Annotated in this window: 46 protein-coding genes and 1 pseudogene (2 of these 47 running past the window's edge); 26 read left to right on the forward strand and 21 right to left on the reverse strand. The window is 36.0% G+C overall.

The features are described from left to right. The 5 genes in view from G529_RS0107190 to G529_RS0107210 are tightly spaced (at most 12 nt apart) and all read left to right on the forward strand, a layout consistent with a single transcriptional unit that may run on beyond the window. Positions 1-576, forward strand: the 3' portion of a protein-coding gene (locus G529_RS0107190; protein WP_026914894.1) for a hypothetical protein. 210 nt of this gene lie to the left of the window's left edge; 576 of the gene's 786 nt are visible here — the last part of the coding sequence; its start codon lies beyond the left edge, outside the window; its stop codon occupies positions 574-576. Position 577: 1 nt separating this feature from the next. Next, positions 578-2,179 (forward strand): sbcc family protein, encoded by a 1,602-nt coding sequence (locus G529_RS0107195; RefSeq protein ID WP_026914895.1) that lies wholly within the window; start codon positions 578-580, stop codon positions 2,177-2,179. A gap of 2 nt (positions 2,180-2,181) precedes the next feature. Continuing rightward, a complete protein-coding gene (locus G529_RS0107200; RefSeq protein ID WP_026914896.1) occupies positions 2,182-2,841 on the forward strand; it encodes an OmpA family protein in 660 nt (219 codons plus the stop codon). Positions 2,842-2,853: 12 nt separating this feature from the next. Then, entirely contained in the window at positions 2,854-3,153 is a 300-nt protein-coding gene (locus G529_RS0107205; protein WP_026914897.1) for a hypothetical protein, read from the forward strand. Continuing rightward, the gene (locus G529_RS0107210) at positions 3,150-3,605 is read left to right on the forward strand and encodes a S1C family serine protease (protein WP_026914898.1); all 456 of its coding nucleotides are present in this window, start codon (positions 3,150-3,152) and stop codon (positions 3,603-3,605) included. Before G529_RS0107205 ends, G529_RS0107210 begins: the two co-directional genes overlap by 4 nt. A gap of 177 nt (positions 3,606-3,782) precedes the next feature. On the opposite strand, the gene G529_RS0107215 is transcribed toward G529_RS0107210, so the two are convergent. After that, positions 3,783-4,280 (reverse strand): hypothetical protein, encoded by a 498-nt coding sequence (locus G529_RS0107215; RefSeq protein ID WP_026914899.1) that lies wholly within the window; start codon positions 4,278-4,280, stop codon positions 3,783-3,785. Positions 4,281-4,417: 137 nt separating this feature from the next. Here G529_RS0107215 and G529_RS15590 point away from each other — a divergent pair, with 137 nt between their 5' ends. The 4 genes from G529_RS15590 to G529_RS0107235 all read left to right on the forward strand — a co-directional run bounded on the left by G529_RS15590 (position 4,418) and on the right by G529_RS0107235 (position 8,940). After that, complete coding sequence (locus G529_RS15590) at positions 4,418-4,639, forward strand: YDG/SRA domain-containing protein (RefSeq protein WP_051201376.1); 222 nt, start codon at positions 4,418-4,420, stop codon at positions 4,637-4,639. A 186-nt stretch (positions 4,640-4,825) separates the two neighbouring features. Further along, on the forward strand, positions 4,826-5,908 hold the full coding sequence (locus G529_RS0107225; RefSeq protein ID WP_026914901.1) for an endonuclease NucS domain-containing protein: 1,083 nt from the start codon (positions 4,826-4,828) through the stop codon (positions 5,906-5,908). Further along, on the forward strand, positions 5,909-6,592 hold the full coding sequence (locus G529_RS16145; protein WP_051201377.1) for a YDG/SRA domain-containing protein: 684 nt from the start codon (positions 5,909-5,911) through the stop codon (positions 6,590-6,592). Positions 6,593-7,971: 1,379 nt separating this feature from the next. Next, a complete protein-coding gene (locus tag G529_RS0107235) occupies positions 7,972-8,940 on the forward strand; it encodes a type I phosphomannose isomerase catalytic subunit (protein WP_026914902.1) in 969 nt (322 codons plus the stop codon). A gap of 263 nt (positions 8,941-9,203) precedes the next feature. Here G529_RS0107235 and G529_RS0107240 read toward each other — a convergent pair whose 3' ends face one another. Genes G529_RS0107240 through G529_RS0107250 form a run of 3 tightly spaced genes read right to left on the reverse strand, consistent with a single transcriptional unit; the run spans position 9,204 to position 14,567 of the window. Continuing rightward, on the reverse strand, positions 9,204-11,165 hold the full coding sequence (locus G529_RS0107240) for a hypothetical protein (RefSeq protein WP_026914903.1): 1,962 nt from the start codon (positions 11,163-11,165) through the stop codon (positions 9,204-9,206). Continuing rightward, the gene (locus G529_RS15600) at positions 11,149-12,126 is read right to left on the reverse strand and encodes a glycosyl hydrolase (RefSeq protein WP_035695761.1); all 978 of its coding nucleotides are present in this window, start codon (positions 12,124-12,126) and stop codon (positions 11,149-11,151) included. The genes G529_RS0107240 and G529_RS15600 overlap by 17 nt, the downstream gene beginning before the upstream one ends. Continuing rightward, on the reverse strand, positions 12,123-14,567 hold the full coding sequence (locus tag G529_RS0107250) for a glycoside hydrolase family 9 protein (RefSeq protein WP_211220656.1): 2,445 nt from the start codon (positions 14,565-14,567) through the stop codon (positions 12,123-12,125). The genes G529_RS15600 and G529_RS0107250 overlap by 4 nt, the downstream gene beginning before the upstream one ends. A gap of 184 nt (positions 14,568-14,751) precedes the next feature. Between G529_RS0107250 and G529_RS0107255 the strand changes: the two genes are divergently transcribed. Next, the gene (locus tag G529_RS0107255) at positions 14,752-16,089 is read left to right on the forward strand and encodes an AGE family epimerase/isomerase (RefSeq protein WP_026914905.1); all 1,338 of its coding nucleotides are present in this window, start codon (positions 14,752-14,754) and stop codon (positions 16,087-16,089) included. 205 nt (positions 16,090-16,294) lie between these two features. Here G529_RS0107255 and G529_RS0107260 read toward each other — a convergent pair whose 3' ends face one another. The 7 genes from G529_RS0107260 to G529_RS0107290 all read right to left on the reverse strand — a co-directional run bounded on the left by G529_RS0107260 (position 16,295) and on the right by G529_RS0107290 (position 28,244). Next, entirely contained in the window at positions 16,295-17,506 is a 1,212-nt protein-coding gene (locus G529_RS0107260; protein ID WP_035695763.1) for a glycoside hydrolase family 27 protein, read from the reverse strand. A 98-nt stretch (positions 17,507-17,604) separates the two neighbouring features. Beyond that, positions 17,605-20,094 carry a glycan-binding surface protein gene (locus G529_RS0107265; protein ID WP_084509757.1) on the reverse strand — a complete coding sequence of 830 codons (2,490 nt, stop codon included), beginning with the start codon at positions 20,092-20,094 and terminating at the stop codon, positions 17,605-17,607. Positions 20,095-20,204: 110 nt separating this feature from the next. Continuing rightward, positions 20,205-21,287: a hypothetical protein gene (locus G529_RS0107270; RefSeq protein ID WP_026914908.1), complete on the reverse strand. Its 1,083-nt coding sequence runs from the start codon at positions 21,285-21,287 to the stop codon at positions 20,205-20,207. 17 nt (positions 21,288-21,304) lie between these two features. Then, the gene (locus G529_RS0107275; protein WP_026914909.1) at positions 21,305-22,885 is read right to left on the reverse strand and encodes a RagB/SusD family nutrient uptake outer membrane protein; all 1,581 of its coding nucleotides are present in this window, start codon (positions 22,883-22,885) and stop codon (positions 21,305-21,307) included. Between the two features lie 10 nt (positions 22,886-22,895). Beyond that, entirely contained in the window at positions 22,896-26,069 is a 3,174-nt protein-coding gene (locus tag G529_RS0107280) for a SusC/RagA family TonB-linked outer membrane protein (protein ID WP_084509758.1), read from the reverse strand. A gap of 259 nt (positions 26,070-26,328) precedes the next feature. Further along, a complete protein-coding gene (locus tag G529_RS0107285) occupies positions 26,329-27,357 on the reverse strand; it encodes a glycoside hydrolase family 5 protein (RefSeq protein WP_035695766.1) in 1,029 nt (342 codons plus the stop codon). Positions 27,358-27,371: 14 nt separating this feature from the next. Continuing rightward, on the reverse strand, positions 27,372-28,244 hold the full coding sequence (locus tag G529_RS0107290) for an AraC family transcriptional regulator (RefSeq protein ID WP_026914912.1): 873 nt from the start codon (positions 28,242-28,244) through the stop codon (positions 27,372-27,374). A gap of 209 nt (positions 28,245-28,453) precedes the next feature. Here G529_RS0107290 and G529_RS0107295 point away from each other — a divergent pair, with 209 nt between their 5' ends. The 8 genes from G529_RS0107295 to bglX are packed head-to-tail and all read left to right on the forward strand — an operon-like array spanning position 28,454 to position 40,118. Further along, positions 28,454-29,587 carry a glycoside hydrolase family 26 protein gene (locus tag G529_RS0107295; RefSeq protein ID WP_051201379.1) on the forward strand — a complete coding sequence of 378 codons (1,134 nt, stop codon included), beginning with the start codon at positions 28,454-28,456 and terminating at the stop codon, positions 29,585-29,587. Positions 29,588-29,593: 6 nt separating this feature from the next. Next, entirely contained in the window at positions 29,594-31,435 is a 1,842-nt protein-coding gene (locus tag G529_RS0107300; RefSeq protein WP_035695769.1) for a sodium:solute symporter family protein, read from the forward strand. 4 nt (positions 31,436-31,439) lie between these two features. Continuing rightward, positions 31,440-32,636, forward strand: coding sequence for a glycoside hydrolase family 130 protein (locus G529_RS0107305; protein ID WP_422678725.1), 1,197 nt, complete (start codon positions 31,440-31,442; stop codon positions 32,634-32,636). Further along, positions 32,629-33,816 carry an AGE family epimerase/isomerase gene (locus G529_RS0107310; RefSeq protein ID WP_026914916.1) on the forward strand — a complete coding sequence of 396 codons (1,188 nt, stop codon included), beginning with the start codon at positions 32,629-32,631 and terminating at the stop codon, positions 33,814-33,816. The genes G529_RS0107305 and G529_RS0107310 overlap by 8 nt, the downstream gene beginning before the upstream one ends. 4 nt (positions 33,817-33,820) lie before the next feature. Then, positions 33,821-35,101 (forward strand): glycoside hydrolase family 26 protein, encoded by a 1,281-nt coding sequence (locus tag G529_RS0107315; protein ID WP_026914917.1) that lies wholly within the window; start codon positions 33,821-33,823, stop codon positions 35,099-35,101. Position 35,102: 1 nt separating this feature from the next. Beyond that, positions 35,103-36,398, forward strand: coding sequence for a glycoside hydrolase 5 family protein (locus G529_RS0107320; protein ID WP_026914918.1), 1,296 nt, complete (start codon positions 35,103-35,105; stop codon positions 36,396-36,398). 31 nt (positions 36,399-36,429) lie between these two features. After that, the gene (locus G529_RS15605) at positions 36,430-37,812 is read left to right on the forward strand and encodes a glycoside hydrolase family 140 protein (protein ID WP_084509762.1); all 1,383 of its coding nucleotides are present in this window, start codon (positions 36,430-36,432) and stop codon (positions 37,810-37,812) included. After that, positions 37,812-40,118: a beta-glucosidase BglX gene (gene bglX / locus G529_RS0107330; RefSeq protein WP_026914919.1), complete on the forward strand. Its 2,307-nt coding sequence runs from the start codon at positions 37,812-37,814 to the stop codon at positions 40,116-40,118. Before G529_RS15605 ends, bglX begins: the two co-directional genes overlap by 1 nt. Here bglX and G529_RS0107335 read toward each other — a convergent pair whose 3' ends face one another. The 7 genes and pseudogenes from G529_RS0107335 to G529_RS0107370 all read right to left on the reverse strand — a co-directional run bounded on the left by G529_RS0107335 (position 40,119) and on the right by G529_RS0107370 (position 46,720). After that, positions 40,119-41,501 (reverse strand): sialate O-acetylesterase, encoded by a 1,383-nt coding sequence (locus G529_RS0107335; protein ID WP_026914920.1) that lies wholly within the window; start codon positions 41,499-41,501, stop codon positions 40,119-40,121. Positions 41,502-41,514: 13 nt separating this feature from the next. Continuing rightward, positions 41,515-42,591, reverse strand: a complete 1,077-nt coding sequence (locus tag G529_RS15610; protein ID WP_051201380.1) for an SGNH/GDSL hydrolase family protein — start codon at positions 42,589-42,591, stop codon at positions 41,515-41,517. Between the two features lie 316 nt (positions 42,592-42,907). Next, positions 42,908-43,087: pseudogene (locus G529_RS0107345) on the reverse strand (DUF5712 family protein); the annotation flags it as partial. Positions 43,088-43,103: 16 nt separating this feature from the next. Beyond that, on the reverse strand, positions 43,104-43,451 hold the full coding sequence (locus G529_RS0107350; protein ID WP_026914922.1) for a BfmA/BtgA family mobilization protein: 348 nt from the start codon (positions 43,449-43,451) through the stop codon (positions 43,104-43,106). Between the two features lie 414 nt (positions 43,452-43,865). Beyond that, positions 43,866-44,315 carry a JAB domain-containing protein gene (locus tag G529_RS0107360; protein WP_026914923.1) on the reverse strand — a complete coding sequence of 150 codons (450 nt, stop codon included), beginning with the start codon at positions 44,313-44,315 and terminating at the stop codon, positions 43,866-43,868. A gap of 72 nt (positions 44,316-44,387) precedes the next feature. Continuing rightward, on the reverse strand, positions 44,388-44,741 hold the full coding sequence (locus G529_RS0107365) for a single-stranded DNA-binding protein (RefSeq protein WP_026914924.1): 354 nt from the start codon (positions 44,739-44,741) through the stop codon (positions 44,388-44,390). 767 nt (positions 44,742-45,508) lie between these two features. Continuing rightward, positions 45,509-46,720 carry a site-specific integrase gene (locus G529_RS0107370; protein WP_026914925.1) on the reverse strand — a complete coding sequence of 404 codons (1,212 nt, stop codon included), beginning with the start codon at positions 46,718-46,720 and terminating at the stop codon, positions 45,509-45,511. Between the two features lie 401 nt (positions 46,721-47,121). On the opposite strand from G529_RS0107370, the gene G529_RS0107375 reads away from it, so the two are divergent. The 8 genes from G529_RS0107375 (at position 47,122) to G529_RS0107410 (ending at position 54,008) form a co-directional block, all read left to right on the forward strand. Next, complete coding sequence (locus G529_RS0107375; RefSeq protein ID WP_472272797.1) at positions 47,122-48,408, forward strand: site-specific integrase; 1,287 nt, start codon at positions 47,122-47,124, stop codon at positions 48,406-48,408. Next, positions 48,405-49,421 carry a hypothetical protein gene (locus tag G529_RS0107380; protein ID WP_026914927.1) on the forward strand — a complete coding sequence of 339 codons (1,017 nt, stop codon included), beginning with the start codon at positions 48,405-48,407 and terminating at the stop codon, positions 49,419-49,421. The genes G529_RS0107375 and G529_RS0107380 overlap by 4 nt, the downstream gene beginning before the upstream one ends. Before the next feature lie 246 nt (positions 49,422-49,667). Then, positions 49,668-49,964 carry a DUF3853 family protein gene (locus tag G529_RS0107385; RefSeq protein ID WP_026914928.1) on the forward strand — a complete coding sequence of 99 codons (297 nt, stop codon included), beginning with the start codon at positions 49,668-49,670 and terminating at the stop codon, positions 49,962-49,964. 105 nt (positions 49,965-50,069) lie between these two features. Beyond that, the gene (locus G529_RS0107390) at positions 50,070-51,059 is read left to right on the forward strand and encodes an AAA family ATPase (protein ID WP_051201381.1); all 990 of its coding nucleotides are present in this window, start codon (positions 50,070-50,072) and stop codon (positions 51,057-51,059) included. A 253-nt stretch (positions 51,060-51,312) separates the two neighbouring features. Further along, a complete protein-coding gene (locus G529_RS0107395; protein ID WP_026914930.1) occupies positions 51,313-52,188 on the forward strand; it encodes a toprim domain-containing protein in 876 nt (291 codons plus the stop codon). Between the two features lie 103 nt (positions 52,189-52,291). Then, positions 52,292-52,639, forward strand: coding sequence for a plasmid mobilization relaxosome protein MobC (gene mobC / locus G529_RS0107400; protein WP_026914931.1), 348 nt, complete (start codon positions 52,292-52,294; stop codon positions 52,637-52,639). After that, on the forward strand, positions 52,636-53,283 hold the full coding sequence (locus G529_RS0107405) for a hypothetical protein (protein ID WP_026914932.1): 648 nt from the start codon (positions 52,636-52,638) through the stop codon (positions 53,281-53,283). The genes mobC and G529_RS0107405 overlap by 4 nt, the downstream gene beginning before the upstream one ends. After that, a complete protein-coding gene (locus G529_RS0107410; RefSeq protein ID WP_026914933.1) occupies positions 53,283-54,008 on the forward strand; it encodes a relaxase/mobilization nuclease domain-containing protein in 726 nt (241 codons plus the stop codon). Before G529_RS0107405 ends, G529_RS0107410 begins: the two co-directional genes overlap by 1 nt. Positions 54,009-54,133: 125 nt before the next feature. Here G529_RS0107410 and amaB read toward each other — a convergent pair whose 3' ends face one another. From amaB to G529_RS0107425, 3 genes are all read right to left on the reverse strand, one after another. Further along, positions 54,134-55,675: an L-piperidine-6-carboxylate dehydrogenase gene (gene amaB / locus G529_RS0107415; RefSeq protein ID WP_026914934.1), complete on the reverse strand. Its 1,542-nt coding sequence runs from the start codon at positions 55,673-55,675 to the stop codon at positions 54,134-54,136. Further along, positions 55,675-56,580, reverse strand: coding sequence for a DUF1338 domain-containing protein (locus tag G529_RS0107420; RefSeq protein WP_026914935.1), 906 nt, complete (start codon positions 56,578-56,580; stop codon positions 55,675-55,677). Before G529_RS0107420 ends, amaB begins: the two co-directional genes overlap by 1 nt. Before the next feature lie 75 nt (positions 56,581-56,655). After that, positions 56,656-57,671 carry the 3' portion of a RagB/SusD family nutrient uptake outer membrane protein gene (locus tag G529_RS0107425; protein WP_026914936.1) on the reverse strand. 532 nt of this gene lie beyond the right edge of the window, so 1,016 of the gene's 1,548 nt are visible here — the last part of the coding sequence; its start codon lies beyond the right edge, outside the window — the gene reads right to left on this strand; the stop codon is at positions 56,656-56,658.

The following is a 57,671-nucleotide window of genomic DNA, read 5'->3' on the forward strand; positions in this document are numbered from 1 at the left end:
GATACCTCTGGTGAATCTTTAGATTCTAGAATTTTGAAATTAGAGAGGTCTATTGAATATCTGAAAAAGACAAAAGCTGAAAATTTTAAAAAAGTAGAATCTATATATGACCATAACCTTGATTCAAATGAAAAATCTGATCCTCTCGAGGAAGCTCCGATTCAAAAACAAACAAACACTGAAACTTTTTCTTCACAAAATCAAATAAAGGAAGAAAATGATGAAGTATCTCAACCAATAAATCTTTACGATAAAGAGGATAGTCATTCTGAATTATATTTAAAAGCACCAGATAGAGAAAAAGCATTTTATGCTCCAGAAGCAACTAAATCCCCCGACAGCGATAGTGTTTATATTTGGAAAAATGACAAGTATCTAATATTATATCCTGACATGAAAATTTCAACTATAAATAGCATAATGGCTTCCACAGATATTTATATAAAACGTGCTTGTCAAATAATTAATGCTAAAGAATCTCATCATACCAGGTTCGAAATGGTAGAGCCTGGAGAGGTCATTCAAGAAGAGGACGATTTAATAGTAACTAAAAAATTAAAAATAAAGTATATCTAATATGGAAGATGTATTGATTGGTGAAAAGGTACTTTTAGGCGTAATTTTTATACTTCAGGTTATTGCTGTTATCGATATCCTCATTAGTACAAGTAAACTACAAAGTATTTTTAGTAAAAAAATATCACTGGATGAAGAATCGCACCTTTTTTTATATAAAGGTACCAACAACGTAAAAAAAACAATTATTGATACTATCAATAATTATATCTCAAAAAATAAAGGTGGAGTTATTGATTTTCATATTATCCACGATATTGTCGAAAGGAACGTTGAGACAGTAGATGAAGAGGTTTCTAATAAATTACCAACTCCATTGTATCTTGGACTTGCCGGTACTATGATTGGGATTATAATAGGTTTATTCTATGTAGACTTAACTCCAGTTTTAACAAGTAGTCCCCAAGAAAATTCAGATTTATCAGGATTATCTCCGTTAATAGATGGAGTGCGCTATGCAATGATAGTTAGTGTAATTGGTTTAGCCTTCACAACTTTTCTATCTGTAATAGTTTATAAGTTGGCTAAATCAAAAATGAATAAGGGGAAAAATGACTTCTTATCTCAAGTTCAAACAGAATTATTACCTACACTTATTAAATCAGATGACGTAGCAATTCAAGAATTATCTAGAGAATTAAGAGTTTTTTCAAGTAAAACTCCAGGGGTTGTATCTAATTTAGATCAAAACATCCAATTAGTCAAAGAAACAATTGATAAAGAAATAGCTTTACTTAAGCAAGTAAGAAATCTTGATGTTTCTAAATTATCTGCTAGCAACGCAGAAATATTTAAGTCACTATCTGGAATGATGGATACCTTTTCAGCGTTTCCTGGCTATTATAAGGAACTCAATAATTCATTGGGTAATACTACAGAATTAAGCAATAATTTACAAAGTCTAGTTAGTTCAACTCAAAATGTAAATTATATTCTTGGGGAAATGAAGGATATGATAACGTCTAGTAATGAGGCAACAAAGTTCTTTAACGAACATATTCAAAGTTTTGAATATTACTCCGAGGCTGTGAATGTAGCAATTGGCGAGACTAATAAAAGCTTTGATAGAGCATTAGATAAATTAAATCAGGCAGTATCGGCACAAATTGAGGCTTTTGGATCTGCAATAAGTAAATATGATTCTAGCCTTTCTGAGGCCTTTAACGCCTCAATTGAAAAATTCAATAAAACGGCGGAAAACGCTATTCACAAATACAATAAAGGATTTGAAACCGCCATTGGTCAATACAGTGAAAGTTTTGAAACTGCAATAAAAAAATATAACGAAACTTTCGATCAGAGTATTGAAAGTTATAATAATACTTTAAAAGAAATAAGTCCGAATTTTCAAAAATTAGATCATCTAGAAGCCTTGCAGGGTATTTCAAGGACAAATAAAACCTTGGATGTTATAGAAAAGGCAATTCTGAACCAGTCAGAAATCCTCAAAAATTTAAATATTCAATTACCCAAAAATGCAAATATAGTCCTTCAAAAAGAAAAAGGAGTGAGTTATTATATGAAACAAACAGCGTTCTATTCCGCATGCTTGACCGTTACCTCGGTATCAATATATATTTTCATTGACCTAATCTGGCTTTAATTTTGAAAAAAAAGAATTTTTTTTGGATAGGATATTCTGATCTACTCACAAGTTTATTCTTCGTAATGTTGGTCCTTTTTGTTATTACTTTTTTAATATTTCAAAAAAAGAATGCAGAATTAAAGGCCCAAAATCAAAAATTGGAGTTAATTAAAGAAGTTGAAACTGCTTTAGAATCATTGGACACCAGCTATTTTGCTTACGATAATTATAATAAGCGATATAAATTAAATGTCGATGTAATTTTCAATCCTGGTAGTTCAAAAATTAGTGATTTGGATGAAAAAGAACACGAATATTTAAAAAAGGCTGGTGAAAATTTGTTTGAAACAATTTCAAAATTAATCGAACAGAAACCTACCGTTGAATATTTGCTTATCGTAGAAGGAAATACTCAACGCACCCTTTATAATGGTGATTGGAACTATAAGGTAATTCCAGATGTTGGTTATAACCTTAGTTATCGCAGAGCGCTCGCCTTAGTCAACTTTTGGAAAAACAAGTGTAATATTCCCTTCGATAGTATTAAAAAAAACTGTGAGCTCCTTATAGCGGGTAGTGGTTATTTCGGTCAATCCCGAGAAAAGGATGAGAATTTAAATCGTAGATTCACAATACAGGTCACCTCCAAAGTTGGTAAACTGTTAGATTTAAAATCCTAAAAATTTTTTAGTTTGAACTTAAAACATCTCAGCGTTCTCTCCTTATTTATAATTTTTAGTGCATGTATTAGTAAGCATGATCGAGAAAAAAATGTAAATAGAAGTTACCCGGTTCTGGAAGAAACTAATTCAGATTTCGCTACGGAAGAATCAAATGGTCCTATTAGAAAGGAAGACAGCCGGGAGGCCAATGAAGAAAAAGAAGAAAAAACCAAGAGCTTAGAACAACTATATCCTGAACTTGAAAAAAGTATTTTTGTTGTTTATTCAATTAAAATGAAAAGGAATTTGGACAAGGCAGTGGGTTTATGATTTCTCCACATATAGGCATTACAAATTATCACGTTTTAAATGCCGATCGTGTCAATGTTATTTACAAAAATGGAGAATATTTTAAAATTATCGAGATTTTGGATTATAGTGAAGAAAATGAACTCGACTATATAATATTTAAAACTGAGTATCAATCCTCTACCTATTTAACCATTTCCGAAGAAAGACCAAGAATAGGAGAGGATATATTTGCAATTGGTAGTCCACAAGGCTTGGAAAATTCACTTACTAAGGGCGCTGTATCTGCGTTTCGGGGTAAAGAAAGAATTCAAATAGATGCTACAATCGACCACGGTAGTTCTGGAGGCCCGTTATTTAATTTAAAAGGAGAGGTGATTGGAATAACATCCTCTGGTTTAGGAACTGGCTCAGAATTAAATTTTGCAATAGACATTCAGTCCTTACCTTATAAAAAATACATCCAAAACTAAATCAACCTAATTAGTTAAGCCACTATTAAATAAAGAAATAGCGAATTCTGAATTTTTGGGAATAATTTACCAATCAATTTCTCTTCTTAATAACTTACGACCCAAATCGTAGTTATTAAGCCTCCAAACATCTTCATTTTCAATTTCTCCTAAAGCCTCAGCCTTATCCTTTCGAAATTATAAATATTGATTAGCTCGTCCGGTTTTACACCATATTTCGATTATCTGAGTTCCATTGTCAAATACATGATCAATTTCCTCTACATAGAAAAGTCCCCAAGCTAAACGAGCTTTTATAAAGGGAATATCTAAATTATCACCTACTCTTGGAACTACAGGTAAGTGTTTTAAGTTAATTTCAAAATGATCACCATGATCTGAAAAGCAGATTCTATAACGCGTTTTATTGAAGGATAGATTTTCACCATCTTTTGAAAAAATTAAATCATGAATTTCCTTTAGTTGCTTTTTCACTTTAGTAAACTTAATTCCGGTATCTCTACTTATACTCGTCATTGTAGGAATAGGAATATCTATATCATCATCAAAATAATCATGAGCACATAGAATATCAGCAATCTGCTCGTATTCAGGATATTTCTTGGTGAAAACTGCGAGTTGATCCTGAAGATAAATTAAATCTAACACCGCAGCTTTATATGAAAATTCTTCCATAGTAGGCCATATTTATTGTTTAGATAAAATACTTATTTTTAAATAGATACTAACCTAATTAATATGAGCAATATTACTTTCGGCAATCCTTATAATATTCAGGAAAAAACAAAATTTAGTAACGGGTGCGAATAAATTTGAGCAGTTTACATAGATCTACCGTAAGAGGTATAGATAGTAATGCTGCAGCTGGGGCAGCTGCTATAGGCATGTTTGAAGGATATGAAGATGATCATGATTTGGGGGAAGAAATTCTATATTCCGGTGAAGGAGTATACGACTCTTCAAGTGGCGAACAAATGGCCCATCAACATTGGCATCGGCCAGGAAATGCTTTTCTCAAACATACTTCTTATTAATGCTATAGTAATCCTCATCAGAAATTACTTTAACAATAATTAATTAATAATTGTTCTACTTATATTTAAGCTAAGACTAGTGAGGTAATGTATTATCCTATAAACCAATATTTTAGTATATTACCTTTGAATTTTTCCCTACAAAAATTCCGTTGTAAATAAATCTAACCAATCCTTAAGTTTATAATGGAACAAAAATTAAGTGAACGTCAAATTGAGGACGTTTTTGAAAATTATCATTCTGAATTAATCGAACCAGATCTCGAGTTAATCTCTAGACAACATATTTTCTCAAATGGTCGACGGGCAGATTTAATATTCAGAGATAGATCTAACCGGAAGCTAATAGTTGAATTAAAAAGGAATGTTGTAACCAGATCTGATATTGGGCAATTATTAGAATACTTCGGGATCATGAATCAAGAAAAACCGAGGATTGCTTTGATCGCCCCAATTATTCCAAAGTCAATTAAAAAAGCTTTTGAACATTTTGGTATAGAATATCTTGAATTTGATCTAACGAAAATACAAGACTTATACAGTAAAATTCAATCAAACGGATTGAGTCGAGAATTCCAAAAAATCAATTATTCTGAGATTATATCAAAGCCTTTATCAGATAAAAAATTGGTAGATGGAAATATTGCCTTCAAAGTAACCTATGTAGACAATGATTGGTCAGACGTTTGTTCCCCAAATAACGCAGATTACAATTTCAAAAACCGCACTTGGTGTAAAGTTCAAAAGTCTTTTAAAAACAATTGTCAGTCTGATTATTGGAAAAATAACCCTCCATCACTCGAAAATGGCTGTCCATGCTATGATTCTATTGCCAAAAAAGAGTTGCTGTTTTACCCCGGACACAACCATGGGCCTAAAACAAATAATGAGCCTAGAAGAATGCTTAGCGCAAAACAAGGCAAGTTGATGGTTTTAACTTCAAAGCGCCCGGGACAAAATGAATCAGAAAGATTTATATTTTCCATAGCAGAGATTGCAGGTTTTGATATTCATGGAGAGGAATCTCAGTATGAAGTTGCTATAGGGGATTTTGAAAAATCTATCGATTTCAAAGAAGAAGAAGCTCCATTATTCTGGGATTATTTTAAAAACCCCAATGCTCCAAAAAGAAAAGCCTGGAACACTGGTCTTTTCAGATATATGGATGATACCATGATCTACAATTTACTCCAAGATGTAAAGAAAAAATTCAATTTAAATAAGGATCATAGTGATATTATAGAACACATGATAAAAAGAGTTGAATAGATGAGTACTCCAATTTTTGGCAACCCAAATAACATATCCGAAGGCACGGTTTTTAATAATCGTTACGAATTAATAGAAGCAGGTTTGCATAGGTCAACCGTAAGGGGTATAGATGGTAATGCTTCAGATGGAGCAGCTGCAATAGTCATGTCCGGAGGATATGAAGATGATTATGATTTAGGAGAAGAAATTCTTTATACCGGTGAAGGAGGAAACGACACTTCAAGTGGCAAACAGGTTGCCCATCAACAATGGGACTCTCCTGGAAATGCTGGACTATTAAAAAGCATGAAATCTAATTATCCTGTGAGAGTAATTAGAGGCTGGAAACATAACTCAAAATTTTCACCGAAAGAAGGTTATAAGTACGATGGTTTATTTTACGTAACTCATGCAGAAATGGTAATTGGTAAAAGCGGTTATAAAATTTGTCGGTTTACTCTAAATAAAATTGGTTCAGATTTACGAGGTCCTGAAGAGATTGATATAGGAAACCTTGTTTTATTAAAATCGCCAGGAAAACCAGAAAAGTGGTTTGGAATTGGTGTAGAAGCTGAAACCGCTCAATCGATAAATTCGGAAAGTAAAATGGCTCAATTATTAATCGGAAGAAAATTAAATGAGACTATTGATTTTGGACCTGGGTTTGAGATTTTGGAGATAAGGAAATATTTAGCGAGGTAAACTATAAGGAATTTTGAATTTCTTCGGTACAAATCACGGCCAAATAAGACATAAAAAAACCGCAAGTGCTTTAAAATAAGCTCCTTGCGGTTTTCTATTGCGGAGAAAGAGGAACTATCTACTAATTCTTAGTACTATTAAATACTTGGCATTACCTATATAAATAAAAAATAAAGCACCGAAATTAGCACCAATTTTTATGTGACAAATTATTTATTGAATACATATATCTCACCTTTTTCATAAGATAGCTCTTCTTCATAACCCGGAGATCCCGAGTTCAAATCTCGGTCTCGCTACAATTAAAGGCTTTCGAGAAATCGAAAGCCTTTAATTTTTTCTCCAGGTACAACAATTTTCATTATGAGCGATTTTATTGCATATGAATAACATTTAGTATTAATTAATAACATATCTGATACTACAAATAAGTATTATGATAAAACGCGTTGAATCTATTCAAAAAGCTAACTCCATTAAAAATTTTTAAATTGGTAGTCAAATCTGCGCTTATCCAAAAACAAATCAATATATAGCCTTCTATATGGTGGGATAAAAAATAGATTCCAATCTATTAACCCTTATTTCTATTAGTAGATCTACAATTAATATTACCTATGGAACCGGCATAGTTTGTAAGATGAACATTTTCAATTTTAGGAAAATTTTGAATTCTCAACCATTGAGCTAAATCTTTATCCTTTAGATTTCCTTTGAGTCTACCCAAAATAATTTGATAAAAAAAACTCGGTCCGAGAAAAATAGATCAATAGATTTCAAAGGTTCCAAGTTTTCCAAATTCATACACAAAAAAACATTTCATAAGCAGAAAATAATTTTGAGATCACAAAAATATAAGTAGTATAACTAATAAAGATGAAGAATACATATTTCTCAACCTCCAACTAAAGAATCAAAAATGTCGAAGTATAATAAAAATTATTAAATTTATTAATTATCAACACCTAAGACATTTCCTAAGTTAATTAAATCAATGATAATTGAGCTTGAACTATTTTCACTTCTTTCCCTTCGGGGTATTAATATCTCACTACTTTTCCTCATTATTATATCTATGGTCTTTGGTATTGCTTTTTACAATTGGCGACAAAAAAATCATAAAGAAAAATGAGGCATCTATAAATACCTTGGGTCTGCTATTGGGTTTATTAACTTTTTTGATCCTGTTTCCCGAAATGACCGGCTATAATAAGATTCCACCTATTTAATTTTCTGGAATAAGGATATTCCTTTTAAATCAGAATATGAAACTTTAGCTACAAGCATCTTTTGAGTAAGTTATTAAGGTGCTAGATTGAAAATATCAAAAGTCGATCTATCAAACTAAAAAAATATTATTAAATAATAGAACTGTTGAAATGATAAACTATCCTATAAAATTTGAGCCAATCCTGCACAGAAAAATCTGGGGCGGAAACAAATTAGCCTCTGTTTTAAAAAAGAAAACTATATCAGGAAATATCGGTGAGAGTTGGGAAATTTCAGCTGTACCGGGAAATATTTCCGTAGTTAGTAACGGAAGCGCTAAAGGCAAGAATTTAATGGAATTAATTTCTATATATAAAAATGAAATATTGGGTTCTGCAAATTATAAGCAATTTGGCAACAAATTTCCTTTATTAATTAAATTCATTGATGCCAAGAACGATCTGTCAGTACAATTGCATCCGGGTGATGATCTGGCAAAGAAAAGGCATAATTCTTTCGGAAAAACGGAAATGTGGTATGTCCTTCAATCAGACAAAGGGGCTAAACTGAATATTGGTTTTAAAAACAGCATTAATAGAGAGCAATATATAAATGCTTTGAATTCAGGAAAAATTGTTTCCTTACTTAATTTTGAAGAAGTTAAGGCTGGCGATGCTATTTTCATTAATCCAGGTAAAGTTCATGCCATTGGAGCCGGGGTTTTGCTGGCAGAAATTCAACAAACATCAGATGTAACATACCGAATTTATGATTGGAATCGAAAAGATAGTGAGGGGAAATCTCGGGAGCTTCATACAGAGCTCGCATTGGATGCCATTGACTTTCAAAGAAAGAACGATTTCAGACTTTCGTATAATAAATTAACTAACGAAGCGTCTAAAGTAATTGAATGTAAATATTTTAAAACAAATCATTTATTAGTAGGAGGAAATATTTCAAGAAACCATTCTGATATTGATTCATTCATCATATACATCTGCACAGAAGGAAGTGGAGTTATTTCCACGACCGAAAAAAGTTTACAAATTGAAAAAGGAGAAACTGTACTTATCCCAGCAATAAACAAAAAGGTTTCAATCCACTCCAATTCATGTGAATTATTAGAGGTATATATTTAAATACTGCAAGAAGTTTCGAATAATTAAAAAAAGGTTTTAAAGTGCAGATTAAAATAATTGAAACAAATTAAAACTATATCGATTAGAGTTTTAAAAACTGATTTTGCTAAAGGTAACAGAGATAAAATCTTATTAAAATTGATACGAACTCAATCTTGAATAATAAACTCAGATGTGGGAAGTCCATCCGAAAAATAAGCCCGCGAAATACCACGGGCTAATATTGCGAAAATTTAAATTCCAACTAAACATTCATTCGTGAACTAATTCTTATTAGAAAAAAGAGAAATAAAACTTGCTCCTTCTGCATTAAATTTCACTTTCCCATTTTCCGGTTTCAAAGTTTCTATTTTTCTATAAGAATTCTCACTATTGGTAATATATAGGCTTAATGAACTTACAATTTCCGGAATTCCGGTAATAATAACTTCTCTCGCTCCTCCTTTATTCACCAAGTGAAGAGTGTATTTACCACTTTTTTTATCTCCAAGGGCAGTAGCAGTAATCATTTTCTCTTCAGAAATAAGAGGAATTACCTTTAATCCCTCAGGTGTATCTCCCAGTTGTTTCAGATTAAAAAAGCGTTGTGTGGGATGTAGTTCTTCCTTGTCGTTACCAAATACTCCACCTCCGGAAAGAACCGAATAATCAGATGTTAATTGCCATTGAAGAATACTCAAAGGCTGTGCGATTTTAAGTATTTTCAAATAAATGCGAATCTCTTCAAGCGCATAAGTAGACTCTTCAAAGATTTGCGGATAACGCCATGCTCCAGCATCAATACTACCTTCGCCAACAAAAAGAGGTTCCTCCACACGATTCGCAATATCATGCCATTTTATAAGGTTTTCATCAGTCCAGCCTCTCCAGGAGTGAAAAGAAACACCACCAATAAAGGGCAGGCTTTCCGGATTTACCGACGCCTGAGTGGTAAAATCCCAGCCATTGGCATCTGCCGTATCTCCCAGTAGAAATTTGGTTTTTAGGCCTGCATTTCTAAAATATTTTCCAAGTTCTTCTATCAATTGATCGTGTTCCTCAGGCGTTTGCCGCACATCAATTCCAAGGTCAGATTCATTAAAGGAGAACATCACGGTCTTCACGCCGTATTCTTCTTTTAAATATAAAATATAGGCAGTAATTGATTTATAAATTTCTTCCTTTTTGGACTGATCTAATTGATTCCCGCGGCTTCCGTCGAGATTCACTCCCTCTGCTCTTTCACCTATTATAGCCCAGTCCGGGGCAAACCAGGCAGCCAGGATCACTGGAATACCTTTTTCATCGAGTCGTTGCGCCATTTCCATGGAAGCCTTTACTTTAGGATCTAAGTTTCCATTTTTCGCCTCAGCTATTGGATCCTTCTCAGGGTCTGGATGCCACTGTTTCCAGGGAAGTTCCACTCTACTCCAGGCCACCCGTAAATTTTCCAGTGCATAATCTATCACCTGTGGATCTGCTTTCGGATTTTGTAAACGAAAGTTGCCACCAATTCCATCAAAAGCATTTCCTTCCTGCTCTGGATAGAGCTTCAAAGTCACCGGAGAATTATCCATTTTCCCGGAAACTTCAATTTCAAAGGTGTTTTTATAAGTTTTATTTGCTGAAATATTTCCAGTTGCGATAGCAAAATTTAACTGGTATTCCGGATTTAAAGAATCCTCATCTGAAGTAATAATTAATTCGGTGGCCTCTTTTACGATAATTGTGATTTCCCGGTTTTCTGAATTGACGGTTACAGATTTTACAGGAGCTTTATATTCAGCATTTTTAAATTCTGAATGAAAATTTGAAACAGTAATCGTTTCGGGATTGCTAATTTTGAAACTGGCGTTTTTGCCAAATGCTTCCGGTAGTTTTATTCTGAAATACGCTCCCTGAAGAACCGTGTCTTGCGGAGAAGTGAAATCTACCTGTATATTTGCTTTTCCTTCTCCGGCTGATTGAAGCTTTTGATTCCAGCTGATGTCACGCATTCCGTAATTGAAGGTTTTAGCTCCATCTTCTCTTTTAAAATCTGTTTTCTGACCTTCCTTCCGGGTTTCCCACTCGTTACCATTTTTATTTATAATGACAAGACTGGAGTTAAAATCGAAAAAACCGTTTTCTGTTCGAATTCCCGTAAGGTTGCCCCAGGTCTCGAATTCAGCCTGGGCTGAAACTTCCTGAGCCACACCGGTGATAAATAGTAGCAGGATTAATGTATGCTTAATTCTTAATTTCATCTTTAGTTAATGTATTTGAAAAATTATAAACCTCTTTTACCCGCTCCGGGCTATTTGCAGTTTGTAGCCAGTTAGACCAGACCATAAACCAGGACCATTTTGGCTGTTTTTCCAGAATCTTTGGTTTTGGTAATTCGCCCACCTCTCCCAAAGCAATAGGTTTACCTTCTGCGAGTTCCAAAAGTTCTTCATAATCTTTCTGTTCGTAATCATAGTGATAAACATCGGTGGCCAGTATATCCACAAATTCATCTCCCGGATAAAAATTTTTATACGGAAATGCTTCATCGTAAGGAATATCCCGGGGAGAATTCGCATTCCAGACCCAAATCAAATTATTAAGCTTATGATAATTGGTTAAACGGTCGTAAAGCATTTTCCAAAGCTTTTTATAAGCCTCTGAATTATTCCCCCACCAGAACCAAACTCCGTTCATTTCATGATAGGGTCTCCAGAGAACGGGTACCCCGGCTTTCTGTAATTCTTTAAGATGCTGAGCAAGATTATCTACCTGCTTCAACCAATTTGTATGTGTAGGAGAATCGGGGGTAAGTAATTCCTGCCATTGCTTATCACTAAATTCATTCTGAACACTTTCACTCCAGCCATACGGAGGATTTTCGGATGGTCTCCCCACATGCCACATAAGCGTTATAATAGAACCTTCGTCATGTTTTTTGATGGTCGCCTTTACAATTCTTTCTCCCGGATCTTTTTCCCCATTCCAGTAAAAATCGCTTCCCCATACCGCCGGATATTTACCGGTAATTTCCTGTGCGATATTATAAAATTTATCAGGCTCTTCGTTATAACTATGCTGACCGGTTAAAATTTTACCATTTAAGGAATAGATATATTCTAATAACTGAATTGCTTCAGGACTGGCGTTCGGATTTACGAGCTGTTGGGCCGAACCCGAAATTGAGGTAAGCAATCCGAGAAAGAGGATCAGGTTTTTCATTTTTTCTGATTTAAAAGTTGGTCTGCAGCAAGTACTAAAAAGATATAATCTGTTGTACCGCCTCCCAGCACATATTCGGTTTGTTGCCAGAGAAATGGCCATTCCAGTAATTCAGGAAAATCCGGCCTTATTAAAGCCGTTCCGGAACCAATTCCACCCGGAATGAACGAGAATTCCCCGCGATTCACTCCATAGGCCTGGGTCAATGACCTAGAGCCAACTCCAGATGCGAAAGAGGAAGTATTGACACCAGGGTGCGAACCAAGAACAAAGTTCAGGGCATTTAGCATATATTTCTTCGGAAAGATTTCCGGATAGCTGGTGTGGAAATAATATTGTTTCATTCCAAAATTCTGAATTCCCCACCCTGCGCCCCAGATATCCGGTTCATAAGGCATTCCGTAAGGCGTTTTTTCACCTAATAGTACCACTTCTTCGTAATATTTCTGAACAGCCGCATTCACCTGTTTTTTAAAATTATCGTCATGTATTAAAGGAAATGCAGGACCTACAATCCATCCGGTATTACTAATATCTGAAGTGATTGCATCAGAATTATTTATAAGAAATTCTGAATATTCTTGTTTTTTCGTAGTTCGAAGCAATTCAACAGCAAGTTCTGTCTTTGGAACAAATGGAGTTTTATCATGAGTTTTCCAGATTGCTTCTGCAATGGATAAACATTCTTCAGCAAGCTTCGGGTTATAATCTTTCAAAACCCTTGCACTGGCAGCCAAAGCAGCGGCGGTTGAAAGTTCTCGCGCCGGATTATCTTCAGTAAAAACCCAGCGATCATCTGGTGCGCCCTCCAGGCCTACCGGAATATCCTCATCAGCTTCAGCATTCGAAAATATCTTATTATCGCTATGGTTTACAGGATCTCCCAGGAGAATATACTGTCGGTTAGTAGGAACAATGATTCCTCGATAAAAACGCTTCATAGACTTATAACCTCCAACAATTGAAAGAACACCGTGCTCGATTTGTTGTAACATATCGGGTTTACCATCGGGTTGAAGGATTTCTACGATCCGCTTATTTTCATCGATACTCGTATTATCATAATCCACCCCGAATAATTCATAAATATGAGACAGTCCCTGAACGGTTGAAGCCTGGGATTCCACCCGCAGGTCATAATCTCCCGCATCGTGCCAGCCACCACTATTTATTCCGGGTACATGTTCGCCAGATTGATATTGGGTCAATGTTTCAGCCCCCTGTAGATAACCGTCAAAATGGTTATAATCTGTTGGAGCCATTCTCGCGTCATCCATATGGCAGAGGCCATGCCACACCTTGTAGCGGTCATTTACGCGCATATGGCACATCTGGACAGGTAAAAAATACTCAAGTGTAGGTTGCCAGACATCCCTTTGATAAATAACTTCACTAATCTGAAAAGCTTCCGTTTGATAATCGCCATATTGAACAACGTACATTCCCGGTTTTTTCACCTCGGTAAAATCCAGTTGGTAATATTTATATCGAAGAAAATCGCCCCATTCTTCAGGTTGTTTAGAGATCACTTCCGTATAACCGCCCTCATTATTAATTCGAAGGAGTTTTGCTTCCAGTTTTCTGTTATCATTGGGATCTGTTTCGATCACCGCTATTTTATCCTGTGCGGGATGGTAACCTACCTGGGAAACCTGTACGACCGGCGAATAAAGAAAATCCTTGAGCGTATTTGGGGTGACCAGCCATTCTATGGCATTCTTAGTTTTTCCGGCCGGCACCAGTGATCTTACTATAAACCAGCCGTTACTATGAATAGCTCTGCCATCTAATAATTCTAACCTGTTTTCACCTAAATTTTCAATGCTTATGGTTTGTTTTGGAGTTCCGGGTGCTATAACAAGCTTACTTCCCCTGGCCATAGGTTTTAACCGGAATTCATCTTCATCAGTATAATACCCGGGTCCGTTCGCTTGCCTGTTAAAAATGCCAAAATCATCATCCATATAGAAGGGTTTTCCGAAGAGGATTCCGGGGAAAAATTCAATATTCATTCCTACTTTTCCCACCCATTCTTCCGGTAGTGGTTTGTCGAGATCAACTATGATTTTAAAGGATTTTCCCTGAGGAATTACCTTAAGTTCGTAGCTCATTTCTAGCTCAGGGTAGATAATGGGATTAAATCCTTTGCGATCTTTGGAAGGATCTGGATAGCTCATCTGTACACTTATTTCCTGGTTTTCACGATCAATCTGTTGCTCTCCAACCTTTGGAACTGGCTGCCATTGCCCGGGGGCAGGTTCAAGTCTAAGGTCTCCATTGGTCGCCACACGAATCCCATTCTGGATAATTCCAACCCCGCCCTGATGACTTTCCGGATAAAAATCGTGGGCAAGCATAACGTTTGCCCCCCGTCTTTCCAGGTATTCCAAATCATTAATCCTGAAAATATCTATAGAATCGGAAGTTTTTTGTGCATACAAATTTGCTATGCCTAAAATCGAAAAGAGTAAAATAAAATTTCGCATCATGAAAAATTAGAAACTAAAAATAGGCCTATGTATTGGACAGGACTTAATACTTTTTTATCTATTTCCCATAGGATATTTTCAGACGACTTTCTTATTGAAATCATTGCTATATATTTAATCTGAAAAATATTCTTTTATGAAAATACGATACTTTTTAGGACTCATGTTTCTTTCGGTTAGCACTGTTTTTTGTCAGGATAATACCTCGAATGAAGAACTCATCGCTGAAATGAAAACAGACGCTAAAGAAAATTTACTTGATAAATGGTATCCTCTGGCCATTGATAATGAGGACGGAGGTTATTACAGTGAAATTACCTATGATTTCAAACTGGGAGAAAAACATGATAAAATGATCGTGACCCAGGCCAGGCATATCTGGACCAATTCAGTAGCTGCTGAAGTATTCCCAGAAAATGCTAATTACCTCAAATATGCCGAACATGGATTTAAGTTCTTAAGGGATGTGATGTGGGATAAGGAATATGGAGGTTTTCATAACCTGGTTTCTAAAACCGGGGAGCCAATTGCTAAAAAAGTTGAAGAGAAAACCGCCTATGGTAACGCTTTTGGCTTATACGGTTTAGCGGCTTATGCCAGAGCATCGCAGAATGAAGAAGCACTGCAACTGGCGAAAAAAACTTTTTACTGGTTGGAAGAACATAGTCATGACCCAGTAAATAAAGGATATTCCCAGTCATTGAACATGAATGGTTCTCCAATTACCAGAGACGACAGTTTTGATTCCACTTCAGACGTGGGCTATAAGGATCAGAACAGTTCTATTCATTTGCTGGAAGCCTTTACGGAACTTTATAAAGTTTGGCCAGATGATCTTGTTGCAGAAAGACTGGAAGAATTACTTTTACTAATTCGTGATACTATTGTAAGCGACCGGAATTATATGAATCTCTTTTTTGAAGCCGATTGGACACCGGTTACTTTTAATGATCAGTCGAAAGAAGAGATAGAAAAACATTATTACCTGGATCATGTTTCTTTCGGTCATGATGTTGAAACCGCTTATTTAATGCTGGAAGCGTCTGAAGCTTTGGGGCGTGAGGATACAGAAGAAACCCTGGCAAAAGGTAAAAAGATGGTAGATCATTCCCTGGAAAATGGATGGGATTCGGAATTGGGTGGATTTTATGACGGGGGCTATTATTTTGGTGATGATAAAAATCTTACGCTGGTAAATAAAGATAAAAACTGGTGGTCCCAGGCCGAAGGTTTGAATACACTGCTAATTATGCATCATCACTTTCCTGAAGACGATCATAATTATCGCTCATATTTTGATAAATTATGGGAATATACCAACACCTATTTTATGGATGAGCGTTTTGGTGGCTGGTATGAATGGGGACTGGATATCAGACCGGAAACTAAGGATGACCTGAAAGGACATATTTGGAAAGCTACTTATCACAATTTCAGAGCACTCATAAATTGCATGGAAACTCTAAAGAAATAAGGTGATTACTGAAAAATGTATATTCATTGTTAGTCATAATAGTTATCTCGTCAGCATGAATTTATCTGAGGATCTTAAGATTATGAAACAAGTTCAGAATGACGTATTTGGTCAAATTCGGGATACTTTATAGACAATCAAACTAAAAAATAAGTAGGGCGAAAAATTCAAATTTTCGCCCTACTTATTTTAAATCAATGCTTTGTTATTTTCGGCTTAGTTTGAGAGTAATAACGTCATGAGGCGGCACTATAGATTTAAAAGATTTCTCCGTAGTTTTTAAATTCTTATGTTTCCAAAGGTCTCTTATGTTATATGTTACAGCTTTAAAATTAGCAGCATAATCAAAATCCGGATCTTTAATCTCATGATCTTTCCAGTTAAAATTTATTTCATGATCGGTATCCGCGCGATTTAAGAAGGTCACTGCCCAGTTTCCACCTGCTAAAGGCTTAAACCAGGTTTCAAGGCCGTCTTCACTGCTATATTTAAATCCCTGCACTCCAAGAGTATCCTGGTCTATAGCGATCACCTCTTTATTAGTAAGGATATTCACTGTTTCTTCCCTCATATTACCCAGATCATTGCCGGCAATTAATGGAGCTGCCAGCATCGCCCACATCGTAAAATGAGCCCGGTCTTCACTCACAGTCATTCCATTTCCAACTTCCATCATATCGGGATCATTCCAATGGCCGGGACCGGCATATTTTCTTAAACCATCCTGCATATCAAGTATTCTGAGTACTCCCCACGAAGACCAGTTACCATGATCTTCTTCGCAATCCCAGCAAGGATAAATATCTCCGGTTGTTCTCCACATATGACCTATATCCTGCGCCCACTCCCAGGGTTGATTATCGCCCCATTCGCAAATAGCGAATAAAACGGGGCGACCTGCGTCGTATAAAGCATCCCTCATGGTAATGTAGGAGGCTTCGGCATTTTGTTTCCCGGTATTACACCAGTCATATTTTAGGTAATCCACTCCCCAACGCGCATATGTTATTGCATCCTGATATTCGTGACCACGACTCCCAGGTTCACCTCCGCAAGTTTCAGTACCTGCATCTGAATAGATTCCAAATTTTAGTCCTTTGGAATGTACATAATCTACCAATGCCTTCATCCCAGAAGGAAACTTTTCCTTATCTGCATGAATAAACCCGTTTTCATCTCTCTCGCCATGCCAGCAATCATCAATCACAATATATTCGTATCCGGCATCTTTCATTCCGCTCGAAACCATATTATCTGCAGCCGCTTTAATAAGATCTTCATTAATGTCACAGGCAAATTTATTCCAGCTGTTCCATCCCATAGGAGGGGTTTGAGCCAGATCATCAAATTTTTGAGCATTAGTTTGATGCGATCCTATGATAGTTATTAGAATAAGGAAGATTTTCTTTAAAGTCATTTCTATGGTTTTAATATTAAATTTTAAAAAAGAAATTCCCTACAGTTGCCCGTAGGGAATCAAATTATTTAGCATAAATTAAGCTAACACCAAACAATTTATTTTTTCTCAAATCTGACGTTATCAATAGCAAAATTGAGCAGAACATCAGCGCCTTCGAAAGCCATTCCAAATTCAGCATCAATTAGACTAAAATCTGGCACTCCAAGTTCTGAAAGGGGAATGGTTACCGTAGTCCATTCACCTTCGGTATCAAAGGCATCACCAGTATCATTCCAGGGCTGCCAATTGTAGAATGCATCTACGCCATCAGCATCATTGAACCTAATACGGAACATACCTTCAGAGATTGGTTCTAGTGTAAGAATATCAAATTTCAGTACATAATCATCCACATTCGCACCCACTACTGAAGCACCATTAAAAGTTGATGCGTCATTTCTCCAGAAGAGATCCTGCCATCCAGTTCCACCTGTCTGGAAATTTGCTCTTCCATAGTTACTACCATCAAGGGAAATAGCTGCATCATTTTCCACACCTACATTACCCCACCATGGATCATTGCCATCCCAGTCAAAGAAAACCCAGTCTGCACTTCCTACAGGATCAGGTCCACCGCAGCCCGGAGCATCAAATCTTACATTGTCAATTGCGAAATTCAGAAGTATGTCAGCGCCTTCGAAGGCCATTCCAAATTCGGCATCAATAAGGCTGAAATCAGTTACCCCTATTTCGGCTAAAGGAATTTCAATGGTTTCCCATCCGTCAGTGGTAAATGGTTCTCCTGTATCATTCCAGGGTTGCCAATTATAGAAAATGTCATCACCATCGGCATCATTGAATCTAATCCTAAACATTCCACCGGTAATTGGCTCGATTACATTGATATCAAATTTCAGTGAATATTGGTCAATATTCGCACCGACGGTACTGGCTCCATTAAAAGTAGATGCATCATTTCTCCAAAACAGGTCTACCCAGCCAGTTCCACCAGTCTGGAAATTTGCTCTACCATAACTCTCCCCATCTAACGAAAGTGAAGGATCATTTTCGGCAGTTACATTCCCCCACCATGGGTCTTTTCCATTCCAATCAAAGAAAACAAGACTCGCATCTTTAACAGGGCACTGTCCACCTTCCGCAGATTCTATACCAAGTATTGAAACAAGATCTGATGGAATAAGAACACGATTTATTTCATGTAATATACCATTGATTGCCCCAATATTTGCATTTACAATTTGAGCGGGAATAGCCTCCTCAAAACTTGGTCTCAAACGGGCATTATCCCCGCTAAGATCTGCTGTAATATTATCTCCGTAAACCGTTGTAATACTGCCACCATCGGTTAACTGACTTGACATTAATTGTCCGGCGTATAAATGATAAGTTAGCAATTGTTTTAAAGCTTCAATTTCCTCAGGTGTATCAAAATCATCCAGGCTATCGAAATTTGTAATTAGTGAGAATAGGGCATTAAAGGCATCATTATTAGGAACAAAAACAGTAAATTCTTCAGACTCCAGTTGTTCTGTCAATCCAGCTTTTTCAATGGCTGCCAGGAACGAAGTAAATCCTCTATCTTCACTTCTTTCTTTTAGATCTAAAGTTGCACCTAAAATGTCTTGAAAAACACTCTCCGGTATAAGAACTTTATCTACTCCATGTACTACACCATTAACACCCTGGATATCTGTTATAGTAAAATTAGCCGTATCATAACTTCCGTCCTGTATTACAGCATTATCATCAATCAAAAAGCTGGTACCCTGCATTGTAACCTGCTCTGTACCTGAAATCATGGGAGCAAGTGTATTGCTTCCGGTGACAACATGATACATTAAAACTTCCTGAAGTATTTCGGTGGGAACTTCACTTAGAGAAGTCCATCCAAATGCTCCATTTAGTTGCATCATAAAACTTTCAAAAGCAGCATTCGTTGGAGCAAAAACCGTTAAAGGATAGGCTTCATTTTCTTCATCATTAAATGAAAGAGCATCCTCTAAATCAGCCAGTACCAAAGCTTCCGCTAACATAGAAAAGTTAGGATTTGCCTTAACGTGATCCACCACTGTAGGAGGCGCTAAAACATTATCGATTACATGCAGCACTCCATTAGTAGATCCAATATCAAAAGAACCACTTACTAACCCGGCAGTTCCATTCAATCTTAAGTCTCCTTCAGTATCTACGTACAAACTTAAATTATTCCCGTTAGGCCCAGTAGCCATCGTTGGAGTATATCCAGTAGTAAAAGTCGAAGAAAAATCAGCAGTAGTTGTACTGAGAGTATGATTTAAAAGGATATTTTCAAGTTCCTCATCAGAAAATGAAGACATGTCCATATCTCCAAATGCAGCATTACTAGGTGCAAAAAGAGTATAAGTTGTTGTTGAACTGAATACGGAATCCAGGTTTACCTGTTCTAAAGCCTGAGATAAAGTTGATAATTCAGCTGTTTGAGATACGATTTCATTAATATTTCGAGGATCGTCTCCGAGTTGCGGGTATAGGTCATCGTCATCATCGCAGGATATGAGGCTTAAAACCGCCAGCATTAACAAATAATGTAATCGGAATAATTTCATCTGTTATTTTTTTACAATCGATTTCTTGGATTTAAACCTGATTCCCGGAGCCTATCTTAGGCTCCAGAATACATGGTTTTTAACTTAATAATGTTCATTTATATTTATTACTACAGGAATCCAAAGTCATCCACATAGAATACATATTGTGCTTTTCCAGTATTAGAAGACTCCTGGAAATCCAAACGGAAAATTGTTGCCGGTTCTCCTCCATTAGGATAAAAGTTTGATAATGGAATGACAACCTTTTTCCATTCACCTGGGATTAGTTCAATTTGCTGGTGACTAGCATTTCCATCAAAATCATTTATTGCGAGGATAACCGAGTCACCCGGGTCACCTGTACCATATAATGAAACCGTTATAGCATCATATTCATCGAAAGGAATATCTGGCGCAAGAAAAGAGAGTCCAGACCAACCTTCACGAATACTTTGAATAGAATATTGACCTAAAGCAGGATCTGTTGTCTGTAGATCAAATGTTCCTCCCCACTGACTCATTTCCCATTCTGGATTGAGTTCATCGATAAAAATTGAATAATTGAATCCATAAGAATCTGATTGCGCTACAGCACCTCTTGCAGTTTCCAAATAAATAAAAGCCTGCTCCACTCCAGAAGGCACTTCGACGGTCACCTCAGTCTCTGAAACTGATATTATTTCTGCTTCTCTTTCTACAAGGTTTCCAGCTTCTTCAGTTCCTGAGACGAAAGTTACCGAACTTGTCTCTGAAAAATCTCCACCAAGTAAAGTCACAGTTTTAACACCTTCTATTGTAGCTTCTGTAAAATCATCGATAGTTAAAAGTGAAAAGTCATAACTAGTAGACCCTGAAAGGTTTTCCAGCACTAATTCATTAGACTGTCCCACATAAGGAGCACTCTCAGGCACAGTGGCAAAGGTAAGGTTATCTGTAGTAAGAGCTAGGTTTACACTTGCCTGAACACCATTGAAATAAATGGCTTTTAAAGTAGAAAAATTTTCACCTCGAATTATATATGTATTTTCCAAAACACCCTGTGTTACCACAACATCTTCTCTTGCTTCACTAACACTCGTAATTACCGGCGGACCATCACCACCCTCAGGACTAATTACATCAAATTCACTGTCACATGAAACCAATATTAATGCAAACAAGAATATATATATTGGTTTGGTCATCATGTTTTTTATTGAGTTATTTTTCATAATATTTTTTTAAGAAATTATTCAACATCACTAAAATTATATGGCACAGGTGGCTCTAAAAGCGCAGGGTTATTCTGAGTTTCGTTACTTGGATAAGGAAACAGTAAATCATCCATAGTTGGGGTATACATCTCAGAATTAACAGTTGGAGGAGTTGTTTCGTTGTTAAACGTCCCGCGTTCGGTATTTGCAAGAAAATTAAGTGCGAAATCAGGGCCTTGACGTACTACATCATACCAGAATTCGAATTCAAAAGCTAACTCGATCCTTCTCTCTTGAAAAACATCTTCTAAAGTAGGATTTGCAATAGGATCTAATCCCGCTCTTTCCCTTACTTTATTTAAAGATTTCACACCTTCGTCATATGGTCCTCCACCACGTAATGCTGCTTCAGCGTGTATTAAAAGAAGTTCCCCATATCGTAATATATACGTGTTATTAGGATAGCTCTGTTGTCCTCCCCCTCCATTAGTAGCAGCATTTCCCACTACATATTTTTTTATCCCTACATTGGTACCTTGATGATTTACATTTTCAGAAACGGTATAACCTCCATTTAAGTCTGGATAATAGGATCCGGGATCCATAATCGTAGCATAATAACGCAAATCCTGTTCTTTATCCTCATAGGCGGCCTGGAGATCCAAGGATGGACCTATTGCAGAGTATCCATCTGAAAAGCCAGTTATACCAGCTTGAGCAAATAATGACTGGAGTCCATTTCCTTCAGAATACTGCCCAGAAGTAGACCATTGCAAAGCAAAAATAGATTCAGGATTATTGTCATTAGCAGTTAGAAATAGATCGTAATAACTTCCCGATGGATCCCCATCTGCTCCTGTGCCACCATAAAGTTTAAATTCACCAGAGTTTATGACCTCATTAGAAAGCTCATATGCCCTTGTCCAATTTTCCTCATACAAATAAATTTTAGCTAACATTGCTTTTGCAGATCCACTGGAAACTCTGGCATTTAATTCGTAATTGGAACCTCTGGTTTTCTCGTAGAGATTCTCTATCGCAAACATTAGATCCCTTTTAATGAATTCATAAACATCCTCTACAGGATTTCTGGGAACTACTGGCTCTAAAACATAATCTGTATTATCAGCAATAATAGGTACCGATCCAAATATTCTAACTAAATAAAAATAAGCCGTGGCTCTAATAAATCTTGCTTCTCCTAAAGAATTATTTACTACTTCTTCAGGTACATCTGGATCTACAGAATTTGGCAAGGTATTGATCAAAGAGTTCGATTGCGCTATAACAGCATACAAGGATTCCCAAGACTGGGTTAAAGTCCCATGTTCACCAGTAATTGCAAAATTATCAAAATCTGCATTTCTTGGATCCCAAGTTCTACCATTTCCAGAGCTTAATTCTCCAATAGCCCAGGCAACATTAGAAATAAAGTTGTACCATGGTCTTGAATAAAGGTGATTGGCGGCAGCTTCTACCTGATCTGTTGTTTTATAAAAGGTTGCTGCACTATATGAATCCTCTGGAGGTCTCTCAAGAAAGTCTTTGCTACATGAAGGAAAGCATAAAAGAGCAGCGATAACTATTATAGTCTTTGTTTTTAGAAATTTCTTCATCGTCTTTTAATTATAATTCTACGTTCAATCCTATTGAAAAAGTTCTTGGAGATGGGTATCGCCCGTTATCGACCCCAAGCAAAAGCGCGTTCTGATTATATGCTCCTACCTCGGGATCGTAACCCGAATAATTTGTAAACGTGTATAAATTTTGAATACTACCGTATACCTTTAATTTACTCAATCCTATTTGATCAGCAGTACCTGAAGACAAATTATAACCTAGAGTCAAATTTTGAATTCTTAAATAGGAGCCGTCTTCGATATAACGGTCTGAAATATTAATATTGGGAGTATCATTTCTTGCTAACCTCGGAGCACTTGCATTCGGATTATCAATGGACCAATAATCTAAAACTGATGGTGATTGGTTGACATAATAACTATTTGCCGCAGTTAGAGTTCTTTTTACAGCGTTAAAAATATCATTCCCATATGATCCTTGTAGAAACATGGATAGATCAAAATTCTTGTAGGAGAAATTATTCTGAAAACCAAAAGTGAAATCCGGATGAGGATTACCTATTACTGTGCGGTCATCATTATTAATCACCCCATCACCATTGATATCCCTGAACTTAATATCCCCAAGCCAGGTAGTTGAAAATAAAGCATCTTCAAAAGGTCTTCCAAATTGTACAGGAGCACCTTGAATATCATCTGTAGTCCTGAATAGACCTTCAACCTGATAGCCATAAAACATCCCTACGGGCTCTCCAACTTTTGTGAGCGTAAGGTTTTGATTTGAATCGTTTAAACTAAGATTCCCATTAATCGTGAGGTCCCCAAGCAACTCAGTTACTTCATTCTGATAATGAGAGAATGTTAAGGTGGATTGCCAGTTGAAATCACTTTCACCTAAAGTTGAATAATTAATAGTTAAATCTACTCCTTTATTTACCATTTCACCAAGGTTTACCCAGGGAGCCGTTATAGCTCCAGGTGAATTACCCCCTGTTATAAAATCGGTCACAGCTAATTGATAAAGAAAATCTTTTGAAACTTTGTTATATACTTCTATAGTTGTATTCAATCTTGAATCAAATAATCCAAAGCTCAAACCTAAGTTAGTCTGAGTAGATGACTCCCAGGTAAGATCAGGATTTTCAAAATTAGCAAACTCAAATCCTGTTCCCAGTCCAGTTGAAATGGTATTCAGCCTTACACCATATGCAAAGTTTGGAATTGCCTGGTTACCAACTTCTCCATAACCTCCATATAATTTAATATTTTGTATACTTTCAAAATCCTCCATGAATGCTTCATTGGATAACCTCCAAGAGGCAGAAACAGATGGGAAGTACCCCCATTTGTTACCTGCAGCAAATTTAGATGACCCATCTGCTCTTAACGATGCAGTAACATTATACCGGCTATCAAAGGAATAAATCAACCTGCCAAAATATGACTCCAAAGCTGAACTTCCAATATATTGATCATTGAAATCATTAGCATCACCTGTTCCTAAAATTGGAACATCATTACTTACAAAATCTCCATCCTGAGCTATAACTCCCTGCCATTTAGATTCCTGAACTTCCTGTCCCAGTAACATTGTAACATCATGTTTTTCATTAAAAGTGTTATCATAAGTCAATAGGTTTTTAATAATCCAAAAATCATTATTCTCCCTTCTCACATTTAAAGTGCTCTCCCCCCTTTCTAAAACACCATAGGTAAATGTTGGCTGGAAACGATCGCTCAAATTATTACCAAAATCACCTCCGAATTCAGTTCTGAAACTTAAATTATCATTAATCCTGAATTGAGTGAATAAATTTCCAAAAACCCTATTTCTAGTCAATCTATTCTCAATACTTAATGCTTCAGCAATTGGATTTCGAATTCCAAAAGCAATCTCATCGGCTGTTTGAGGTCCAGCAAAAGTACCATCTGCATTGTAAACAGCGGTAGCCGGATTGTTTAATAAGGATAAGGAAATGATTCCATTAGTAGAACTATTTAAGGTGATATCATCATTTGTCCTACTAGCTGTCAAGGCTATCCCAGTGCTTATCCAATCATTTAATGTAGCATTCACATTAGCCCGAACAGTTACACGATCAAAACCAGAACCAATTACGGTTCCTTCTTGGTCTGTATAGGAAGACGAAATAAAATAGTTTATTTTTTCAGAGGCTCCAGAGAAGGAAAGCTCATGATTGAATTGAAAAGCATCATCAAATATTTCTGCTTGCCAATCTGTTCCTGGGCCAAGCAAATCTGGATTCAAAAATTCAATCTGAGGATCTAATCCATATATTTCTCCAATGGTATTTTGCAGTCTTGCATATCCCGGTAAATCCAAAACATCAATTTTATTCGTTGGCCTTTGAAGAGCGACATAAGTATTATAACTTAATCTACCCGCACCTTTTTTTCCTTTTTTTGTTGTTATAATAACAACCCCATTAGAACCGCGAGAACCATAAATAGCCGTAGCCGAGGCATCTTTCAAAATATCAACAGATTCGATATCACTAGGGTTTAAAGCAGCTAATGGACTTACATCTGTAGATCCAGTTCCATCTCCAATTCCACCGTCTGCGGTTGACCGTCCACTTGTTGCGATATTTCTAGAATCCCCAGAAACTGGCACACCATCAATAATATAAAGAGGCTCACTCGAACCGGTAATTGTATTAACTCCTCGAATCTTCACCGACACGGCTGATCCTGGCTGCCCAGAATTCTTTGTAACCATCACTCCTGCAGCCCTACCCTGCATTAGTTGATCAACACTTACTTGAGGGATATTTTCAAATTCCTCACTACTAATACTGGATACAGAACCGCTTATTTCTTCTTTTCGCTGAGCACCATACCCAATAACTATTACTTCATCTAAACTTTCAGAATCCGTATCCAATGTAACACTCAGTTTTTCACCTCCTGAAACACTCACTTCCTTAGTCAAAAATCCAACAAAGCTAAAAACAATGACTGCATTATCACCTACACTAATTTCAAAATTACCATCAAAATCGGTAGTGGTTCCATTCGAGGTGTTTTTCTCAATTACATTTACCCCTAATAAAGGTATACCTTCCGTATCTGTCACTTTACCGGTCACAACGTTCTGCGCGAGACCAATTTGAGTGAAGGCACAAAAGAAGATGGCAAAAAATAATATTTTGCTACTAAGGCTACAACTGCCTTTACATTGAAGTATCTTTCTTCGCATAAGAATTAAATTGGTTGATTTATATAAAAAATTACGGTATCAATAATATGAAAACAAAACAATTGTTATATCAACAAAAAAATACCCATATTTTTCCCATACTCAAAATTAGAAGGAAAGTTAAGGTCTTGTTAATATTATTTTATCAAATATTAATGATATTTTTTCCTACCTAGACACTGTAATATGCCAATGTTGATTTTATACGAAATTGGTAAGTTCAAAATATATTCAGCAGAAAAGTACTAGTGAAATATTGCTATTCAATAATTTTGGATCTGACATATTTTCCCGACTTACTAAGATTAGATAAGTCCTTTAATTCGTTATACTTAGTACCAGGTTTAAGTGCTGCAGATGCTTCTTTTTTATCAGCTATAGACCAATTACACCATGATAACTTATTTTCATCCATGAAGTCAAACCATTTTTGAGTTTCCTCATAAAAAACCTTTCCATTACCATCGGCATTTGTAGTTCCAAATTCAGTAACAAAAATTGGTAGATTTTCCTTCATTGCATTAGCAGCTGCCTCTCTAAGTTCTTCGTGATGAGTACCTGCATAGAAATGTAATGTGTAACCAATATTAGTCTCATTAATAGGGTCTTCTGCCGCGGAAACAACATCCTGTGACCATCTAGGTGTGCCGCATATTATAATATTATCGGGATCGTTCTTTCTAATTGCTGAGATGATTTCTTGATGATATGGTTTTAGAACTTTACTCCAGGAAACTTCTAACGGTTCATTATAAGGCTCATATATTAAATTAGGGTATTGACAATATTTATCACTTAATTCAGAGAAAAATTTCTTTGCTTCTAAAAGATGATCTTCAGCATGGTGATCATGCCAGTCTACGATAACATAAATTCCAAGGTCTATTGCTGCATCTATCACATCATAAATTTTTCGCTTCTCTTTTTCAGGATTTTCCAGGAAACCTTCATGTTCAATTGCCATAGCTGCTCTTATAACACTAATCCCCCAATTATCTTTCAATTGTTTTAAGGTGGTTTTATTATAATACTGCGGTTGCCATTGGCTCCAGAACAAAGACATCCCTTTTAATTGAACAGCTTCTCCATGCTCACTAACCAATTTAATACCATCGAAGCTTAACTGACCATATTTGGCTACGGGAGTCAAATTTTCTGCATTTAATGCTTTAACGGCAGATCCTTCGTGGTTTTTCTCTCTGGATGACGAATCCATATTCATAGAAGAACAACCGCAAATAATTAATAACGGAAGTAAGAAAATAGTTAATCCAGATATGCTTTTCATGATGCCTTTAATATTTATAATACTCTTTTTATTCCACTAAATTCCTCCCTGTACTGGCTAGGTGTACAGTTCTTATTCTTTTTAAAAACACGATTAAAATTTGCAATATTATTGAACCCACATTTAAAGGCAATTTCGGCTATGCTTAATTCCTTCTCAATTAACCATCTTGCGGCATAACCAATCCTGGTATCATTAACGTATTCAATAAAGGTTTTTCCTGTCCTGCGTTTAATAAATCGATTAAAAGAAACCGGGCTCATATTTACAACATCCGAGATCTCCTTCAGGCTTATCTTTTTTTGATAATTCTCCTGTATATACTCATATATTTTCTTAATCTTATCACTGTTTTCAAAGTTTTTATTTTCTGAAATATATGATGAAAGGAGATGTTGATTTCTGGAATTTGCAAGGTCATGTAAGATGGAAATCAGCTCCAGAAAATAATCAATACTATCTATTTTAGATAATCTAAGTATTTTTGGTTTTATTTCTTTTGAAATCTTTTCTGAGAACAATATTCCGTGGGCAGACCTTTCAAACATATCCTTTATCGGCTTCATTATTCTTCGGCTTAACAGCTTATCATCAAAAAGGTCGTTATGAAATTGAATCGTTATTTCATGAATATCCTTATTGCTACAGTTGTGGATTTCCCAACCATGATTCAGGTTTGGCCCCACAAGTACTAACTCGATATTATCAATTTCCTCCAGACTATCACCCACTACTCGCCGAACACCTTTACCATTTAAAATAAAATTAAGCTCATACTCAGGATGAAAATGAATTGGAAAATCAAAATCATCCTTGATTCTATCAAAAACAAGGAAGCTATCTTCAGGGGCCAGGGGTGTAATTTCCCGGTGTATCTCCTTTTGCATATTCTATTAATTACGATTGAGAAAAAATTTAATCAAGAATTGACAATATTCTATTAAAGTTCAATAACCGTGAAAGTTAAATTTGATATTTCTTAACATTTCAGGCGATTTAATTAAATTTTCCTTAAAATTTAGAGATTAAATATATAATAAGACAAAACTAAAGATAAAATATTTTACCAAAAAAATTCAAAATTCACACTTATTACATGAAATATATTGTCAAAATAGGTATTCTTCTAACATTTATTGTATGTATGACATCATGTAAAAGTACGTATCGAATAAATTTAGAGGACATTCACCTTGCTAATATTAAGGCATCAGAAAAAACTAAAATTTTATATGAAAGAATAAAAACCATTCCCAATGATGGTTTCGCTTTTGGACAACAGGATGCTACCATATATGGCATAAACTGGAAACAGCCAGATGCCCCTCTTAAAATAAGAAGTGACATCAAAGATGTTTCCGGAAAGCTTCCGGCGGTTCATGGGTACGATCTTGGGCACATTGAGTTAAATCATTCTTTCAATCTCGATACGGTTTCCTTTTTGCTAATGAGGGATCAGGTAAAAAAAATGTATAAAAAGGGTGCGATTATTACTTTCAGCTGGCACCTGGATAACCCGGTGACAGATGGGAGTTCCTGGGATACTACGGCAGCAGTTTCCGAAATTTTAAAGGGTGGTTTAAAGCGAGAAAAATATGAAAAATGGGTATCCCGACTCTCGGTTTTCTTTAAATCCTTAAATGATGAAAAAGATCAGCCTATACCAGTAGTTTTTAGACCCTTCCATGAAATGAATGGCGGATGGTTTTGGTGGGGAGAAGGGAATTGCAGCGCAGAAGACTACAAGGAATTATGGAGACAGACTTTTATCCTACTGCAGCAAAACAATGTTCAAAATCTCTTATTCGCCTATTCTCCTAACATCATGCAAAGTAAAGAGGACTTTGAAAGATACTATCCCGGTGATGAATATGTTGATATTCTCGGGGTTGACATTTATAATTACGGCGGCAAAGAGGCATTCATAAAAAACATTCAAACAAATCTTGAAATCCTGAGATCTGAAGCTCAAAAAAGATCAAAGCCATATGCTCTGACTGAAACAGGAAATATAAGCCCGGGCTCAGATCCTGACTGGTGGACAAACACCCTTTATGAAGGAATAAAAAAGTCAGGAATTTCCTGGGTGCTTCTATGGAGAAATGCTCGATTAGATCACTATTTTTCAACATATCCTGATGATATAAGCGCTGAAAATTTTAGAGAGTTCGAGAAACTTGAAGAAAGCCTTTTCCTGGACCAGGTAAAACAAATTAATTTTAAACTTTAGATTATAATGCTACAGGGTTTTGATGTCATTATCATTTTACTTTATCTCACAGGAACCATCCTTATAGGTCTCGCTTTTCGTAATAGGGCTAAAAAGAGTAAAGATGATTATTTACTTGGCGGGAAGAGTCTACCATGGTATATGTTGGGACTTTCAAATGCTTCCGGTATGTTCGATATCTCCGGAACGATGTGGCTGGTAACACTAACCTTTGTATACGGGTTTAAAAGCATTTGGATTCCATGGCTTTGGCCTGTTTTTAATCAGGTTTTTTTAATGATATACCTTTCTGCCTGGTTAAGAAGATCCAACGTTACTACTGGTGCAGAGTGGATTTTATTCAGGTTTGGAGGCGGTAAAGGTGGACGCATGTCCCATACAATAATAGTAGTATTTGCCATTTTAAGTTGTTTAGGATTTCTGGCATATGGATTTATTGGCCTGGGAAAATTTGTTGAAATTTTTATTCCGTGGGAAATAGTATCAGGCTATATCCCTTTTGAAGTCCCGGCAGCTTATATCCCACATTTTTATGGAATAATTTTCACAATGTTCGCTGTATTTTATTCAGTTTTGGGAGGAATGTCCGGTATCGTATGGACAGATGTATTACAATATACTGTGATGACAATTTCTTCTATTGCCATAGCGGTGATTGCCTGGCAGGCAATGGGTACTAATACTCTGGATGTACCAGATGGATGGATGAATCCTTTCTTTGGATGGGAACTCAATATGGACTGGAGTGGAATTATCGAAGAAGTAAATACCAAAATTGCCTCTGACGGGTATTCGCTGTTCAGTATATTTTTCATGTTAATGCTGTTTAAAGGTATTTTATCTAGTCTTGCCGGACCTGCCCCTAATTACGATATGCAAAAAATCTTATCCACTAAATCCCCATTAGAAGCTGCAAAGATGAGTGCATTTTCCATTTTTGCTCTTATCCCTACCCGATATCTGATGGTAGGAGGTTTTGGAATACTGGCAGTCTTATTTTATGAAAAATTAGATCTTACCACTGCTGGCATACTTGATTTTGAAAAAATTCTTCCAGCAGCTATAGAACAATTTATACCTGTTGGCTTACTCGGATTCTTACTGGCTGGTTTGCTGGCTGCATTTATGTCGACCTTCGCCGGAACTTTAAATGCAGCTCAGGCATATTTAGTGAACGACATGTACTTAAAACATTATAATCCTAAAGCTGGCCATTATAAGATCAAGAAAATGAATTATGGTAGTGGTATACTAGTAGTGATTATTAGCATAATTCTAGGTTTTTTCATTCAGGACGTCAACTCCATACTTCAATGGATCGTTTCTGCATTATATGGAAGTTATGTGGTTTCCAACGTCCTTAAATGGCACTGGTGGAGATTTAATGGAGCAGGTTACTTCTGGGGAATGCTGTCTGGAATGCTTCCTGCCATGATCTTTCCTATTTTCACAGATACCCTTGATTTATATTATTTCCCGATAATACTTTTAATTTCTATTGCGGGAAGTGTCATTGGAACTTATTCTGCCCCACCTACAGAAGAAGAAGTTCTTAAAGATTTTTATAGACGTACAAAACCATGGGGCTTCTGGAAACCAATCTTTGAAAAAGTAAAGACGGAAGATCCAGCATTCGAAAGAAATACGGCTTTTGGACGTGATATGTTTAATGTCATTATTGGAACTATTGCTCAAACACTTCTGGTAGTGGCTCCGCTTTATCTCATTCTGCACCAAAATTTACCATTACTGGTTTCACTTGCAGTTCTTGGTGTTTGCATATTAATCCTCAAAAAGAACTGGTGGGATAAAATAAAAATTGAAAATAATATTAGAAGTAAATACTAATACAATGGATTTTACGCATAAAAACAAAGACGCAGGGAAAATGGTTAATTATGACCGTTTATTGAAAAATCATACGGAATTGCTCGAAAGACCAAATTTCCCTGAGGAATATTCTAATGGAATATTTGAAAGATACACTAATCCGGTAGTGACTGCTAAACACACTCCGCTAGCCTGGAGATATGATTTTAATCCGGAAACGAATCCTTTCGGTCTTGAAAGAATTGGTATCAATGCCACATTCAATCCGGGAGCAATGAAATGGAAAGGAAAGTATGTTCTGGCGGTAAGAGTAGAAGGTAGCGATCGAAAATCATTTTTCGCCATGGCGGAAAGTCCAAATGGCGTAGATAATTTTAAATTCTGGGAGAAACCGGTGGTAATGCCACAATACGGCGAACCCGATACCAACGTTTATGACATGCGCCTCACCCAACATGAAGATGGGTGGGTCTATGGTGTTTTTTGTACGGAAAGAAAAGATAAAAAAATCGGGGATACCACGGCTGCCGTGGCAAATGCCGGAATAGCCAGGACAAAAGACCTTATAAACTGGGAGAGACTGCCAGACCTAGTATCAAATTCCGGTCAACAGCGAAACGTGGTGATGCATCCCGAATTTGTAAATGGGAAGTATGCTCTTTATACCAGGCCTCAGGACGGCTTTATTGAAGTGGGAAGCGGTGGCGGAATTGGCCTTGGATTTATTAAGGATATCACTAATCCTGTGTTGGAAGACGAAAAGATCATCAATCAAAAGGTGTATCACACTATTTATGAAATGAAAAACGGTCTCGGCCCGGCTCCCATCAAAACGGAAGAAGGCTGGCTTCATCTTGCACATGGCGTACGGAATACCGCAGGGGGATTAAGATATACACTGTATCTATTCATGACCGATTTGCATGATATTTCTAAAGTCATCTATCAGCCTGCGGGTTATTTTATGGCGCCAAATTATGAAGAAACCGTTGGAGATGTTCCGAATGTCCTCTTCGGGAATGGATGGATAAAAGATGACGACGGCAAGATTTTTATTTATTACGCCTCTTCAGATACCAGGTCACATGTGGCGGTGTCTTCATTAGAGAGACTTTTGGATTATGTAAAAAACACTAAGCAGGATGAATTTACCTCTGCTGCTTCGGTTAAAAACATTCTGTGTCAAATAGAGGAAAATAAAAAGTTTAAAAATGACTGATCTCTCTTCCGATATAAAAACTGAACTAAATGAAGAACTGAAAAATATCATTCAGTACTGGAAAGCAAATAGTGTGGATGAAAAACATGGCGGTTTTTTAGGAAAACGAGATCATTTTAATACGGAAGTTCCTAATGCAAACAAAGGAGCTATTCTAAACACCAGATTGCTCTGGACTTTTTCGGCAATTGGAAATTTTCAAAAGGATGATTCCTGTCGGGAACTTGCTGATAGAGCTTATGATTATTTAAAAAAGTACTTCCATGATAAGGAATACAAAGGTATTTTCTGGGAATTAGATTATAAGGGAAATCCGATTAAAAAGAGAAAGCAGATCTATGCTCAGGCATTTGCTATTTATGCCTTGGCTGAATATTATAAATTAAGTAATGATCAGGAAGCTTTAAAATTCGCAAACGACCTGTTTTTTCTGATTGAAAACCATGCCCGGGACAGGAAAAATAATGGTTACCTGGAAGCTTTTCAACAGGATTGGTCTACAATTGAAGATATGCGACTGAGTAAAAAAGATGATAATTCAGCAAAAACAATGAATACACATCTTCATATTCTGGAAGCATATACAAATCTGTATATCGCTTCAGGAGATATTTCCGTAAAGGGTGCGCTTATAAACCTAACAGACTTATTCCTCGAAAAATTCCTGGATACTAAAAACATGCATTTTCAACTATTCTTTAATACTGATTGGCAGCGAGCAAAGAACGTAGTTTCTTATGGTCACGACATAGAAGCCGTCTGGCTTATCATTGAAGCCTGCAAAGCGGTTGAAAATAGTATACTCCTTAAGAAGGCAGAAAAAGTAGCGGTAGAGGTAGCAGAGGTTTTCCTTAAAGAGGCCTATGTCCCGAATGCGGGAGTGATCAACGAAAAAGATCTGGATTCCGGGGAGGTAGATGAAGACAGACACTGGTGGCCCCAGGTAGAGGCGATGGTAGGCCTGGATTATGCTTTTAATATATCTGGTGAGAAGAAATTTCTACTGGCCAAAGAAGATATTTGGGAATACACCAAAGAACACATTAAAGATCATGCCAACGGAGAATGGTTTTTCCGGGTAGATAAGAATAATAATCCCTATGAAACTGAAGATAAACTAAGCATGTGGAAAGCTCCTTACCACAATTCAAGAGCCTGTATGATACTGCTAAAAAAATGAAAAAATGAAAAAACATCTATTCCTATTCGTTTTCGTATCGGGTATTTTTCTTTCCGGTTGTTCCAAGGATGAAATTAGAGAAGAACCTGAACAAACGCCACCAGAAACAGGCGAGAATCCAGAGGAAATTCCTGAAGAAACTCCGGAGGAAGAAGCGTCTATAAGCTTTTTTCCTTCAGAAACTCCCGCTATTATGGTAGATGCTGCTGCAACAGCCGAAACCGTTGCACTTTTTTATAATCTAAAAGCGATTTCATATTCCAGATTTATCATTGGTCAACAGGATGCTTTTTCTTCATTTTATAATGATAACGATGGTTATTCTGATATGAAAAAGCTAACGGGGAGCGATCCCGGAATGCTGGGGTCTGACTTTATGTTTATTACCGACGATCAAAATAATGGCGAAGCCAATAACTGGTTCTATCAGCAGGAGCAGCTTATTAAGGAAAAGACCATAGAAGCCTATGATAAAGGGATGGTGAATATCTTCTGCTGGCATTTAAGGGAACCTTACGAGGGAGATGATTTTTACACTTCTGAAATGACAGAATTTCAAAAAGCAAATGCATTTAAAAGTATTCTTCCGGGAGGCGCTAATCATGAATATTACAAACAAAAACTCCAGAAAGTAGCAGAATTTACGAAACATCTTAAAGGTTCAGATGGAAGTGTGATTCCTATAATTTTCAGGCCGTTTCATGAATTCGATAAAGACTTTTTCTGGTGGGGGGCACCTTATAGCACTACCCAGGAATTTATTTCCCTCTGGAGGTTTACCGTGGAATATTTGAGAGATGACCTTGGAGTAAATAATATTCTATATGCTTTTTCTCCAGATAACAGCTACTTTACTACTACATCCTATCTGCAAAGATATCCCGGTGATGAATATGTAGACATTGTGGGAATGGATAATTATGGAGATTTAGCTAATCAGCAGGGTGCCAACCTCGGAACTGCCAATCAAAAATTAAAAGTGGTTTCAGATCTCGCAGAAGAAAGAGTGAAAATACCTGCTTTTACTGAAACTGGTTATTTTGTGAGCGCCGGAACTACTCTCGCTCCTAATTTTTATTCTGATAATCTCTACAAGATTTTAACTGATAATGATATCAATATTGGCTTTATGATGTTCTGGCAAAATTCTGCCGATTCTTATACCGTTCCGGTTCCAGGGACAGACGGAGCAGAAGATTTTATGGATTTTATAGAGAAAGATGATGCCTGGCTATTAGATGATATGCCAAATATTTATGACCTCCCTGAAGATAATAATGCCTAAAATGAAAATATTCAAGATCCTTTTTTCCATCTTTTCTCTGGTACTAATTTCCTGTGGAGGAGTACAGAAAATCACCGTTAAAGATGGAAAATTCTTAAAAGGCAATAAGCCTTATTATTTTGTAGGGGCTAATTACTGGTATGGTCCTCTCATTGCCGCCAGCAATATTGGGGATAGGGAAAGACTTATTAAAGAGCTGGACCTTATGGATAGCCTCGGTATCGATAATCTCAGGATCCTTGTGGGAGCTGAAGGAGGTAATGAAGACTTTCAGGTGAAACCCGCTTTACAGCCGGAACAGGGTAAATACAATCAGGATCTTCTAAACGGTCTGGATTTTCTTCTTGCTGAAATGGCTAAAAGAAAGATGTATGCAGTTCTGTACTTAAACAATAACTGGATCTGGTCTGGCGGGATGTCGGCGTATCTCAACTGGAATGGGTATGGCGAAGTTGCTAATCCCTTTTTAGAAAAATACAGCTGGCCAGATTATTTTGAATATACACAGCAATTCCATACCTGTACGCCTTGCAGGGAAGCATTCAAAGATCATATCCGTTTTATCCTGGGAAGGACCAATTCCTATAACGGTAAAAAATATACTGAAGACAATACCATCATGTCCTGGCAGGTGGCCAATGAACCTCGCATATTTACCGAAGAAGACCGGGAACCTTTCAAAGACTGGTTAAATGAAGTGGTAAGCATTTTAGAAGAACTGGACCCTGATACCTTGATTTCCACGGGAGCCGAAGGAAAAGCAAGCTATCTTCAGGAAATTGATACCTATAAAATACTTCATGAAAATCCGGATATAGATTATTTGACCATGCATATGTGGCCAAAAAACTGGCAGTGGTATTCTCCCGAAAATGAAGTGGAAACTCTTAAGATTTCTATTGATAATGCTTCAAATTATATAGATGAACATATAGAAGTGGCTAAGGAGCTTAAAAAACCTATCGTAATTTCCGAATTTGGATTTCCCAGAGCTAAAGAGAGTCTTTCACCAGAAGCTGCTGTAGAGAATCGCGACGATTTCTATGAAGCGCTTTTCTCTGAACTGAAGGAGAGTTTTGAAAGCGAAAACGTACTTGCCGGATTAAATTTCTGGGGCTTTGGTGGCTTCGCAAAAACGAACCCGGCGACAGGTAAATGGAAAGAAGGTGATGATTTTAGTGCTGATCCTCCTCAGGAACCTCAAGGCCTTAATACGGTTTTTGCTTCAGATCTCAGCACCTTGCAATTGATTTACAATTACAATCAGATCTTAAATCCGGAAGCTTTGGAGGATTAATATGAACTGGAGAAAAAACATGGCGTTTTCAATGATACCTTCAGTAAGGCTGAAACCAATTTTCTTTGTTTTTGCTTTCTTTTTGGTGCAAAATTTTTTCTCACAGAAACTTCCGCTTCTTCAATTAAGTAAAGACAGGAGTTATATTGAAACTGCAGATGGGTCACCTTTCTTCTGGCTAGGTGATACTGCCTGGGAACTGGTTCACCGGTTAGATCGTGAAGAGATTATCAAATATCTTGAAAATCGTCAGAAAAAAGGCTTTACACTTATTCAAACAGTCATTATTGCTGAAATGAACGGAGTTCACGAACCAAACGCATATGGTGATCTTCCATTGGTCGAAGAGGATCCCGGTCAGCTCAACCAGAGATATTTTGAACATGTGGATTTTGTAATTTCTGAAGCCGGAAAGCGTGGTCTTTATGTAGGGCTGCTACCTGCCTGGGGAGACAAAATAGTAAAAAAATGGAGTATGGGTCCCGAAATATTCACTCCAGTAAATGCTGTAAAGTATGGAAAGTTGCTAGGTAAAAGATATCGCAATCATTCTAATATAATCTGGATCCTGGGTGGAGATAGAATCCCGGAGACTAAAGAACACGAGGAAATAGTGCGCAGTATGGCTCGAGGTCTTAAAAAAGAAGATACAAAGCATTTAATTTCCTATCATCCTTCCGGCGGTGAAATAGCTTCCGATTATTTTGATGAAAACTGGCTGGATATAGATATGTTCCAAAGCGGGCATTCCAGTCTTATCGAAGAATATAAATATCCGCAGAAAATCAGGAATAGAAAATTTTCGAGACCATTGATTAATGGGGAAGCACGTTATGAGGATATACCTGATAGATTTTGGCAAGAGGAAGATTATGGTCGATTGGATGATAGAGATGTAAGAGTCTCTGCTTACTGGAGTTTGCTCGCAGGCGCCACCGGATACACTTATGGCAGCAATGATATCTGGCAAATGTTTTCTCCTGGTGAAAATCATCCTTCATTAAATGCTCGCTTGGGCTGGAAAAAAGCACTGGACCAGCCGGGAGCAGAGCAAATGAAATATTTAAAAAAACTTTTTAGTTCTTTCAACTGGCATAAAATGAAGCCTGCACAGGAGCTGATACTTAGCTTAAACCCAGAAGATGCGGGTTATATTGTCGCTGCAAAGGCGACTGATTTCGCCATTTTTTATACTCCTCAGGGAAGAGCTTTTCAGGTGGATTTCCAGCAGTTAGCTTTTGAGAAGCCAAATGCATATTGGTACAACCCGCGCACTGGAACTTCAGAAAAAATAATTAATACAAACAGCAGTCAAAAAGTAATTTTTGAAGCTCCTTCCTCCGGAAGAGGCTATGACTGGGTACTCATACTTCTTCCAGCACATAATAATTTAAAATTGTCTAAACAGCCATAATGAAAAGAAATATAACTTTTTTTCTACTCTGTATTTCGGTAATGATTTTGAGTGGATTTTCAAACAAAACAGACTTTAAAATGATCAAACCACATTTTCAAAAAGACAGTATAAAAGTGAAAGTAGATTCTCTTCTCAATCTAATGACACTAGAGGAGAAAGTGGGGCAAATGAACCAGTATAATGGTTTTTGGGATGTTACCGGCCCTTCCCCTGAAGGTGGTGATGCCGAAAAGAAATATGAGGACCTTAGAAAAGGAAGAGTTGGATCTATGCTTACGGTAAGAGGCGCGGATCAGGTAAGGGCCGTACAAAAAATAGTGGTAGAGGAAAGCCGGTTAGGAATTCCGTTGATCATAGGATTTGATGTGATTCACGGCTATAAAACCTTAAGTCCAATTCCGCTGGCTGAGGCTGCAAGCTGGGATCTGGAAGCGATTGAGAAATCAGCATCAGTTGCTGCAGCTGAGGCAGCTGCCTCGGGAATTAACTGGACATTTGCGCCTATGGTAGATATTTCCAGGGATCCGCGTTGGGGAAGAGTGATGGAAGGAGCCGGCGAAGATCCTTTTCTGGGTAGTGCTATTGCTAAAGCCAGGGTTCGTGGATTTCAGGGGGAAGACCTTTCCGCGATTAATACCATCGCTGCGACCGCTAAACATTTCGCTGCTTATGGATTTGCTGAAGGAGGGAAAGAATATAATAAAGCAGATATAGGAACGGTAACACTCCATAATATCGTCCTGCCTTCCTTTAAAGCTGCTGAAGAAGCGGGTGTCAAAACATTTATGAATGGTTTTAACGAACTGAACGGAATTCCGGTTACCGGAAACGAATTTCTATTAAGGGATATTTTAAAACAGAAATGGGACTTCAACGGATTTGTAATTTCAGATTGGGCTTCTATAGGAGAAATGGTTACTCATGGTTATGCCAGAGATAATGCCCAGGCGGCCGAAATTGCTGTTAAAGCAGGAGTTGATATGGATATGGAATCTTCTTCTTATGTGGATGAACTCGTGGAATTAGTAAAAGCAGGAGAAGTAGAGGAGGCATTGGTAGACGATGCCGTTCGAAGAATCCTCCGGGTGAAATTTGAATTAGGCCTGTTTGATGATCCCTATAAATATTGTGATGCTGAAAGGGAAAGCGTAGTAATTGGAAGCGAAGAAAATCAAAAGGCTGTACTAGACATGGCTAAAAAGTCTATTGTCCTTTTAAAGAACGAGAACAATTTGCTTCCGCTTAAAAAGGAAGGGCAGAAAATAGCCATTATTGGCCCGCTGGCAGATGATGATAATAGTGTGCTTGGCAGCTGGCGAATAGCTTCTGAAGATCATTCAGGCATTTCGGTGCTGGAAGGAATGAAACAGTATACCGGCAATGAAATAGTTTACGAGAAAGGCGCTGATCTACTAAAGAAAGATCCAACCTTTATCAACGAACTTGAATTTAATTTTAATGATAAAACCGGATTTGAAAAAGCAATTTCAGCTGCTAAAAATTCGGATGTTGTAATCCTGGTTCTGGGAGAACATGGCTTCCAGAGCGGAGAAGGCCGAAGCCGTACGAACTTGGATTTACCAGGCGTTCAGCAGGAATTAATGGAAAAAGTATTTGGAGTGAATAAGAATGTTGTCCTGGTTTTGAATAATGGCAGACCTTTAATTCTTAATTGGGCAGATGAAAATATTCCGGCAATTGTGGAGGCATGGCATTTAGGTACTCAAACCGGAAACGCTGTGGCTCAGGTTCTTTACGGAGATTATAATCCCAGCGGTAAATTACCAATGACATTTCCTCGAAGCGTAGGGCAAATCCCAATTTATTACAATCATAAAAATACAGGAAGGCCGGTAGATCCTCAGCCGGGAGCAAATATGGTTTTCTGGTCTCATTATTCTGATGAAGAAAATTCACCATTGTACCCTTTTGGTCATGGGTTAAGCTATACTTCTTTTAATTATTCAAATATCAAAGTAGAGAATAGCTTTGCTGTAAATGAAGAAGTGAAAGTGAGTGTTGAACTCAGTAATACCGGTGATTATGACGGTAAAGAGGTAGTGCAATTATACATTAGGGATCTTTTTGCAAAAGTAGTAAGACCGGTTAAAGAGCTCAAAGGTTTCCAATTGGTAGAGTTGAAAAAAGGTGAATCTAAAACTGTAAACTTCAGTCTTACTGAAAAAGAACTGGGGTATTATGACCAAAATGGAGATTACTTAGTAGAACCAGGTGATTTTGAGATTTTCGTAGGAGGAGATTCAGATGCGACACTAAAATCAGCGTTCAAACTCACCAAATAGTTATTCTATTTTTATATAGAAACTGGACGCAGGCAGTTTAGCCCCATTAAAAATATTCGAAATACTGGTGTTTCCCCAGGAATATCTTACATAGACTGGATTTTCCAGTTTTCTGTTAGACAGAATAATCCTGTCATCTTTTATTTCAAATTTTGCCGGTTCGAACTCTTTGTTAGATCCGGCAATTTCAAACTGTCTGGTTTTACTATTTTTATCCAGGTATAAGCCTTCGGAATTACTGAATATGAGTATAATTTTATCATTTTCCAGTATGGCCTTCTGAATAAGCGGAGCCTTGGCTTTGATATCCTTAATGAATTGTTCCGCCAGTACTAGATTGGCAAACCTAACGCCTACGTCTTTTTTATTTTTAGGATGGATGTCATTTATATTACCAATATCACTCGTCATCACCATTCCGGTTTTAGGCAGTTTTAAGGTTCTGCGCTGTGCGTCTCTAATTTTGACCCCGGTAAATTCAGTTTCGTAATAATAGGGAGCTATTTGCGCGAAATAGAATGGTAATTCTTCCTGAAATTCAACTCTCCAGCTTTGGATAAGAGCGCTAAAAATCTCTTCATAATAATCGGCATTTGGAGTGTTTGATTCCCCCTGATACCATAGGATACCTGAAAATTTGAAATTTTTGAGGGGATGAATCATCGCATTATAGATTAAGCCCGGCTTACTCGGCCCCCATTCAGTCTTCGGAAGAAGTTCTGCGGCCTTAGTTAAGGTTCTATCATTTTTAATCGTACTCGACGGCATCCAGGGCTCAGCGGGTGTGCCGCCCCAGGTTGCATTTACCAAACCTACCGGAACGTCCAGTTCTTTACTCAGTTTCTGGGCAAAAAAGTAGGCCACAGCACTAAAATTTATCATCGTTTCCGGAGAACTTTCGCTCCACTCACCTCTTAGATCATTTTGAGGGAACTCTGTCGTGCGATGATTCACGGTAAAAAATCTAATATTTCTATTTTCCGAATTTTTTATAGCCTCTTCTCCACCTTCAATACCAGCACCCGCAGTCCATTCCATATTAGATTGTCCGGAAATTAACCAGACTTCGCCCAGTAAAACATTTTTCAGTATCACTTCGGTGTAACCCTTGATGCTTATGGTCTGGCTTCCCCGCTCTTCGTTTGTTGGAATTAAAGCCTGCCAATTACCATTACTATCTGGCTTTACCTTGAAATTTTCTTGACTCCAGCTTACACTAATTTGAATTTCCTCTCCCGGTTTGGCCCAGCCCCAAATATTTACTTCGGCATTACGTTGAAGCACCATATTATCACCAAATATTGCAGGTAAACTTACATTTGAGTAGATAAATCCCGGGATTAATATTACTGCAAAAAGGAGATTAGAAAATTTAGGTTTCATATAATAATTTAAATTATTCGTTTTTCAGAACCTTCTCCAGAAAGGGAGTTAGCTGATCGGCCATTTTCTTATGATCCTTAATATCAGGATGACCGCCACAACCGTTCGGTTTCATTTGTTCGAATTCAAAGACAAAAACCGGTTTATCGGTAAAATGATCTCTCACTTTCTGAAAACTTTCCAGCAAAATACCCTGTTCATTTTCACCAATCATTGGGCTGGTAAGCAGCGTAACTTTTGTCTCAGGAAAATACTGAAATATCTTTTCTACAAAGCCAATATAATTTTCTACAAATTTCTCCTGACTAAAGTCGCTTCTTTCCTTTTCCCCATCACCTAACGAGAGATCATTAGTCCCCAATGCTATAGAAACCAGATCTGGTTTTCTTCCTAAATCCGCAGCATTAGTGGAATCAGCATTCAACCTGAGATTTTCGTAAACATCTGGCATCACCGGCTGATCCTCATCATTCCAGTTCCGGTACATCCCCATACCGGATACGCAACTTAAGCGGAAATTCAAGTTTAACCTTCTTGCAGTTCTGGGTCCATAAGCCAGGTACGCGTTATGCTGATCATACCATTCTGCAGTATCGCACGGGATTTCTTCAGTTTGAGCACCCATCCCGCAGGTGATACTATTGCCAATAAATTCAATTAACGGAGTTTTTTCAGCTTCAGTATTTAAAAGATTTTCAGCAATGATTTTATTAAAAATAACATCACCTGTGCTTGCTTCTGTAGCTTTATAAATTATTACATTTGAAGTGTCTACCGAACCCAAAGGTAACTTTATCGGCTTATTATTAACCTGGTAGCGACCCTTATAATCATTATTGATCTCTATTGACACATACCCATTTCTCTGGTCCTCATTAGATAAAAAAATCAAACAGCTATCCCCTACTACAGTCATCTGGGCATTTGAGCCTGCTCCGATTAATATTACAGAAGAATCCTTTATTTTTTGAACTCTTCCGTTATACTGAATTTTAGAATTTCCCGCTAAGTACTCTTTTTTCTTTTTTATATTCTCACAACCAACACTAATAAGGATCAAAAAAAATAAAGTAAAATGCCAATATTTCATAGGTTACAAATTTCAGACAATTTAGTTATCTATAGTCGAATATTATTATCCATTATTTTCATATCCTAATTCAAAAGTTTCATTTAAGAAAATAAAAATTCTTAGAATTTGATTTAACCTTTTACGAATTAGAGGTATGCTCAGTAAATTTTAAAGTGGGATTTTTGTTGTAGTATGAGTGTTTTACTTTAAAAAAAAGTATTCGACTTACCCACAGTCCTGTTTTGATTATAAGTGACTGGACGAATTTAACTATTGATAATAACCGGCTCTCTGACTTTTAGTACTATTGTTCCAATCAAGTAAGAGGAAAAGTATTGCCATTAATATTCCGAACGACCTCCTGTGCGCTTAGCTTCTCCCCATCCTGGTTAAAGAAATGCTCCCTATCTTCTATTTCGAGATTCTGGTTTTCCTTCTCCAGGTACTCCACATAATCGGCTGCACTTTGAGAAAAAGTGCTTCCTAATTTCTGAGGGGTGATCGTGATATACATTTTAATGGTCTTGATATTATAACTTCTTTTCAGGTAAAGTTGGATCACTTTTTTCCAGGATCAGGGGTTTCTTTTTGGGTTCACTTTCTTCCATTAAAGCTTGCAAAATAGCCAGGGTAGGATTGGCTTTATTCTTTTCTACATTTTTCATAATCGCAATGATGGCGTTTGTTCTCCTTTTAAATAGTTTTTCGAGTTTCCTTCCGGTAGGACCTAGCCTTTCCTTCGGTGAGATCTCGTTATACAGAAAAAAATCCAGCATACATTCCATTGCATTACTATGGGTTTTGAATTGTTTTTTAGAAAACTCCTGGAACCGTTTAGCTGTTTTCCGTTTGAATCGAATGGTGATAAATGTGTCCATATCTTTCGCATTTTTGAGGCTTTGACGCAATTTTTGCCAGGATTACTAGCGGTTTCAGGTGATTTGACGCAAATAGCTGAGAAATTGAATTTTCCCGTTTCTGAAATCACCAGAAAAACCGGGCGGTTCGAAGGAAATTGGAATATGTAACATCGCGTAGCGTGTTATCCTCTTGCTATTCCATTTCCGTCACGCGCAGGCGTGACAAAAATTTCATACAAACCCGGCCAGGGGTGAATTGCATCTTATTAAATAAAAATTTTGATAATTATGTTGAGCAGCGAAAGTCAGAATAGTAGGCTCAACATAGTATTTAAATTCGCTGTTTTACAGCTTTCTAAATATACGATTTTTCTAAATCAAGAAATAAAAAAGACCTGAGTTTATCAGGTCTATTAAATTGATAATTATGGTTTATAAAAGTCCTTCATCTGCAAAACTGAAGAACTGGCCGTCTGGAGTTAAGATCAGGTGATCCAAAACTTTTATATCCAAAAGTATGGCAGCCTTTATGATCTTTTCGGTTAACCTTTTGTCTGCCTCACTGGGCTTTAATGTTCCGCTGGGATGATTATGAGACAGGATTACTGCCGTTGTTAAGCTCTTAAGTATAACAGCGAAAACTATTCTAAGATCTACCATAGTTCCGGTGATTCCACCGCTGGAAACTTCATAAATGCCTTTAACCCTATTGGCGTTATTGAGTAACATAATCTTAAAACACTCCTGTAGTTCAATTTTATCTTTATTCCAGGTTTTGTAAAAAACTGCGGTTGCATCTTCTGAAGAGGTGATCTTAGGAGCCTCAGCAATTTTAAAACTACCCCTATATTTTATCGATATTTCATTAACTTTAGTTTTCATATTAATCGTATTTAATGGTTAAGTGAAAAGAGGGCGTTACCGTGAACAAGTACCCGCCCTCTTATTTTTTAACTACCTGACTGATTCGTCATTTCTTGCACCTAATAGAAGGATTTCATTGGCTTCCACTTCAGTAACGTATCGCTTTACGCCTTCGTTATCCTCGTAGCTTCTGGACTTCAGTTTTCCGCTTACCCCTATCTCTTTTCCCTTGCTGGCATATTTCTCGATAATTTCCGCGGTTCTTCCCCAGGCTACTATGGTATGCCATTCGGTGTTCTGAACTTTCTCACCCTGTTCATTTTTGTAAAACTCATTGGTGGCGAGTGAAAAACGGGCAACTTTCTTTCCGCTTTCAAGGTTGGTGATTTGTGGCTCCTGGCCCACATTCCCGATCAACTGTACATGATTTCTTAAAGTGCTCATGATTATAATATTTAAGATTAATAATTTACCTGAACCTTTCAGGCTTTTGCTTTTATATGATTTACTTTTTGTATCTGGAGCGTTTTCCTTTTTTGTTGTTTTTGAGGCGGCTTCCATTGATATGTTATTGTATGATTTCATGATGTTCATTTTAGATTTACTTCCCGTAGCGCCTTCGCTGTTACCTTTTTTTGTTGCTTATACAGTTTTCAATATTTGGAATTGAAAAGGACTTATAAAAAGGAACTTGCGACTGGCTTATGCAGTCCGTCAATTTCCAAATGTTGGTATTTTGCTGTCAAAAAAAAGAGTGAGACAGTGAAGGCGTGGAAGTTTTTCTAAAGGACGATGTGAAATATGATAATATGGGAAGCCACCTCAAATATTTAAATGGAATTCCGCTTAAGCGGACTCCATTCTCGATCGTGGATGGAAGGGAGTAATCCAAATTATTTAATAGGTTTGGATTTGCGAAATGTAGGCCTAAGATCGGGAATGGTGTCCAAGACTTTTAAAGCGAAGCTCTTTGCCCGGAATGTAGCTTTTTAGCGGAATAAAGCGGCAATGTGCTGAGCTGGATGAAAATGATTTTTTGATTTATTTTCATATAAGTTGATGACCAGACTGGGAAAGATAAAATTTTGCAGTTTTAATAGATTATGTGGGTATGCGGTATGCTTCTTAAAAATCGGGCATTCAAAACAGAATTTTTAATTTTCAGAATATCATTTGTGAGAAATTAAAAATTGGAGGAAATAATAAGTTCTTTATTGATACCTTGATCTTAAAGCGTTCATATCTTCACTTACTTTCTGATCCAGTATTTTCGCATAATGTTGCGTAGTTTTCAGATTCTTATGTCCCAGCATTTTACTAACCGATTCAATAGGAACTCCATTTAATAAAGTCACAGTTGTGGCAAAAGTATGTCTAGCCAGGTGGAAAGTTAGATTCTTTTCAATTTCACACAAGTCAGCTATTTCCTTAAGATATGCATTCATTTTTTGATTAGTTAGTATGGGTAATAGCTGGTCATTCTTAAGAGGTTTTCTTTCAAATGAATATTTTTTTATGATCTGAATAGCAGTTGGTAATAATGGAATATTACTGGGTGAATCTGTTTTTGATCGATTAATTTTAATCCATTTATTTCCATCAATTCCGATAACAATGTTATCACTTGAAAGTTTTTTTACATCAGCATAAGCTAAGCCAGTAAAGCAGGCAAATAGAAAAATATCCTTTACCTGGTCTAACCTATCCGTATGTAGTTCTTTTTCTATTAACTTTTGAATTTCACCCTCTGTTAAAAATTCTCGATCTACAATTTTCAGTTTTGCCTTCCAGTGAAGAAAGGGATCAATCTGTATCCAGTTATTTGCGAAAGCTATTCTTATTATCTTTTTGAAGTTAGTTATGTATTTAACCGCAGTATTATGACTACAATTCCTTTCGATTTTTAAGTAATATTCAAATCCAGTAATAAATTGATTATTCACATCCCTAACCGGCAAATCTTTTACTTTATATTCTTTTTCAATGTATTCTTCAACATGTTTTTTAGCCGTTTTATATCTTTCTGCCGTGCCAGCTGCAAAATCTCTTCCTACTAAACGATCTACCTGATCATTATGACTTTGAAAAATCTTCAATAGCAAATTTTCTTTCTGATCTCTCCCCGAATAAATATTTCGGATGGTTTCTGATGTAAAAGGAACTTGTTTTTTTGTTACGTCTTCATATATCTTATCAACTCTGCTCCTTATACTATTCAGATACCTATTAAAATTTCCAGCTTCGGTGCTTTTCCCTCGCATGGAACCTGTAACTGAATTCCATTTTTCAGGAAGAATTTTTCTTTTTATACTGACTTCGCTATGTTTGCCATTTACTGTAATTCTCAAGTAAACAGGTACTTTTCCAGATTTATCTTTGTTACTCCCTTTCGGGTAAAACAATGTAGAATAGGTTTCATACATCGGTGCTGCTTTTTTGTTTGATTAAATATAAACAAAAAACAGGTGCTAATCTATTTCAAATCACTATATATTAAGCGATTAAATAAAATTCGGTGCTGAATTTTTCCTTAGAATTCAGCACCGAATTAAGCTCTAATTGATTGATTTCAGATGATATTATTTGCTGTAGAAGAAAATGAAAAAAGCCCGAAAACATAACGTTTACGGGCTTTTAGTAGAATTTGATAAATTCCTTGCGGAGAAAGAGGCTCTATCACCTATCATATCATAGAATTTCCTAAAATGCCAAAAGCCCATATTTCATGGGGTCTATAAATTTACACTGTTATAAAGTTTTATAAAATATCTTTTGATGTCACTATTTTTGGGTGTAATATTGGGTGTCACTATACACTCCAATTATGATCCATATAAAACGAAACCTAATTTTTTCTCTTGAAAGGAGAAAGAGAGAAGGAATTCTTATTACAGAAAATGTTCCTATCCGACTTAGAGTTAATTTTGATGGTGATCGTTTAGATATCCAAACAGGCTACCGAATAGATTTAAAAAAATGGGATTCAGATAAGGAGCTAGTGAAAAATGGAGCATTCAATAAATTAGGTCAGAGCTCCTCCTCTATCAATTCTCGATTATTAGAATTGAAAGTTTCTATCCAGGATCTTTTCAGCGAATATGAGAGATTAGAAAAATTTCCCAATAAAGAAGATATACGAGAAGCTGTTAAGAAGATTAAATCTAAGGGTAAATCGGAAAGCAATCCAATATCTAAAAATTCATTTGAAGATGTATTTGATGAATTTGTTCGTCAGAATGGGAGGTTGAATAATTGGACTAATGCTACATTCACCAAGTTTTCAGCAGTAAAAAAACATCTTCTTGGGTTTAAACAAAATTTATCTTTCAAAGACTTGGATGAAGAAGGAATGAGTGACTATATCTACTATCTGCAGAAGGATAAAGAAATGAAGAATAGTACGGTCAAAAAGCAACTCGGTTTTCTTAAATGGTTTCTCAGATGGAGCTTTGAAAAAAATTTTCATAATAATGATTCTTTTAAAAGCTTTCGACCGAAGATTAAAGACTCAAGTAAGCCCGTAATTTTCTTAACTGAGGAGGAAAAAGCTAAAATTTTCAACTATAAAATTCCTTCAACAAAACTATATCTGGAAAAGACTAGGGATTTACTTAAATTCTTATGCTATACCGGCTTACGATATTCGGATGCCTACAATTTGAGAAGAAGCAATATCAAAGACAATCATATAGAAATAGTAACGGTTAAAACTTCTGATAGTTTGAATATAGAATTGAACAAGCACAGTAGCGCTATACTTGAGAAGTATCAAGATATTCCATTTAAAGATGACAAAGCGCTACCGGTCATATCAAATCAAAAACTAAATGAGTACATAAAAGAATTAGGAGCTTTGGCCGAAATTGACACTCCAGTTACTCTAACGCATTATTCAGGTAATAAAAGAATTGATGAAGTTATACCTAAACACGAGCTCTTAAGCACACATGTTGGTCGTAGATCTTTCATTTGCAGTGCATTGTCTATTGGGATACCAGTCCAGGTAGTAATGAAGTGGACAGGACACAGCGACTATAAAGCAATGAAGCCCTATATAGATATTGCAGATAAAACTAAGAAGAACGCTATGGAAAAATTTAATTTATTATGAGTAATTTGAGTGGTTTTTTAAAGGCTTTAAACTCTCTTGTTTATATTGTTAAAAAGATTGAAGTAAATAGTCAAGAAAGTCTAATAATAAATTTTTCTGATTTGAAAGATTGCTATGCAATGTCAAAATATAGCGCTAACTCCATAATCACCCTACTTGATGATGATTTTTTAAATAGAGATGAAAGAAAGATTGGAGAAATCAAGCAAAATATTTTAACTAAGATTGAACGTGTTCAATTCTTCCATGAAATGTTTATAGACCAATTAGTAAGTTTTGACACCTATGAGTGTGTGAGATCCAGTTTAAGAACCCATGAAAAAGCCTATGAAATCCTAAATCAAAAGGCGACCAGATGCAGACGTGAATTGCAGGATATAAGAGAATCCTTAGAAAGTCTATGTTATCAATATGAAGAGACTCACACAAAAATGAAAAGCCTTCGTTCAGAAGAAATTTTATTAAACAAGGAACTAAATGCTTTAAGAATTAGGGTAAACGATGCATACACGCTATATAAAAAAGAAGAGAAGAATAGAGTGATATATTGTGAGGTAGATTTTGGAAAAATCACTCGAGAATTGAATGAAGTTTACAAATATTTAGAAAAAAATTATTTATTAAATCATAAAGAAAAGCCTCAATATCAAAAGGATCCAATTTTCAAACCTGAAGTATTTGGTACATGTCACAGATTAATTAATACTTTTTGTGCTAAACCTTTAAGTGAAGAAGAACTAACGAAAATATTTCAGAAAAAAGACTCCATGTTCAACAAAATAAAGCTACGATCTTCAGTAAAAGAAAAATTTTATTTTACAATAAGACATTTTGCAGATTTTATAGAAGGCACTGAAGATGAGAAAACGATCTGGAGCGCTCATCTAATAAGTCAATTTGCAGATGTCTCACTAAGTTCCTTCGAGACCAAGGGAAACTTACTTCAAAATAATGAGAAGTATCGTAATGAAATTCAAAGTGAATTTTTGAAACTTAAAGAGATATATTTATAAAGTCATTGAGTATAATAAACAATCTAATGAGGTCATTTTGATAAAAAATGCGTTCTACAACAGCCTATAACATAAAACGACATAAATTAGCTTTATAAATATTTTAAATACCTGATTTTAAACTTTATAAGCTTAACAATTCAACTGATTTAGACAAAATTAGACGTCGAATTGTTTCTAGATTTACCCTTGTTCGAACATTAAAACCGATGTACACGGTTCATTATTAATTTTAAACAAGACATTATGAATTTAGAAGCAATTAAAGAGAAGGCTTTATTTCAGTTAACAGCAAAAGAATTTCTTTTTCTCCAAAAAAATGTTGAAAAAACAAACAGTGATCAGAAAGATTCTGAAGCTAAAATTACACCCACGAAATACGTTTACGGATTACGCGGCATTGCTAATCTAATAGGAGGAAGTATATCTAAAGCTAGTAGACTTAAAAAATCTGGTGTAATAAAAGATGCCATTATTCAGGATGGACGAAAAATAATCGTGGATTCTGAACTTGCCTTAGAACTTATCAAAAAATCAAAATAAAAAAAGGATCGTGCTCCAACACGATCCTTTTTAACATTAACCGTTAGTCAACGTTTTCGATCTATTACAAAAATAAGAATTCTGTTGACTAGAAATCTTATTAAAATGAAAAATAACAATTCAAGAAAAAAAACAAATAATACCGATAGAACTAGAAATGTTTTAGAATCTAAACTTATAAATGAATGGATTAAAATAGGAATGAGAATGCCAGATCCCAAACCTTTATATAGAACTATTTGGCATCAGGGAGAAGTAGGAATTTTATTCGCAAATACAGGGAAAGGAAAATCAGTCTTAGCTATGCAATTGGCAGATTCAATTTCAAGAGAAAGGACTGTTTCTGATGTATATATACCAGCTCAAAAGGTAGTTTATTGTGATTTCGAATTATCCACTAAGGCATTTCAAAGGAGATACTCTACTGCTGAAGATAGTTATAGTTTTAGTGATATGTGCATTAGAGCTGAAATAGACAGAAATCAAAGTCTAGAAGACAAGAATTTGACCTTTGAAGAATTAGTGATGAGTTCAGTAAAAGAAAACGTTAACCTACATCAAGCTGATGTTCTAATAATTGATAATATTACGTATCTATCTGCAACCAATGAGAAAAGTCATGAAGCCATGGCTTTGATGAAATTAATCCTAGACCTTGCAAGAGGCAGGAATATTTCAATTCTTTTGGTAGCCCATACCCCTAAGCGTGATATTTACAGTCCAATCCAACTCGAAGATCTAGCAGGCTCTAAAGCGCTATCTAATTTTGTAGATTTTTGCTTTTGTATTGGTGAGTCTACCCAGGGGGATAACGTTAGATATATAAAGCAACTGAAAAACAGAAATTACCCAATTGAGTATGGTGCAGAAAACGTAATCAACTGTGAATTAGTTAAGAAAGATTGTTTTCTACAGTTTAACTCTACAGGTTATGGTTCCGAGAAAGATCATCTCCAATCTCAGGATGATGATGAGAAAAAGCAGAAACTCGAAGAGCTAGTTCAGGCTGGAAAAACTAACAAAGTAATTGGGAATTTTTTTGATGTCGATGAAAGGACTATCAGAAGGTGGAGGAAAAAATGGCACATTTCTTAGAAAGCGCCGAATTTAAAACTTGTTTAAAATATTGATAATCATTTTTTAAATCGAGTTTAATCTGAAATCGGCTCGGCATTTTTCTTCTCAAGCAGTTAGGACACTGATGCCGAACTTGTAAAGACACTTATTGTCGAGCCGATAATTACCGACTTTACAATTTTAACCTATTGATTGACTGCTAGTTATGAGCCATAAAACTATTTTATCGGTTCGGCGTAACTGGACATTCTATAACTAATTATTAATGATAATGAAACATTTTAAAATAAAAAACCAAGACATAATATCATATCTATCTTCAATCGGTATCGAACCAAAGAAGATTGTAGGTAATAGCTATTGGTACTTATCACCCTTAACAAACGAGAAGACTCCCTCATTTAAGGTAGATCAAAAATTAAATTTATGGCATTGCTTTTCTTATGGAGATGGCGGCCCTATCTTAAAACTTGTCAGCTTACTTGAGAACTGTAATAAAGGAGAGGCTCTTGATAAATTGCAATCAAGGAATATATCATCTCATGATGATATTAGCCGAAAGGTTCAATATGAAACTAAATCAACAATCTTGAACATAGAGAGCTTGAAGAATCCTCTACTGATTAATTATTTAGCAAAAAGAAAGATTGAACCTTCCATTGCAAAGTTTTATTGCAAAGAAATAAAATATAAGGTCGTTACTTCTTGTGCTAAAAATAGTTTTTCTAAACTATACAATACGATTGGATTCAAAAATGACCTAGGAGGTTTCGAAACTCGAAATGAAGAGTTTAAAAGATGTTTCAACAAAAAAGGGATTACAACAATTACCAATGCATCTGAAACTCTTATCGTTTTTGAAGGTTTTATGGACTTTCTTTCCTATCAAACTTTGAAAATAAATATTCCAGATCCAGATGATGATTTTATCATTTTAAACAGCACTACCCTAGTCGATAAAATCAAGCCTAAATTTAAAAACTACCGTACAATTAAGCTTTTCCTGGATAATGATAATGCAGGAAATAAAGCAACAAATTTCGTCATTGATAATGCTAATATTGAAGTGATGGATTGCAGAATTCATTACAGAAATTTTAATGATCTAAACGAGTATTTAATTGCTATAAGCAATGAGAGCCTTTAGGCTCTGTTGCAAGTTGTGAGCTCAACTACCTTTCAGGTACCTGAGCTCTAACTTGCTATTCGCAGTAATAACTGCTCATAGATATCAACAATAAACCTTAAAAATGATCAAAAAAAATAATAAAGTAAAAGTATTTTTCTATTTAAAACCTGAAGACAAAAAATTTCTATTTGAACAGGCAGAATTGCTTCAAATAAATGCTTCCATTTATGTGCGATACTGCGTTCTAGAAAAGTTGGGACTTAAGGAAAAAATGGAAATGAAACCTATTGATTTAAGTTTGAACAAATACACCTCAAATCTTTCGAAAATCGGCAACAATTTAAATCAAATTGCTAGGAAGTTGAATTCCGATGTTAAACTCAGAATTATAGACGAGCGGACCCTGGAAGATGAAATTGAAGAATTAAAAAAACATCTTAGTGAGATAATAGAAAAATTACAATCATGAAAGAAGAAATAGAAAAGTTTGAAGATTCAGATTTGATAGAAAAGCCTTCGGAAATTGAAAAGCAAGAAAGGCATGTAACAAAACTAATGCAAACATTAGTTGATGATATGGAATCTCTTAAAGAACAAAAGGAAGAATTAAAAACACTCTTAGAAACTCAAGCTCAGGCCTATAAAATAATTTGCGAATCTAATGGTACAAGTTATACGAACTTATTAGAATATTTGAAAAGTTTAAAAGCTGAATATATTGATGAATTTAAAAACAATAAGGCTGAACAAAATCAAAATTCTAGAGTTGAATATATCTTATTTGGAAAGGACACTCCTTTTTCATCTAAATTATTGCTAGGGCTTATAACATTAATTTTATTCAGCTTTCTGCTGTTTGAATATGGAACACCTTTATTGATTGAAAAGAGTGAGTTGAAAAACCAAAGAGATAATTACAAACTATATTATGATTATAGTCTTTTAAAGGCTTTTGAGGACTCTGATAAGAATCCTGAGAAGATCATATCAATCTTTTCAAGTTTAAAAGCTAGAGACACTGTAATGATCAAATACATTGACTCAATGACCTTGGTTTTACAAAAAAGATTAAGAAAAAAAGAACTTGAATCAGAACTCAAAACCCTTGATTGATGATCGCAAAACTTCAGACAATTTCCTACACAGCCAACGCTCTTGCTTATTGTGAAAGAGGTGGTGAATTATTATACTCTAACGAATGCTTTGGAAATTCAAATCAAATCTTTAAGCAGATGCAGTATCAGCAAAGATTAAATGACCGCTGCAAAAAAAAATCATTTCATATAAAAATTCGGTCAGCTCCTTCTGATAAAGGAAAATTATCAAACCAGGATTGGATTGATATATCTAAAAAATATGCAGATAAAATTGGCTTTTCAAAAAATCAATATGCCGTTTATTTTCATGAAAAAAACCACGTCCATATAGTTTGTAATAGAATAATCGATAATAAGGCTGTCCACAATAAATTTACTCATATTAAAAGTTTAGATTTTTGCAGGACGATCGAGGAAGAATATAAACTTCAGAAAATTGATCGGAAACTTGAAAAATTTAAAAATAACGAGGAATTCATTTCTAATAATTCCAGGAGTAATAATCTAAAAGAACTTATTTTTAAGGCAATCGATATTTCAGATTCATTAGATGATGTGATCCATGAATTGGAAAATCAAGGAATCAAAACCAGTATTGGTAGAGGAATATCATTTACAGATAAAAAAGGTGCTTATTTTAAGGGTTCAGCAATAGATCGAAAACTGTCATTACCAGGTATTAAGAACTTGTTATCATACAAAGAACAAGAAAAGAGATTTAACAGAGGTCTTTCACGCTAATTCAATAATATAAATTATTGTAAAGCATTAGTTAATAGTCTAGGGTGTTTGTAAAAATCTAAAAAAAGGCCTGGACTTTATTAATCCAGGCCTATTAAATTTATTAAAAGAATACTTTATCAATTCTATAAGTTAAATTTAATACCCTGAGCTAAAGGTAAATCAGTACCATAATTTACAGTGCAGGTTTGCCTCCTCATGTAGGATTTCCAGGCATCAGAACCACTTTCTCTTCCTCCACCTGTTTCTTTTTCACCACCAAATGCTCCTCCGATTTCGGCTCCAGATGTTCCTATATTAATATTGGCGATCCCACAATCTGAACCCTCAAAAGAAAGAAATTCTTCAACTTCTCGTAGATTCAAACTAAACAGTGCAGAAGACAACCCTTGAGGAACATTATTATTTAATTTAATAGCCTCTTCTATTGATTTATACTTAACAATATATACTATTGGGGCAAAGGTTTCTGTTTTCATAATCTCCAGATTTAGATCTGCTTCTATAATCGTAGGAGCTACGTAACATTGTGAACAGTTATCTCCAACTAAAACCATTTTTCCACCCGAAATTATCTTTGCCCCTTGTTTTTTAGCTAATTCAATAGTTAAATAGTAATTATTCACCGCATCTTCATCTATTAATGGCCCCATATGATTCTCTTCATTCAATGGATCGCCAATTTCTATTTGTTCAAATGCATTTTTTAATTGTCTTAGAAATTTATTGTAAATATTTTCGTGCACTATTAATCGTCGTGTAGAAGTACAACGTTGACCTGCTGTACCTATAGCCCCAAAAACCAATGCTGGCAATGCTTTTTCAATATCTGCATGTTCGGAAAGTATTATTGCGTTATTCCCTCCAAGTTCGAGAATAGATTTACCTAATCTTTTTCCTACTCGCTGAGCAACATCTCTTCCCATAGCAGTACTACCTGTGGCTGAAATCAAGGAAATACGACTATCCTCAGCCATTTTCTTTCCTATTTCTAAATCTCCCATTATTAAAGAAGAAATACCCTCCGGTAAATTATTACTTTTTAAAACCCTGGAAAAAATCTCCTGACAAGCAATCGAGGAAAACGGTGTTTTTTCTGAAGGTTTCCATATACAAACATTTCCGCAAACTAATGCAATAGCTGTATTCCAGGCCCAAACCGCTACAGGAAAATTAAATGCCGAAATAACACCTACAATTCCTAAGGGATGCCATTGTTCAAATAACCGGTGAGCAGGTCTTTCAGATTGTATTTGAAGACCATATAATTGTCGTGACAAACCCGTTGCGAATTCGCAGATATCGATCATTTCCTGAACCTCGCCATACCCTTCCTGCAGAGATTTACCCATTTCATAACTAATCAAAGTTCCTAAGGCCTCCTTTTCTTTTCTTAACTCCTCACCAAATTGTCTTACAATATTTCCGCGTCCTGGCGCTGGTATTTTTCTCCATTCTAGGAATGCATGCTCAGCTGTATTTATTACATTTTCATATCCTTCACTGGAAAGAAAACTTATTTCACCTATCTGCCTGTTATCTACTGGAGAAATTATTCTTCTACCTTTAGTTTCTTCACAATACCTATTTTCCAATCCTGTACTGTAACTATAAAAAGGACTTTCAATTTTTAGTTTATTCAATATTTCTATGGGTGATTTTCTCATTATTTCAACTGTTGTGATTCATAGGTAGATTCAAAAATTTTATCTGCATTTCCGGTTTCAAAACCATCACGACGGTGATCCTTCTTTATTTTGGATAGGGGTAAATCGGAAAATTCCGGCAATACCAGTCGTTGAGCAAATTCAACATAACTGCCTGGTATTTCGATAACTTCTGAACCTAGAAAATTAGCTCTCACTTTACCGGCTACCGAACTGCTTTGCTTTAAAAGTCCATCTCGACTTTCCTTTATTTCTCCTCCTGAATTATTTAATTTTATTTCTATGGATTTTAAAAAGTCATTAAATTTTTCAAGTCGGTTATAGTCTTCAGGTAGATCATGGATACTTATAGTAAAATGATTTAAATAATAGCGATTATAAATTACCCAAGCTGCATATTCACTTTCTTCAAGTAGGCTTTGATAATCATCCAGCGTTGGTAATTCCCATAATGCGGAAGTAAAAAAGTCAGAAACCTCGCTTACATTTTTAAAATCTATGTTATCCACTGGGTCTGAATTTATATTTTTAGTGTATTTCTGGATAATTTTCTGGGCATTCTGACTTAAATCTGAAACCCTTAACTCACTGATAAAGATCCGTGGATATTTATTTTCTGGATGCGAATACCAAAAAGCGTTTAATTTTTTCTCGGGAAAAAAATAATAGTCTCGTTTTTCATAGCCATAATGAAGGAAAATTTTTTCAAGTGAAGTTATTCCTAGGTACGGTAACCCCAGTGTACGGAAGGCTATATGGTCATTAATTATATCTTCTTCCTTGGAAATCATTCCTTTTTCAAGCATTCCATTTATTATTCTATATACGTCTGGAACCCTTTCTTTATATGGAATTATTAAAGAGTTTAATAATTCATTCAAATCATTTTCTGTACTGAATTTCATAATTCTCTAATTATTTTAAAAAGTGAATTCGACCTAGATAGGTCGAATTCACTAATGGCTAACTCAAATTTCTTTTTAATTAATTTCAGTATTGGTCTGTATCTCTGATAATGGTACAGGCAGATATGAATGTTGCTGCGCGTCAAAATCAACTCTACCGGCAGCATTCATTGCCGCATCAAGCATTCCCCATCTTCTTAGGTCAAAAAATCTAGTACTTTCGAGTGTTAGTTCCATCACTCTTTCATGTACAATTTGTTCAAATACAGCCTCTTTGGAATTTAAAGTAACGGCAGGAACATTTCCATGCGCTTCTCTCACTTGATTGATTAATTCCGCAGCCTTTTCAGTATTTCCGGTTTCATTCAAAGCTTCTGCATGCATCAATAGCACATCGGCATATCTAAGTAGAGTTACATTAAGGCCTATATATCCATTTCCTTCTACAGGTTCCGGCAGCCATTTTCTGAAAAATGCCACATCATCTTTCGCATCGGGATCACCGTAGGTAGATTCAATTAAATCATTCCAGGTACTCCCTTCCATCCTTCTGGCAGATTCGTCATTGAAATATGGATCATCAAAGTAAAGGGTTGCATATAATCTATTGTCATAAAGACCGTTCTCTGCAATCATTCCCTCTTCTTTCATTTCGGCTACTAAGCGATCATCAGCTAAAATACCGCCCCATCCCCCTATGGCCCAATCGGCTACAAACGAATGTAAACGTGTCGCATTCCAGGAAGTCGCATCACCACTTTTAAACTGCAATTCAAATATAGATTCCTTATTATTCTCGTTTTCACCATTAAACAAGCTCTTGAAGTCATCAACTAAAGCATACTGCCCGCTTTCAATAACTTTAGAAAAGGCTTCAGCTGCATTCTGATAGTCATCCCCGGTACTAGAAGAAGCATCTCCTGCTTTGTACATATATGCTTTTCCTAAATACCCTAGGGCAGCACCTTTATTTGCACGACCATAGTTCTGAGGCTGTATTTCAAAACTCAACTTATCTGCCGCTGTTTTAAAATCCTGCAAAACAAAATCCCATACTTCAGTTCTCGTTGCCAAAGCTTTATCTAAAGTAC

The sequence above is a fragment of the Christiangramia portivictoriae DSM 23547 genome (assembly GCF_000423045.1).
In the GTDB taxonomy this organism is placed as follows: Bacteria; Bacteroidota; Bacteroidia; order Flavobacteriales; family Flavobacteriaceae; genus Christiangramia; species Christiangramia portivictoriae.

Excerpts from the sequence above, each read along its gene's own strand:
- G529_RS0107195 (WP_026914895.1), top strand. The coding sequence starts at position 578 with ATGGAAGATGTATTGATTGGTGAAAAGGTACTTTTAGGCGTAATTTTT.
- G529_RS0107210 (WP_026914898.1), top strand. The coding sequence starts at position 3,150 with ATGATTTCTCCACATATAGGCATTACAAATTATCACGTTTTAAATGCC.
- G529_RS0107215 (WP_026914899.1), bottom strand. The coding sequence starts at position 4,280 with ATGGAAGAATTTTCATATAAAGCTGCGGTGTTAGATTTAATTTATCTT.
- G529_RS0107225 (WP_026914901.1), top strand. The coding sequence starts at position 4,826 with ATGGAACAAAAATTAAGTGAACGTCAAATTGAGGACGTTTTTGAAAAT.
- G529_RS16145 (WP_051201377.1), top strand. The coding sequence starts at position 5,909 with ATGAGTACTCCAATTTTTGGCAACCCAAATAACATATCCGAAGGCACG.
- G529_RS0107235 (WP_026914902.1), top strand. The coding sequence starts at position 7,972 with ATGATAAACTATCCTATAAAATTTGAGCCAATCCTGCACAGAAAAATC.
- G529_RS0107240 (WP_026914903.1), bottom strand. The coding sequence starts at position 11,165 with ATGAAATTAAGAATTAAGCATACATTAATCCTGCTACTATTTATCACC.
- G529_RS15600 (WP_035695761.1), bottom strand. The coding sequence starts at position 12,126 with ATGAAAAACCTGATCCTCTTTCTCGGATTGCTTACCTCAATTTCGGGT.
- G529_RS0107255 (WP_026914905.1), top strand. The coding sequence starts at position 14,752 with ATGAAAATACGATACTTTTTAGGACTCATGTTTCTTTCGGTTAGCACT.
- G529_RS0107260 (WP_035695763.1), bottom strand. The coding sequence starts at position 17,506 with ATGACTTTAAAGAAAATCTTCCTTATTCTAATAACTATCATAGGATCG.
- G529_RS0107265 (WP_084509757.1), bottom strand. The coding sequence starts at position 20,094 with ATGAAATTATTCCGATTACATTATTTGTTAATGCTGGCGGTTTTAAGC.
- G529_RS0107270 (WP_026914908.1), bottom strand. The coding sequence starts at position 21,287 with ATGAAAAATAACTCAATAAAAAACATGATGACCAAACCAATATATATA.
- G529_RS0107275 (WP_026914909.1), bottom strand. The coding sequence starts at position 22,885 with ATGAAGAAATTTCTAAAAACAAAGACTATAATAGTTATCGCTGCTCTT.
- G529_RS0107280 (WP_084509758.1), bottom strand. The coding sequence starts at position 26,069 with ATGCGAAGAAAGATACTTCAATGTAAAGGCAGTTGTAGCCTTAGTAGC.
- G529_RS0107285 (WP_035695766.1), bottom strand. The coding sequence starts at position 27,357 with ATGAAAAGCATATCTGGATTAACTATTTTCTTACTTCCGTTATTAATT.
- G529_RS0107290 (WP_026914912.1), bottom strand. The coding sequence starts at position 28,244 with ATGCAAAAGGAGATACACCGGGAAATTACACCCCTGGCCCCTGAAGAT.
- G529_RS0107295 (WP_051201379.1), top strand. The coding sequence starts at position 28,454 with ATGAAATATATTGTCAAAATAGGTATTCTTCTAACATTTATTGTATGT.
- G529_RS0107300 (WP_035695769.1), top strand. The coding sequence starts at position 29,594 with ATGCTACAGGGTTTTGATGTCATTATCATTTTACTTTATCTCACAGGA.
- G529_RS0107305 (WP_422678725.1), top strand. The coding sequence starts at position 31,440 with ATGGATTTTACGCATAAAAACAAAGACGCAGGGAAAATGGTTAATTAT.
- G529_RS0107310 (WP_026914916.1), top strand. The coding sequence starts at position 32,629 with ATGACTGATCTCTCTTCCGATATAAAAACTGAACTAAATGAAGAACTG.
- G529_RS0107315 (WP_026914917.1), top strand. The coding sequence starts at position 33,821 with ATGAAAAAACATCTATTCCTATTCGTTTTCGTATCGGGTATTTTTCTT.
- G529_RS0107320 (WP_026914918.1), top strand. The coding sequence starts at position 35,103 with ATGAAAATATTCAAGATCCTTTTTTCCATCTTTTCTCTGGTACTAATT.
- G529_RS15605 (WP_084509762.1), top strand. The coding sequence starts at position 36,430 with ATGATACCTTCAGTAAGGCTGAAACCAATTTTCTTTGTTTTTGCTTTC.
- bglX (WP_026914919.1), top strand. The coding sequence starts at position 37,812 with ATGAAAAGAAATATAACTTTTTTTCTACTCTGTATTTCGGTAATGATT.
- G529_RS0107335 (WP_026914920.1), bottom strand. The coding sequence starts at position 41,501 with ATGAAACCTAAATTTTCTAATCTCCTTTTTGCAGTAATATTAATCCCG.
- G529_RS15610 (WP_051201380.1), bottom strand. The coding sequence starts at position 42,591 with ATGAAATATTGGCATTTTACTTTATTTTTTTTGATCCTTATTAGTGTT.
- G529_RS0107350 (WP_026914922.1), bottom strand. The coding sequence starts at position 43,451 with ATGGACACATTTATCACCATTCGATTCAAACGGAAAACAGCTAAACGG.
- G529_RS0107360 (WP_026914923.1), bottom strand. The coding sequence starts at position 44,315 with ATGAAAACTAAAGTTAATGAAATATCGATAAAATATAGGGGTAGTTTT.
- G529_RS0107365 (WP_026914924.1), bottom strand. The coding sequence starts at position 44,741 with ATGAGCACTTTAAGAAATCATGTACAGTTGATCGGGAATGTGGGCCAG.
- G529_RS0107370 (WP_026914925.1), bottom strand. The coding sequence starts at position 46,720 with ATGTATGAAACCTATTCTACATTGTTTTACCCGAAAGGGAGTAACAAA.
- G529_RS0107375 (WP_472272797.1), top strand. The coding sequence starts at position 47,122 with ATGATCCATATAAAACGAAACCTAATTTTTTCTCTTGAAAGGAGAAAG.
- G529_RS0107380 (WP_026914927.1), top strand. The coding sequence starts at position 48,405 with ATGAGTAATTTGAGTGGTTTTTTAAAGGCTTTAAACTCTCTTGTTTAT.
- G529_RS0107385 (WP_026914928.1), top strand. The coding sequence starts at position 49,668 with ATGAATTTAGAAGCAATTAAAGAGAAGGCTTTATTTCAGTTAACAGCA.
- G529_RS0107390 (WP_051201381.1), top strand. The coding sequence starts at position 50,070 with ATGAAAAATAACAATTCAAGAAAAAAAACAAATAATACCGATAGAACT.
- G529_RS0107395 (WP_026914930.1), top strand. The coding sequence starts at position 51,313 with ATGAAACATTTTAAAATAAAAAACCAAGACATAATATCATATCTATCT.
- mobC (WP_026914931.1), top strand. The coding sequence starts at position 52,292 with ATGATCAAAAAAAATAATAAAGTAAAAGTATTTTTCTATTTAAAACCT.
- G529_RS0107405 (WP_026914932.1), top strand. The coding sequence starts at position 52,636 with ATGAAAGAAGAAATAGAAAAGTTTGAAGATTCAGATTTGATAGAAAAG.
- G529_RS0107410 (WP_026914933.1), top strand. The coding sequence starts at position 53,283 with ATGATCGCAAAACTTCAGACAATTTCCTACACAGCCAACGCTCTTGCT.
- amaB (WP_026914934.1), bottom strand. The coding sequence starts at position 55,675 with ATGAGAAAATCACCCATAGAAATATTGAATAAACTAAAAATTGAAAGT.
- G529_RS0107420 (WP_026914935.1), bottom strand. The coding sequence starts at position 56,580 with ATGAAATTCAGTACAGAAAATGATTTGAATGAATTATTAAACTCTTTA.